Here is a 53,960-nt window from a genome sequence, read left to right as displayed (position 1 = left end):
GTGGCGCTCCCGTGACGAACTTGTCCCATAATGCTTCCTTCCATTCCCGAGAAAGGATCGCACCATCAAACCATGGGATCAAACACCTAGGGGCCCCCACCATCGGTCGAGCTTGCAATGCTGATCTGGGAGAGCGTCGATGCAGGCTGAGCGCTCTGGACATATTCACGGTAGATAACCTGAGCGTATTTGCCATCCATTATCGTGGGATGGCGTTCGACGAAACCTGACACCTCGGTTACCGTGCGCCGGTTGCGCCGTTCGCGTCCCTCGGTGACGATCAGGGGTTTCGTTTCCCCGAATGAAGCCACCGCCTCAAGCCGTGAGCGACTTATACCCTGTGTGCCGAGATAGCTGACCACCGCATTGGCGCGACGCAGCCCGAGCCGCTTGTTATAGGCTTCGGAGCCGACCAGATCGGTATGGCCATAAACGCGAAAGCGCGCTTCGGGGAACTGTCTGATCCAGTCCGCCTGCTGGCGCAGGATGGCCCGAGCATTCTGGTCGAGAACAGCGCTATCGAAGGCGAAGGTGATCTTGCTTGGCACCTCTTCGGCAAAACGACGCGCCAGAGCGACGGTATACTGCTTCTCACCGGACATGATCGCGGCGTTGTTCGCCGTTGCCGCGCCGAAGTGCCCCTCGGTGTCGAGTACGGCACCAGATTCGCGGAAGAATGAGGTCATCACAGGATCTGCGCTCTTTACGCAGCCACTCACAACCAAGGTTCCCAGGATCGTCAGGGAAAGGGAAAGTTTTGTCTGCACCCGCATGCCCCCTATTCCATCACATAGCCGTAGGAGCCATTGAAATCCTGCCGCGCGACTTCGCCTGCGGCGCCCAGTTTGGGACGGGTATCGTTGGCTGTTCGGCCAAACATAAAGAGATCCTTCTCGCTTGGAGGCTTCACTCTGTCAGTCGGTAGCGCCAATGCCTCCCCCCGTGTCGGGGTAACAAGGTGGGCTGTGACGATAATCACCAGTTCCGATTGCGCGCGCTGGTAATCGGCGCTTCGGAAGAGAGCGCCCAAAATCGGGATGTCGCCAAGCCAGGGGATCTGACCGGCGCTATCCTGAAAGTCGTCTTGCAACAGACCGGCAATGGCAAAGCTCTCGCCGTCGCGCAGTTCCACCGTGGTGGAGGCCTCGCGTCGCTTGAAGGCGTTGATCGTGAAAGAGCCATCCGAAAAGCTGTTGCTGGTGTCGATGCCGGATACCGCAGCGCCCATTTCAAGATTTATCAGATCACCGTCTATCACACGCGGCACAAAGTTGAGTTCCACGCCGAAGCGCTTGAACTCCACCGAAACGGTGCCTGTATCCTGACTGACCGGAACAGGATACTCACCGCCTGCAAGGAACGACGCCTCCTGTCCGGAAAGTGCGGTCAGGTTCGGCTCTGCAAGGGTACGCACAACCCCTTTTGTTTCCAGGGCTTCAAGAAGGATGCCCACTTCGACCGCACCGGCGTTGAACCCGAACTGGATGGCGCCGAGATTGGAATTGCTGGCCGGAACCGCGCCACCGAGCGCATTGGAGATCGCCCCTGAGGTTGTTGTCGTACCAGTACCACCAGTCAATCCGAGGTTATTGCTCAGCACGGACCCGTCAAGTGACAGCGAACTGGAAAGCGATTTGGACACCGACCGCTGCATCTCCGCAAACCGGACCTTGAGCATGACCTGCTGCACACCGCTTACACTCATCAGGTTGGATACCCGTTCCGGAGCGTAGCGTTCCGCAAGATCGAGCGCGCGCTGCAACCGCTGCGTCGAGGACACCGTGCCGGACAGCACGATGCCGTCATTGGCGGTGCGCACCTCGATTTTTTCGCCTGGCATGATTTGACGCAGACGCTCCTTGAATTCCGATACATCGGCCGCGACGCGCACGTTCACATTGGTAATCAGGCGCCCGCTGCCATCAAGCAGAGTTAAAGTGGTCAGGCCCGGGGATTTCCCAAGCACATATATGGTGCGGTCCGAGAGCGATGAAATATCGGCAATCGACGGGTTGGCAATACTGAGCTCGGCAAAGGGTGTCTCGCTTTCGACGACCACAGCGCGATTCACCGGAACGTTGAGAGTTGCCTCTGTACCGCTACGCAGGATATTGAGCGATTGGGCATGCGCCGCCCCATCGCCCAACGGGCAAAGCGCCACGGACAGACCCAACAGGGCGCCCGATAAGAAAAAACGAAATGTCATGTGACCTGCCTCTCCGATCACGTTTGCAATACGGATCTTTTGTCCGTCTATTGGGCCAATCTGCGCTATCCGGCGTTTTTTTGCAAGAATCAATGACTTCCGGCACTGGCTTTATGTGGATAAGCCGCAACAGCGCCATACCGCCCATGATCTGATATTGGCGTTAAGCTCTTGAAACCGGGGGCTATTCACGATTTCACCCGGCGCCGACCATTGGGTCGGATTGCCGGGTGAAACAGGCTGGAGTCTCGCATCAACCGATCGTCCACGTTGAAAAACCATGGGGATCAGTTGGTACAGGGGATCGGGATCTCCACCACTTCGGAGCCTCGGCGGGTTCGGATCGTGCAGACCTTTTCCTTTTCCACCGGGGCTGGCGCCTCGGCGCGCTCTGCAATCCCGAGCAGACTGCGTTGATTTATTTCGATGGCGCTTGAGATTGTGTCATCCTGCGCCCCGACAAGCGACAGCGACAGCCGCCCGCTGCTTTGGGCCTGCGCAAGCCCGGCCACATCCTGCGGCGTGGCGGAGACGGTGACAGTGCGCGCGATTGTTCCGGCGTCGAGATCCTGGTTGGCACTCTGATCAACGGCGATAAGCCGTAGCCCCGGAAAGATCAGCTTGGTCACCTCACTGTCGGTATTCGCGCCGCCATCACCCGGTACGCGGCCGGTCCAGTACACATCCACCCGGTCGCCGGGACGCAAGAATCCCGAAACGCCGCTGGCCACATCGACGCGAATCGCAAAGGCGCGCATTCCGCGTTCGAGCCGCGCTGTGATACCGGCATCTTCACCCGGTCGTGTCACTTTCTTGCTCAGGATCGCCTCGTTCTTCTCCATAGAGCGCATCACAGAGCGCAGGCGCGCTTCGCCTTCGGGAAAGAGGTCGTCCATCGTTCCGAACACCCCCTCCGGCACAGAGGACTTTGGCCATTTGACCTTGCGTACATCCGCCTGTTTGATCTCCTCACCGTAGTTCAGCGGGCGATCGGCCACGAACACCTCGACCGTTTCGATTGCCGGCTTGCGCTCCGCCCGCTCCTTCGCCAGGGCAGCCTGATACCCTTCGATATAGTTCTGGGCCATGTAGACCGCGAAACCGGCCAGACCGAGGCCGATCAGCAGGACCACTGCAAACATCATACGCATGAAATCACCTCGTGTCGCCTTTGGACGGACGCGAAAGGATCGCCGCACGCCCGCAGATTCAGATTATCAAAACAGTGTGTTGCCCGATTGTGGCCAAAAGACGAAAACGGCGGGTCAATTCCGGGGTTATCCGCACTGAAGCCGCCCAAGATCGGTTCAGACCTACGGGTCAGTTCGCGCGGTCGCGGATCGTATCGCCGGTTGTGGTCGCCAATTCGGTTGCCTCGGTGCCGATCAGTGCAAAAACAGCAAGGCTAAGCGCCACGACACCGGCAGTGATCACCACCCAGTCCACAGTGACAGCGCCGCGTTCATTGCGGTGGAATCTGGTAAGAAAACGTTTCAACATATCACCTACTCTTGGGAGTTGCCTTCTGTCCAGAGACTACCGAGTTTGTAAGCGGTCGCGCCTCAGCACTGGCTCGGCCTTAGGGTCGAAGGATAAAAAGGGGCCATACCACTTATGGGTAGGGCCCCTTTCTTGATATTCATCAGGGATCGACGGACTATTAGAAGTCGTTTTGCCCACCGATTTCAGTGGCTGCCGCGTCAGCAAGTGTTTGAGTGTTGCTCTCGATGGCGGTGTAGGCCGCCACGGCCAGGCCAACCACGGCTGCGGTCAGAACGACCCAGTCAACCGTCACGGCACCGTCTTCGTCTTTGCGGAAGTTTTTGATGAACTTGATCATGGTTTTGTCCCTCCAAAGGATCAGTTGCGTTTTAAGTTCACCTTACCGGGAAGGTTGTGGGCTGCCTCTCTCAATCGCCCGTTCCCGACTTGGTATGAGCATATATAGCCCGGGGATTGGGGCATGATTTAGGCACGAATGGCTCCTTTTTGCATCGCTGAAAAATTTGCCCTGTTTTTCGTTTAAATATATGATTTTAAATGCTTTAAAATCTTGAATGACTCACCCATTAGGCGAGTGGCGCTAAAATTTCCATGAGAATCGCCCGCATATCCGAAGCCCTCCGAAGGAAAACGACCGGCTCGCCTTGATGAAAGGCACACTTGTCCGCATGAGGTTGGCAGGCCGTAAATGGGCCGGCCCCATCTATATCTGACACGGTATCAATGACGTGACAATGCGCGGGCGGCACCAAGGGCCAATGTTGAACTACGACGTTCCCGCATGGGGCGGAATGGAAGCGCGACAGGTTCGGGCCCGACTGCGTCCAGGCGTTGCGCCTGGCATCGATTCCACCGCGGCCGAGCGGGGCTCGCTCGACTTGATGTGGTCGCACCACGTGACCTGAAATCGGTTTTCAGTTATCGGGATGCGCTTTAGGCTTCGGATATGACCGGACGGGAAGAGCTATGACCAGGATCGAGGCAGTGGTGTTCGACATCGGCAATGTGCTGATCGAATGGCGACCGGAACGCTTTTACGACCGCGTGATAGGAGAGGCGCGGCGGCGCGAGATGTTTGCGGCGCTGGATCTGCATGAAATGAACAACGTTGTGGATCGCGGCGGTCATTTCTCCGAGACGATCCATGCCTTTGCAGCGGCCAATCCGGGCTGGCATGACGAGATCATGATGTGGCACGACAACTGGATCGAGCTCGCCAGCCCCGCGATTGATCACTCTGTCCGCCTGCTCCGGGCGCTGCGGCGGCGGGGGGTGCCCGTGTTCACACTGACGAATTTCGGCGTGCAGAATTACCCCTATGCCGCCGGTCATTATCCATTCCTGGAGGAATTCGACCGGCACTATATCTCGGGCCACATGAAGGTGATCAAGCCTGACCCGAGGATTTATGAGATGGTCGAAGAGGATTGCGGGATCGCGCCGGATCGGCTTCTGTTTGCCGATGACAGGAAGGACAACATCACTGCGGCCGCCGCGCGCGGCTGGCAGGTGCATCATTTCACCGAACCGCAGGGCTGGGCCGGGCGGCTGGTGTCCGAAGGATTGTTGAGCAGGGAGGAGGCGCAATGACCACCATCATCCCCTTTGACGAGGGCGAGGCGAATCTTGACTGGATCGGGCTGACCGATGCGCTGGCCGCGGGGCACGGGCTGCCGAAGGCGGAGATATCCGACGGGCTACTTTATCGGGGCGAAGATACGCTCTTGCAGCGGCAGGCGTGGATTGACGGACTCGGCATCGGGGTGAAGTCGGCCACGATCTTTCCCGGCAATCCGGGGCGGGGCGTGCCGATGGTCAACGGCGCGATGACGCTGTTTGACGATACCCAGGGGACATTGGCGGCGGTTGTCGACTTTCATCTTGTGACGAAGTGGAAAACCGCTGGCGACAGCCTTCTGGCGGCGCGGCGATTGGCACGGTCGGATGCGCGCGAGATCCTGATCGTGGGGGCGGGAACCGTCGGGCATAATCTGCGCGCGGCCTATGGCGCGGCCTTTCCGCGGGCGCGGTTCACCGTCTGGAACCGGACGCGCGCGAGGGCCGAGGAGATGGCGTCGCGGTTTGACGGCATGGCGGTAGTGGAGGATCTGGAGGAGGCCGTTAAGGCCGCCGATATCGTGACCTGCGCCACCATGTCCACCGATCCAGTGCTGCGCGGAGAATGGCTTCGGCCCGGTCAACATGTCGACCTGATTGGCGCTTATCGTCCCGACATGCGCGAGGCGGACGATACCGCATTGCAGCGAGCACGACTCTTCGTGGACAGTTTCGACACCACGCTGGGCCATATCGGGGAGTTGAAGATTCCACTTGAGGCCGGGGCGATCGCGCGTTCCGACGTGGTGGCTGACTACTATGATCTCGCGGCTTTCGCGCGGCAATCGGATGACGAGATCACGCTGTTCAAGAATGGCGGGGGCGCGCATCTCGACCTGATGACGAGCCGCTATATTCTCGATCGCTGGCAGGCGTCGTGAACTGGGCACTGGCCTTGGCGGTGGCTGCGCTGGCCGCGCCCTACGGCATTGAGGCGCTGCGCAGGCCGATGGACGCGACGGCGCGCAAGGGGGCCGATGGGTCGCTCGCGCATCTGCGGCAGGGGGTGACGCATTACCGCTGGGACGGGCCGGAGAATGGGCCGGTCGCGGTTTGCATTCACGGGCTGACGACGCCACGCTATACCTATGACGGGCTCATACCGCACCTAGCCGATATGGGCTTTCGCGTGCTGAGCTATGACCTATACGGACGCGGCTTCTCGGATCGACCGTTTGGCCGTCAGGATGCGGATTTCTTTTGCCGGCAGCCTGAGGAGCTCTTGCGCGATCAAGAGATTGACGGGTCGGTGACGCTTATCGGCAATTCCATGGGGTCTGCCATTTCCACCGCCTTTGCCGCGCGGCATCCGGATCGGGTGCGACAGGTGGTACTGCTGGTGCCGGCCGGCATGGGCCATGAGCTTGGCATGGTCGCGAAGATCGCGCAGAGGGTGCCGGGGATCGGGGACTGGCTCATTCAAGCGCTATATCCCCGCACGCTTCGCAAGGGGAGCGCGGCAGAGCGGGACACCCCAGGCACCGTGCCCGGCATCGCGGACCGGCAGGTTGCCGAGTTGCGCTATCGCGGGCTGCTGCGATCCGTGACCGCATCATTGCGCGGGATGTTGAGCCCCACGCAGGACGCGGAGCATCGCGCCGTGCACGCGGCGGGCGTGCCTGTCATCGCCGTCTGGGGCGCGCGGGACAGCGTGATCCCGATCACCTGCAAGGGGCGGCTGGAGAGCGCGAACCCCGATGCCGAACAGGTCGTGATCGACGATGCGGGGCATGGATTGGTTTACACCCATACACAGGATCTCGTGGAGCGTATCACCCCGGTGTTGAAAAAGGGTTAAGCGGGCGCGGGCATGGCGGCGGGGCGTTCGCGCACGGGCAGATGCACGATGGCGCTGAAGGCGCCGACGCCCACGCCGATCCACCAGACCATCGTGTAATCGCCGTAGATGTCATACATCCGCCCGCCCAGCCAGACGCCGAGAAAGCTGCCCAACTGGTGGCTGAAGAACACGATGCCATAAAGTGTGCCCATGTATCGTAGCCCATAAATATGCGCCACAAGCCCGGAGGTGAGCGGCACGGTGGCCAGCCACAGCGCCCCCATCGCCACGGAAAACACGATCACCGAGGTTGGCGTGATCGGCAGCAGGATGAACCCTGCCGCGATAATGGTGCGCCCGGTATAGATCGCCGCCAGAAGGTATTTCTTGGAATATCGTTTGCCCAGCCAGCCAGCGAAGAGCGTACCGGCGATATTGGCCAGGCCGATGATCGCGATGGCCACGGCGCCCAGCCGCGAGGTTGTCGTCACCCCGACAGAGGCGAGCGTGCCGGATGGGTCTATGGCGCCGCACATCTCTGTCACGAAGGCGGGGAAATGCGCGGTGACAAAGGCAAGCTGATACCCGCAGGAAAAGAACCCCAGGAAAATCAGCGTGTAGGACGGATCGCGGAAGGCACGCATGAGGATCGTGCCCATACTCTCTTCCAGCTCGGCCTTGCTGGCGACGGGCGCACGCATCAGCGGCAGCGTCAGCAGTGTCGCAAGGATCGCGGTGGCAAAGACAAGGAACGTCGCCTGCCATGTCAGGAAGGTGAGAAGATACTCGGCCACCGGCGCGCCGAAGACCTGCCCGGCAGAGCCGGCGGCGGTGGCGATGGCCAGCGACATGGAGCGGTTTTCATCGGAACTTGCCCGCCCGACCACGGCGAGGATGACTCCGAATCCCGTGCCCGCGACGCCGAACCCCACAAGGATTTCATAGAGTTGATGCGCCTGTGGCGATACGGCGAAGGATGACAACACCAGCCCGGCGGCATAGGTGAACGCGCCAAGGATGATGGCCTTGCGGTCGCCCACCCTCTCGGCAATTGCTGCAAAGATCGGCTGACCGATGCCCCATGCCAGATTCTGGATTGCGATGGCGAGGGAGAACTCTGCGCGCAGCCAGCCGAATTCCTCGGCGATGGGGATCTGGAACACGCCAAAGCTCGCCCGGATGGCGAAGGAAATCAGGATGATAACGCAACCGACCACAAGGACCGGGGTGAACAGGGGGGCACGCGCTTGCATGGGGGCTCCTTCGTGGTGGCCGAACTATTGCCAGAGCGGGCGGGATCGTCAATTCAGCAATTGTGTGGTGGGACGTGACGGAACGTTATGGCCGGCTGTCTTTTCACGCGGTCACGCGCGGGGTAGGAAGGCCATATGACAACGATACCAGAGCTTTACGCCCGGGCCGTCGAAGCCGGTGAGATCCACCCGGACCCGGCGCAGGAGGCGATCCTGCCCGAGTTCGAGCGCATTCGCGCGGCACTGGCGGTGCCGGTGAAGAAGGGCTGGTTCAGGCGGGCGACGCCGGAGCCGGTGAAGGGTCTATATCTCTGGGGCGGGGTCGGGCGCGGCAAGTCGATGCTCATGGACCTGTTTGCCGAGGCGGTCGAGGTGCCCAAACGCAGGGTGCATTTTCACGCCTTCATGCAGGAGATCCACGCCGGGATGCACGCCGCCCGGCAGAGCGGAGTGGAGGACGCGATCGCCCCGGTGGCGACGATGGTGGCCGAGCAGCTGCGCCTTCTGGCCTTCGACGAAATGCACATTTCCGACATCACCGATGCGATGATCGTGGGGCGGTTGTTCGAGGCACTTTTCGCCGCCGGGGTGACGGTTGTGACGACATCGAACCGGCCGCCCGATGATCTTTACAAGGATGGGTTGAACCGGCAGCTTTTCGTCCCGTTCATAGATATCCTGAAGCGGAACGTCGCGGTGCGGGAACTGACAAGCCCGCGTGATTACAGGCAAAATCGCCTGTCGGATCGGGATGTGTATTTCGTCCAGGCCGGCACGGAGGCGCGGGCGGTGATGCGGGAAATCTGGGAGGATCTGGCCGGGGGGCCGGGTGAGCCGCTGGTGCTGACGGTGAACGGGCGCAAGGTCGAGGTGCCCGAATACCGCAACGGCGTGGGCCGGGCGCGATTTTTCGATCTGTGCGGGCGAATGCTCGGCCCGGCCGACTACCTTGCGATCGCACAGGCGCTTCGGGTGCTCGTGCTGGAGGACATCCCCCGCCTGAGCCGCAATAACTTCAATGAAGCCAAGCGGTTCGTTACACTGATCGACGCGCTTTACGAGGCGAAGGTGCGGCTGATCTGTTCGGCCGCAGCGGAGCCGGAAATGCTCTATGTCGAGGGCGAAGGCAGCTTCGAGTTCGAGCGCACGGCGAGCCGGTTGCGGGAAATGCAGAGCGCGGATTGGGCGAATCAGGGTTAATTGGCTGATTTTATTGAAAAAGAGGTTTCGGTATCACGTCGGTAAAACGTCGGTATTACGTCGGTATTGAAAACCGATCCGCGCCCCCGTGGGCGTGATAAACGGGGCGCGCGTTGCATTTTGAGTAATTTTCAAAGGTGAAACTGCGGGCGGGGCGTCAGCTGTCACTCGCCAGATGGGCGGCGAAAGCGTCGAGCACTTGCTGGTAAACCTCGCGCTTGAAGGGCACGATCCGGTCAATCAGCTCTGACGGGGGAAGCCAGCGCCATTCGGTGAACTCGGGGTGATCCCCGTCGATCCTTATGTGATCGTCGCGGCCGTGAAAGCGCATCAGGAACCATTTCTGTTCCTGACCGCGAAAACGCCCCTTCCAGATGCGCGGCACGATCTCGGTCGGCAGGTCGTAGAACAGCCAGCCATCGGTTTCGGCCTCGACAGTGACAAGGGATGGGGAAACGCCTGTTTCCTCTTCCAGCTCGCGCAGGGCGGCGGTGCGGGCGTCCTCCCCCTCGTCGATGCCGCCTTGTGGCATCTGCCACGCGGGCATGTCGGTGTCGTGCCGCTGTCCGACGAACACCTGACCCGCCTCGTTCACGAGCATGACGCCGACATTTCGGCGATACGGAAGTCGGGCGATGTCGTCGGGGGTCATCTGTCCTGCCGGGTATCGTGCTGGAAAGGCGTCGAGCGCCCCTCCCCCGCGCCGTGCGGAGGAGGGGCTGACGCCTCAGTTTCTCGAGCCGAGCGCAGTCATGCCGCGCAGGAGGTCGATGGCATAGGCGAGTTGGTAATCCTCTTCGCGGAGTTTCGTTGCGGCCTCTGCGCGCGCACGATCCTCTTCGATCTGGCGGATTTCATCCTCGCTCAGGCTGTCGTTGTTGAGCCGGCCGCGCAGATCCGCCTCGGTGCGGGGGGCGCGGGAGGTGCTTTCCTCCTCGTCTTCCTCGCCGGGGGTGCGACGCGGCTGCGGCACGACGATATCGGGCGAGACGCCAAGCGCCTGAATGGAGCGACCCGACGGGGTATAGTAGCGCGAGGTGGTCAGGCGCATCGCGCCATCCCCGCGCAGCGGCATCACCGTCTGCACAGAGCCCTTGCCGAAACTCTTGGTGCCCACCACCACCGCGCGGCGGTGATCCTGAAGCGCCCCGGCGACAATCTCGGAGGCCGAAGCGGAGCCGCCGTTGATCAGCACCACGATGGGTTTGCCCTCGCTCAGATCGCCCGGCGTGGCGTTGTAGCGTTCGCCGTCCGTCGCGCGGCCACGGGTGGACACGATCTCTCCGGCGTCGAGAAAGGCGTCGGAGACCTTGATCGCCTGTGTCAGAAGCCCGCCGGGGTTGTTGCGCAGGTCGAGAACGATGCCGGAGATATTGTCAAAACCGCCCGCGGCCTCGACCTGTTCGGCGAGTCCTTCTTCGAGATTCTCCATGGTCTGGTCGTTGAAGGTGGTCACACGCAGCACCACGGTATCGCCTTCGGTCCGCGAGCGCACGGCGACAAGCTTGATCGTGTCGCGGATGATCGAAACGTCGAAGGGTTCGGGCGAACCTTCACGCACGACGGTGATCACGATCTCGGAGCCGACCGGCCCGCGCATCAGATCCACCGCCTCATCGAGGGTGAGGCCGAGCACCGATTCGCCGTCCACATGGGTGATGAAATCGCCCGCTTCGACGCCTGCGGCATCGGCGGGGGTGCCGTCGATCGGCGAGACCACCTTCACGAAGCCCTCTTCCTGCGTGACCTCGATGCCGAGGCCGCCAAACTCTCCGCGCGTCTGCACGCGCATCTGGTCCGCGGCGTCGGGCGACAGGTAGGACGAATGGGGATCGAGCGAGGTGAGCATGCCGTTGATCGCGGCCTCAATCAACTCTCCTTCGTCCACATCCTCAACGTATTGCGCGCGGATGCGTTCGAAAATGTCCCCGAACAGGTCAAGCTGTTCATAGACGCTGCTGGTGCGTGCGCTGTCCTGCGCCAGAAGCGGGCCGGCCACTTGCGTGGTGGCCAGAAGCCCGGCCAGGGTGCCGCCCAACGCGGCGACGACGAATTTCCTCATCTCAACCTTCCTTGTCTGTGCGGAACCATGTTTCGGGGTCCACGGGCGTCTTGCCCTCTCTCACTTCCAAATAGAGCGTTTCCGACCTGTCTTGACCAGTGCCCTCACTCGACTGTGACAGGATTGCGCCTATACCGGGGTCATGTCCACCCATCAGCCCCACGGGAGAGCCTTCGGGGAGAACATCGCCGGTAGACCCGAACACGCTGTCGAGCCCGGCCAGTACGAACATCAGATCAGGCTGCGGTTCAAGGATCATCACGTTGCCGTAGTCGAGAAGCGGGCCGCGATAGCGAATCGTCGCCGCCGTGGGCGTGGTGACGAGCGCATTGGGCCGCGTGGCGAGCACGAGGCCGGGGCGGCGGATGCCGGCGGCGTCCGCTTCTCCCGCGCGGCGCAGCACATTGGCCTGCACCGGCAGGGGCAATTCGCCCTTGCGGTCGGTGATGTCGGACACCTCGCCGTCGTTCGTATCGCCCTGAGGGTCGATTTCGGCCAGCCCGCTGGCGAAGCCTTCGAGCGTTTCAGTCGAGGCGATGAGAAGCGCGGTCTTGATCGGGTCTTCGGAAAAGCGTTTGGGCAGGTCGGTGCGGTTGGCAATCGCCTGGCTGAGCGCGGTGCGGGCGTCCTGCACGCCGGTGAGCCCCTCTTGAAGGGTTTGGGCCGCGCCCTGCTGCAACTGGCGCAGGATCATCACCTCCTGCAGGTCGCTGCGCAGCCGGGCAGCGCCGGAGTCCAGCGCCGGAGTGATGTCCGCGAGGATCATGCCAGAGCGTGCTGTGCCCGTCGGCCCGCCGGGATGCAGGAAAAGCGTCGGAGAGGTATCCTTGCCGATTGTGAGAAGCGCCCCCAGCAGGCGGGCGATCTCCGTCTCGCGGGCCTTGAGTTCGCGGGCAAGCTGCCGTTCGCGGATCGTGGCGCGGCGCAGGCTGTCGCGCAGGGCCTCCAACCCGGCCTCGAAGGCGAGCACGGTTTCGGTCAGGGCGCTGACGCGGTCGCGGGCGTCCTGTGCCTCGTCAAGCGCGACGGAGGCGCCCTCGAGTTGGTCGGCCGCCGCGCGCGCGGCTTCTGCCGGATCGGTCGCGGCCGGCGCGGCCTGGGCGGCGAGCGTCAGGACGAGCGGCAGCAGAAGGGCGCGAAGGCGTCTCATTTCAGGATCAGGCTTTCCCCGGTCATCTCCGGGGGTTTGTCCAGCCCCATCAAATCGAGCAGCGTGGGGGCGAGATCGGCAAGCCGCCCGCCGCGCAGGCGTGCGCCCGCCGGGCCGCCAACAAGGATCACCGGCACCGGGTTGGTGGTATGCGCGGTGTGTGGCCCGCCGGTTTCGGGATCAGTCATGGTTTCGCAGTTGCCGTGATCGGCGGTAACGATCATCGCGCCGCCCGCCGCTTCGAGCGCCTCTTTCACCTTGCCAAGGCCGCGATCCACCGCCTCGCAGGCGCGCATCGCCGCGGCCAGATCGCCGGTGTGGCCCACCATGTCGGGATTGGCGTAATTGGTCACGATGAGATCGTAGCCCGCACCGATGGCGGCGACGAATTTCTCTGTCACCTCATGGGCGGACATCTCCGGTTGCAGGTCGTAGGTCGCCACCCGGGGCGAGGGAGGCATGCAACGGTCCTCTCCGTCCTCGGGGGCTTCCTCGCCGCCGTTGAGAAAGAAGGTGACATGCGGGTATTTCTCGGTCTCGGCCAGCCGGTATTGCCGAAGGCCATGCCTGGCCACCCATTCGCCCAGCGTGTTCACGATCTCCTGCTTGGGATAAGCGGTTGTCATGTAGGTGCTGTGATCGGCGGAATAGTCCACCATGCCGAGCAGGGCGGCCAGATCGGGGCGGCGACCGGTGTCGAAGGCGTCAAAGCCCGGTTGCCCGATGGCGGCGAGGATCTCACGCGCCCGATCGGCGCGGAAGTTCAGGCAGAAGACGCCATCGCCGTCCCGCACGCCGGTATAATCCCCGATCACGGTGGCGGTGATGAATTCATCGGTTTCAGAGCGGTTGTAGGCGTTGCTGATGGCGGCCTGCGCGGTGGCGGCATGCAGGCCCTGCCCTTGGATCATGGCAGCGAAAGCCTCGGCCACGCGGTCCCAGCGGTTGTCGCGGTCCATCGCGAAATAGCGGCCGGTCACGGTGCCGATACGGGCGCAGTCGGGCACCGCCTCTTCCAGCTGCGCGAGATAGGAGAAGGCCGACTTCGGTGCCACGTCACGGCCGTCGGTGATGGCGTGCAGCACCACGGGCACCCCTGCCCCGCTGATCACCCGCATCGCGGCGAGGATGTGGTTGATATGCCCGTGCACCCCACCGTCGGAGAGCAGCCCCATCAGATGCGCGGTGCCCCCCGTTTTCTTCAGTCGGGCGATGAAATCGGCAAGAGCGGGATTGTCGAAGAACGATCCGTCCTCGATCGCGAGGTCGATCTGGCCGAGATCCATCGCCACCACGCGGCCCGCGCCGATATTGGTGTGCCCAACCTCGGAATTGCCCATCTGCCCGCTCGGCAGGCCGACGTCGGGGCCATGGGTGATCAGCGTGGCATGGGGGCAGCTGGCCATCAGCGCGTCGAACACCGGCGTGTCGGCGAGCGCGGGGGCGTTCGCCTCGGTCTCTTCACGCAGACCCCAGCCATCGAGAATGCACAAGGCGACGGGTTTCGGCGTGATCATTGGGGACTCCGGTCTGGTTGTTGCCGGGGTTCTAGCCTGCCCGCACCGGTGATTGAACCGATTTCTGGCGCGGGGCTGTGATTTGGCGCCCGCGCGCCGGTGGATCCATCATGAGGAAACGGCGTTCAGCCGAACGTCGGATGAAACTTGCCTGCCGGGGACAGCGTGAAGATGTCCGCGCCATCGCTCGTCACGCCGACGGAATGCTCGAACTGCGCCGAGAGCGATTTGTCCCGCGTCACGGCGGTCCAGTCATCGGAGAGCACCTTGGTTTCGGGGCGGCCGAGGTTCACCATCGGCTCGATGGTGAAGAACATCCCCTCCTCCAGCCGCGCGCCGGAACCCGGACGACCGTAGTGCAGCACGTTGGGGGGCGCATGAAACACCCGGCCCAGCCCGTGGCCGCAGAAATCGCGCACCACCGACATGCGGTTGCCTTCCACGAAGGTCTGGATCGCATGACCGATGTCGCCGAAGGTGTTGCCGGGCCTGACCGCCTCGATCCCGACCATCAGCGCGTCGTGGGTGACCTGAATGAGACGCTCGGCCTTGCGGGTGAGTTTTCCCGCGACATACATGCGCGAGGTGTCGCCATACCATCCGTCCACGATCACGGTCACGTCGATATTGAGGATGTCGCCATCTTTGAGCGTCTTCTCCCCGGGGATGCCGTGGCAGACGACGTGATTGACGCTGATGCAGCTTGCGTGCTGATAGCCGCGATAGCCGATGGTGGCCGATTTCGCACCGGCGGCGGTGATCTTTTCCTCGATGAGGCGGTCGATCTCTCCCGTCGACTGGCCGGGAAAGATATGCTCGGCAATCTCGTCCAGAATCCGGGCGGCTAGTTCCCCGGCCTTGTGCATGCCCGCGAAATCCGCCGGTTGGTAGAGTCTGATCCCTTCACGGGTCTGACGCCCCTTGCTTTTCATGAAACGGCTCCAAAACATCGAAATTGTGCTTTACTTAAGCGTTATTGACCGAAAGGGCCAGAGGGCCGCGCCGCGTTGCCGCATTTTGCACCTGCCCTTTCTTTGTTCAAAAAATACTCCCGCCGGAGGCGTCCGGCGCTCGTGTCCTTGTCCATCGCTCAGGGGACAAAGGGCAAGGGGGCGCCGATCTCGATCGATTCGGGTGTGATTGCGCAGCCATAGGCGAGCATCTCCACCCCTGCCCCGCGCGCGGCATCGCAGGCGGCGGTATAGGCCGGGTCGATATCCCCGGCGAGCTTCACCCGCACCGCATCCGTGCGCTGCACGAGATAGAACATCATGGCGCGGTGGCCAGAGCGGGCCATCGTCTGCAACTCCTGCAGGTGTCGGCGCCCGCGGTCCGTCACGCTGTCGGGAAATTCCGCCAGACCGGGGCGGCGCGAGAGGGTCACGCTCTTGACCTCGAGATAAAGATCAGGGCGGCCCGGCGCCGAGAGCAGGAAATCCACCCGGCTTTTCGTGCCATAGCGCACCTCGGGCCGCACTTGGTCATAGTTGGACAGATCCGGCAGCGCGCGCGCCTCCAGCGCTGCCTTCAGCGCGCGGTTCGGCAGCGATGTGTCCACCCCGGTGAAATGGCCGCTGTCATGCTCCACCAGCCGCCAGCCGTAGCGCAGTTTCTTCTTCGGGTCGTCGTTGGGCTCCAGCCAGATTCGGCTGCCCGGGTTGGCCAGTCCCATCATCGAGCCGGGGTTGGCGCAATGGGCAGTCACCTCCTCGCCGCTCTCGAGCCGGACGTCCGCGAGGAACCTTTTGTAGCGGCGGATCAGCACGGCCGGGATCAGAGGGGTTTGAAAGCGCATGAGCAGGGGCCTATACCTGCGACATAGCGCACGCAAGGAGATGCAGATGCCCAACCCAACCGCCGCCATGCTGGTCATCGGGGACGAGATCCTCTCGGGCCGGACCCGCGATGCGAACATGCATTATCTTGCCGGGGAGTTGACCAAGCACGGCATCGACCTTCGGGAGGTGCGGGTTGTTCCCGATGAGCGCGAGGCGATCATCGAGGCGCTGCGCGCGCTGAAAGCGGTGCATGATACCGTGTTCACCTCGGGCGGGATCGGGCCGACCCATGATGACATCACCGCCGATTGCGTGGCGGCCTGCTTTGGCGTTCCGATCGATGTGCGCGCCGATGCGCGGGCACTGTTGCAGGCGCACTATGACAGCACGGGACGCGAGTTGAACGAGGCACGTCTGCGCATGGCGCGTATCCCGGACGGGGCAACGCTGATCGAGAACCCGGTGTCGGTGGCGCCGGGGTTCAGCATCGGCAACGTGTATGTGATGGCCGGAGTGCCGTCGGTGTTCGAGGCGATGGTGGCGAGCATTTTGCCGACGCTGAGCGGGGGCGCACCGCTCTTGTCGCAGTCGCTGCGCATCATGCGCGGAGAGGGAGACATTGCCGGGCCGCTGGCTGGGCTGGCGCGGGAATTCCCCGACCTGTCCTTCGGCTCCTACCCGTTTCAGCAGGACGGCGTTCATGGCGCGCAGGTGGTGATCCGGGGCAGTGACGGGGCGCGCGTCGATGCCGCCATGACGCGACTGTCGGAGATCTTCGCATGAGGCGCCTGCCCACCGCGCACCGGCTTTACGAGGTGATCGAGGAAACCTGGCCGTCCGCGGGGCGCAGCCGGCAGGGGCCGTTCTTCATTCATGAAGGTCAGGGCGGCGGCAAGCGTGTGTCCGCCGCCGTGGCGCGCGGACCGGCAGAGCCGGGGGATATCCCCCCCGCCGAAGATGCCATGCGGTCGCTGGGGCAGGTGCCGTTATTCATGATCCGCGAGGGGGACGAGGCGCTCGACACACTGCTGGACAGGCTGGGCTACAGGGTGTTGGACCCGGTGAACATGTATGCCGCCCCGGCCGAGGCGATCGCCACCAAGCGCCCGCCGCGCACGGTTGCCATTCCGGCGTGGGAGCCGCTTCGGATCATGGAGGAGATCTGGGCCGATGGCGGCATCGGGCCCGGGCGGGTGGCCGTGATGCACCGGGCCTGCGAGCCCAAGACGGGGTTCGTCAGCCGTTGGCGCGACAGCCCGGCGGGCGCGGGTTTCGTGGCGATGTATGACGGGATCGCGATGGTTCACGCGCTGGAAATCCTTCCGTTTCAGCGACGCGAGGGGCTGGCCCGCTGGATGATGCAGCGCGCCGCATTCTGGACGCTGGAGGAGGGGGGGCATACGCTTTCGGTGGTCTGCACACGGGACAACGAAGGCGCCAATGCGCTCTATGCTTCCCTCGGCATGACGCTTGTGGGACAGTATCACTACAGACAGAAAACCTGAGACGAAGGCGCTTTCATGACTCAATCCGACCGGCCCACCGCGCTCGATCTGCCGATGGCGGACCCGCTGCCCGAGGCGACGCAGAAATATTTCGACATTTGTCAGGAGAAACTGGGCCTCGTGCCGAATGTCCTCAAGGCGTATGCCTTCGATGTTGACAAGCTCAATGCCTTTACTGGGATGTATAACGACTTGATGCTCGCCGATAGCGGTCTGAGCAAGCTGGAACGGGAAATGATCGCGGTGGTCGTCAGCTCGGCCAACCGCTGCTGGTATTGCCAGGTTGCGCATGGCGCGGCGGTGCGGCAACTTTCGGGAAAGCCGGAACTGGGCGAGGCGATGGTGATGAACTGGCGCTTTGCCGCTCTCGACGCGAAAGAACACGCCATGCTGTCCTTTGCAGAGAAGATCACCAGGGCCAGTTCCGAGATCGTGGAGGCGGACCGGCAGGCGCTGCGCAATGCCGGGTTCAGTGACCGCGACATCTGGGACATCGCCAACGTGGCGGGGTTTTTCAACATGACCAACCGCGTGGCCAGCGCCACCGGGATGCGCCCGAACGAAGAGTATCACGCACAGGCCCGATGATCCGGCGGTTTGTCATAGCCGCGGCGCTGTTCTGGCCGGAGATCGCGACGGCGCTACCGCTCGACCTGCCGCCCAGGGCGCGGCTGGCCCATGAGGAGATCGACGAGAGCGGCGGCTATGCGCTGCCGCTTGGACCGGCCGATGAGACCGGGGCGGTTCCGTCGCGCAGCGTGGAGGGGCAGACATCTCGTCAGGTCTGGCGCGTGGAGCAGGGCACGGTGTCGACCCGGCAGATCATGGCCGCGCTGCGGGAGCAGATCGTCGCCGCAGGCTGGGAGGTACTGCTCGACTGTCAGACCGAGGGCTGCGGCGGTTTCGATTTCCGGTTCGCCACCGAAGTGGTGGCCCCGCCGCGCATGTTCGTGGATCTGGCCGATTTTCGATTCCTTTCGGCGAGCCGCCCTGATGGGCCCGGGATCGAGGCGCTCAGCCTGCTGGTGAGCCGCACCGGGGGCGAGGCGCTGATTCAGGTCATTCACGTAGACCCCACATCCGTGAACTCGCGGAACGAAGCAGGGAGCGGCGCAGCGGCTGTGCCGGATGACAGTCAGAAACCGCCCGTGACCGGATCGCAGACACCGGGGGCGCTATCACTTGCGGAGGCGTTGATTGATCGGGGGCATGTGGTTCTGGGTGATCTTGTCTTCGAAACCGGAGCCTCGGCGCTCGGCGGTGGGACGTTCGACTCGCTGGATGCGCTGGCGACGTTTCTCAACGAGAACCCGGGCTATCGGGTCGCGCTTGTAGGCCATACCGATACGCTGGGAGGTTTGGATAACAATCTTGCCCTGTCGCGCCGGCGGGCCGAGGCGGTTCTGAATCGGCTGGTGGATCTGTACGGGATTCCGGCAGCGCGGATCGAGGCACACGGCATCGCGTGGCTCGCGCCCGCGGCGACCAATCTGACGGAGGCGGGCAAGAACGCGAACCGCAGGGTGGAGGCCGTGCTTTTGCCGGATGGCTAGGATCGGGGCGGCCGAAAAAAAGAAGGCCCGGACCACAGGTGGCCCGGGCAAGGTGCGCCTTGGGTAAAAGCGCGAGGGAGAATTACCAGTCGGTCGACCCCTTGTCGGCAAAGGCATGAACCAGAAAGTCGATGAAGGCGCGGACCTTGGGCTGTGTGAAACGGCCTGCCGGATAAACCGCATAGATGCCTTGCGTCTCCAGCGGGAGATCGGGAATCGCATCCTCGACCAGCCCCTTGGCCATCGCGTCGGAGTAGAGAAAACTTGGCAGATAGGCGATGCCCAGTCCCGCGATTGCCGCATTGAGCAGCGATTGCCCGTCATTGACACTCAGCCAGCCGGCGGTGCGCACCTGACGCTTCTCGCCCGAGGGGGCTGTCAGTTTCCAGACCGAGCCGTTCGCCTGATTGGAATAGTGCAGTAGCTTGTGCTCATTCAGTTCGTCGATCTTTTCGGGACGGCCGAAGCGTTCGAAATATGCCGGTGAGGCGATCATCCGTTTCTGCGTCTCGGCGATCTTGCGGGCGCGCAGGGTGCTGTCTTCCAACTCGCCGATGCGAATGGCCATGTCGAAGCCTTCGGAGATCAATTCCACGAAGCGGTTGTTGAGCACCATGTTCACTGTGATGTCGGGAAACTCGGCGAGGAAATTGCCCAGAACCGGGCTCAGATGGTTGACCCCGAAATCCGTGGCCACGCTGATCCGCAATAGTCCCGAGGGGGCGGACTGCATTGAGGTCACAAGCGCATCGGCCTCTCCGGCGTCGTTGAGCACGCGGCGTGCGCGGTCGTAATAGGCCAGCCCGATCTCGGTCGGTGAAACGCGCCGTGTGGTGCGGTTGAGCAATCTCGCGCCAAGCCGTGCCTCCAGACTTGAGACATGCTTTGATACCGCGGACTTGGAGATTCCCATTTTGCGGGCGGCGTCTGTAAAGCCGCCCTGATCCACCACAGTGGCAAAGGCTTCCATTTCCGTCAGGCGATCCATTTGGTGACCCTTTGCATTCCATTCGTCAGGGATTGGTATGAGGTCGAAATCAGGCAGGATAGCGGCAAGGGGCGGACAATATTCGGGTTTTGTCTCGCATCGTTTGCGGCAGGGAAACGGCGCGCGCGCCCCGGACGGAGGCAGACAGGTGTTCGAAAGTGATGAATTTCCTTGTATCCGAAGGGGGCCGCCACGCATATCAAGTCAGGGAGGACAGACATGATCGCAATCATCTTCGAAGTACGCGTGCGCGAGGGTCGCAGGCCCGAATACCTCGATCTTGCAGCAGAGCTTCGCCAGCATCTTCAAGAGGTGGACGGGTTCATCTCTGTCGAGCGGTTTCAGAGCTTGACCGATCCCGAAAAGCTCTTGTCGATCTCGTTCTTTCGTGACGAGGAGGCTGTGCAGGCGTGGCGCAGACTTGCCGAACATCGCGTGGCGCAGGCGAGAGGCAGGGGCGGGATTTTCGAAGACTACCGGCTTCGCGTCGCGCATGTGCTGCGCGACTACGGGATGCATGAGCGTGCCGAGGCGCCGCGCGACAGTCTCGGGGCGCACGACTGATCGCGCCGACCGCGACCAGACAAACCGCGCGGATCAGAGCGTGGCGGCCAGCCGTGTGCCCTGATCAATCGCGCGTTTGGCGTCGAGCTCTGCCGCGACGTCGGCCCCGCCGATCACATGGGCGGTGATCCCGCGCGCCTCAAGCGCGTCGGCAAGCCCGCGTTCGGAGAGCTGTCCCGCGCAGAGCACGATGGTGTCGGCCTCGATCACGCGAGGATTCTCGCGCGCCTCGCCAAAGCTGACATGCAGGCCGCGTTCGTCGATCAACTCGTAATTGGCGCCGCTGATCATCTCGACGCCCTTCATGCGCAGGGATGCGCGGTGGATCCATCCCGTCGTCTTGCCCAGCCGCTTGCCCGGACGTTCGGATTTGCGTTGCAGGATGGTGACCTGCCGGGCGGGCGGGGACGGTTGGGGGCCTTCGGGCGACAACCCGCCGGGCGTTGCCTCCGGATCGCCCACCCCCCATTCGCGCATCCATTCGGGCAGGTGGTCGGTCGGGCTCTCGCCATCGTGGACAAGGTATTCCGCCACGTCGAAACCGATGCCGCCGGCCCCGACGATCGCGACCCGGGGGCCCACGGGGGCATGTGCCTTCAGCACATCGAGATAGCCCAGCACATGCGGCGCATCCTGTCCCGGAATGCCGGGATCGCGGGGCTGCACGCCGGTGGCGATCACCACCTCGTCGAACCCGTCGAGATCCTCCGCCGTCACCGTGCGGCCAAGTTCCCGCCTGACCTCGCTGTCTGCCAGCATGGTATCATACCACGCGACGAGGCCGTGAAACTCCTCCTTGCCGGGGATCTGACGGGCGAGGTTGAGTTGCCCGCCGATCGCCGCATCGCGGTCGAAGAGCGTGACATGATGACCCCGCTGCGCCGCCGTGATCGCGGCCGAAAGACCCGCCGGCCCCGCGCCGATGACGGCGATGCGCCTTGGCGTTGCGGTGGGAGTCAGCGTCAACTCCGTTTCGTAGCAGGCGCGCGGATTGACGAGGCAGGTTGAGATCTTGCCGCTGAAGGTGTGATCGAGGCAGGCCTGATTGCAGGCGATGCAAGGGGCGATGGTATTGGATCGGCCTTCGGCGGCCTTTCTGACGAAATCGGGATCGGACAGGAACGGGCGCGCCATGCTGACCATGTCGGCGCAGCCCTCGGCCAGAACCGCCTCTGCCACCTCGGGGGTGTTGATGCGGTTGGAGGTGATCACCGGGATGGAGACCTTGCCCATGAGTTTGCGCGTCACCCATGCAAAGGCGCGGCGGGGCACCGATGTCGCGATGGTGGGCACGCGCGCCTCGTGCCAGCCGATCCCGGTGTTGAGGATCGTCGCGCCCGCGGCCTCGACCGCGCGGGCCAGTTGCACGACCTCCGCATGGGTGGAGCCTTCGGGCACGAGATCGATCATCGACAGGCGGTATATGATAATGAAATCCTCGCCCACTGCCTCGCGGCAGCGGCGCACAACCTCGACCGGCAGGCGCATGCGGTTTTCATAGACCCCTCCCCAGCGGTCGGTGCGTTTGTTGGTATGGGTCACAAGGAACTGATTGAGGAAGTATCCCTCGGATCCCATGATCTCCACCCCGTCGTATCCGGCCTCACGCGCGCGGATGGTGGCAGTGACGAAATCGGCGATCTGCTTTTCGATCCCCTCTTCGTCAAGTTCGCTCGGCGGAAAGGGGGAGATGGGGGATTTCACCGGCGAGGGGGCCACGCATTCGGGGCTGTAGGCATAGCGCCCGGCGTGCAGGATCTGCATGGCGATACGGCCCCCGGCGTCGTGCACACGGGTTGTGACGATGCGGTGGTTGGCGATGTCGTCTTGCGAAAAGAGCCCCGCCGCCCCCGGAAACACTCCGCCTTCGCGGTTGGGGGCCATGCCGCCGGTGACCATCAGCCCGACCCCGCCGCGCGCGCGAGTGGCGTAGAATTCGGCGACGCGATTCCAGTCTTTCGTTTCCTCGAGCCCGGTGTGCATGGAGCCCATCAGAACACGGTTCTTCAGCGTGGTGAAACCCAGATCGAGCGGTGCCAGCAGATGCGGATAGCCTGCCATCGGTGCCTCCCTTGCGTTGCTCGACGCAGGATGCCTGCAAAAGGCGGGCGCGGCCATCCAAAACGCGGCGTCAGGCGCGGGCAAAACCGGGCGTGACCTTGCGGAACGCCTTCGGCGTGCAGGATATCTCGGTCAATTTCGTCCCGAAAATGCCCTCGGCGCACGGCCCTCAGTCGGTGTTGTCCACGATGAGCGGGGTTTCGAAATATTCAAAGCGCGGCCGGTCGCCGTAGAGCGCCTCCGCCTGATCGCACCAAGCTGTGTCGTGGGCGGCTTTGGCATCCTCCAGCGTGGACCAGAGATAGACGCCGCCGCCCCGCCCCTGCACACCGTCGAACAGGTAATATTTGCGCACAAGCGCCGTGTTCGCCCGCCAGCGCGGCACAGTCTTTTCGAAAAGCTCCAGCGCCCGCTGGCGCGTGGTGCCGGGGCGCAGGGCGAATGTGACGATCTCGGTGATCATGATGGGTCTCTGCGCTGTCACATGGTTTCGAGGCAATGGCGGCGGAAGGCGCGTTTGAGCATGTCCAGCTCCGCGCGCAGAAGTTCCATCTCGGCGCGGATGTCGTCGGCCAGCGCCTCGCCCGAGATCAGGGTGAAGGACTCCAGCGTCTCGCCCGCGGTCTTGTCGCGGATCAGGAAGGTTTGCACCCCGTCTCGTATCACCTCGACCGGGACAGGCACGCGCAATTGCCAGCCTTCCCCGTCAGGCGTCTCTTTCACCTGTACCCCGGTGATGGGTTTTTCGAGGTGCGTCACCTCGATATCCGGGCGCAGGGGGCTGTCTTCGCGGGCGTGCAGCACCCCTTCCCAGACGCCTTCGAAAAGCCGTGTCTTGGTTAGCGTGAACGCGGTCATGTCCCTCTCTCTCCCTACAATTCGGCGCGGGGGCGGCGGCTGAAGGTCACGTCGCGCAGGATGACCTGATTCAGTTCCGGACCCTCGAAAATAAGATCCATCCATGCCTTTTCGACCCGCTTTTCATTGAGCTTGGAATAGGCGAGGTCGAATTCGACCGTGATGTCCTCTTCGTGCAGGGGCAGCTCGCGCACGATCTGTTCGGTGTTGGGTCCGTGGCGGATGTTCAGGCGCGCAAAAATTTCCAGCGGCTTCTCCATTTCCACGATCGTGTCCATGCGAATCAGGTGCTTGCGCCGGAGCCCGGCCACGGCCTCGGGCGGCAAGTCGATGGCCAGTGACAGGAAGGAGCCGTCGAAGCGGAACACATCCATGCGCAACCCGAAGGGCGCGAGATCCTTTTCGCGCGTGTTGCGGATCTGGCGCAGGCTGAGTTCTGACACATGGCAGTCATGGAACAGTGTCACCTCATCGCCCAGCATCTCGCGGCTCTGAACCGAGGACATGCCGGAACGAGGCAGCGGCTCTCGCCAGAGCGCAGGCCGCCACGCCCAGTCGGTGCCATGCGGTTTTGGAAAGGCGTTGGACCCGATATAGGGAAGGGCGAGCCGGCTTTCGGCAACGGAAATGAGCCTGTCGAGATGTCGGCGCAGTCGCCGCGCGCGGCTTCGCTGTTCTCGCAAGGCGGCGATGTCCGTCTCTTCCGCCTGATGCGCGGCACTCGCCCAGTAGCGCGCCACAGCGGCCTGAAACACTTTTTGCAAAGGACCGCTTCGTGTCCGACTCATACCGTTGTCACCCTGCCAATTGCCTCACTTTTCGAAACGATATCTTATTCCCAACTGCTATTGTCTATCTGATTGGTTTCGGTTGACCAAATGGCGTAAGGCCATACCAGACACTGGGGCGCCCTGCGCCTTGAGTTAAACCTGCTTACCTTTCAGCCCTGCTTTGTCAAAGGAGTAGTCCACGGGTCCGCTTCGCACAAGTCTGGCGGGCCGGCCTTGCCCCTGCCCGCGCGTTGCGGCAAGGATCGCGCATGTATCGTTATCATGGACAATCGCAGCTTGCCGACCCAGCGCGAGCGTCGGCAGAACCCTGGCGGCTTGGTCTGGGGCTTTTGCTGGTCTGGCTGGGATACGTCGCCCTCGTGTCACTGGTGTTTCAGGGGCTGCGCGAATTGCCGGATGGTGAGGCGATTCTGCGTGAAGCCGTGGAAGGCAGCACGCCGCGGGGCGCGCTGACCATGCTGCTCAGCTTTGTCGCGTTGATCGTTGCGCTTCGGATCGTATTGGGCGCGCTGCACCGGCGCGGGCTGCGCAGCCTGACGGGTCCGCCGGGCATGGTCTGGCGCGATTTCCGGCGGGTGTTGATGTGGTTTTCCGGACTCTTGCTTGTCGCGATGCTGATCCCCGGCGGCGAGAGCATGAATCCCTCGCCGAATCTGCCGCCTGGCCGGTGGCTTCTTCTACTGCCGGTTTCGCTTCTGGCGGTCGTGATTCAGACCGGAGCGGAGGAGTTGATATTTCGTGGCTATGCGCAGAGCCAGCTTGCGGCGCGGTTCCGCTCGCCCCTGATCTGGATGGGTCTTCCGTCGGTGCTCTTCGGCGCGTTGCATTTCGATGTCGCAACATATGGAGAGAACGCCCCGATCGTTGCCGGGGGCGCCGCGCTCTTCGGACTGGCGGCGGCGGATCTGACCGCGCGAGCGGGCAACCTCGGTCCGGCGCTGGCGCTTCATTTCGGCAACAACGTCATGGCGTTGCTGCTGATTGCGATGGACGGCGCGTTTTCCGGGCTGGCTCTTTTTACGCTGCCGTTCGGGCCGCAGGACGGTGCAGCGCTGCGCTCTGCCTTGCTGGTCGATGGAACCTTCTTGTTCTGCACCTGGCTGGCCGCGCGCATTGCCATCAGGCGCTGATTGCAATTCGGGCCGGTGCGGATTATTTGAGGCCAATATCCGCAGAAACGCCAGGACCCGCGCATGAACTGGATCACGAACTATGTCCGTCCCCGGATCAACTCGATCTTCTCGCGCCGCGAGATGCCCGAGAATCTGTGGTCCAAGTGCGATGAATGCGGCTCGATGCTGTTTCACCGTGAGTTGAAAGAGCATCTCAACGTCTGCCCGCAATGCGGCCACCACATGGCGCTTCGCGCGCGCGACCGGCTTACTGCTCTGTTCGACGGCGGCTCCTATTCAGAGGTGGAGGTGCCCGCGCCGGTGGCCGACCCGTTACATTTCCGAGATCAGAAACGCTATCCCGACCGGATGAAGGCGGCGCAGAGGGCCACCGGAGAGAAGGAAGCGATGCTTGTAGCCGAGGGCGAGATCGGACGCACCCCCATCGTGGCGGCGGTGCAGGATTTCTCTTTCATGGGTGGCTCCATGGGAATGTATGTGGGCAATGCGATCATTGCCGCCGCTGAACGCGCGGTTGCGCTTCATCGTCCGCTGATCCTGTTTTCCGCCGCCGGAGGCGCGCGGATGCAGGAAGGTATACTGTCGCTGATGCAAATGCCGCGCACCACGGTCGCGGTGCAGATGCTCAAAGAGGCGGGCCTGCCCTATGTCGTGGTTCTGACCCACCCGACGACCGGCGGAGTCACGGCCTCTTACGCGATGCTGGGCGATGTGCAGATCGCGGAACCCGGAGCGCTCATCTGTTTTGCCGGGCCGAGAGTCATCGAGCAGACCATTCGCGAAAAGCTGCCCGAGGGGTTCCAGCGCGCCGAGTACCTTCTGGATCACGGGATGCTGGATCGCGTGACCCCGCGCCGCGACATGCGCGACGAGTTGATCACCATCACCCGGATGTTGCTTGACCTGCCGCCGCAGGTGAAGGGCGAGTTGCCCGCGCCGGAAAAAGAGGCTGTTCAAGAGGCCGACGACGCGCCTGAGAAGACCTGAGACCGACGCTGAACGCAGGCGGGCACTCCGCTGTCGAAACCGTCGCCTTCCTCCTTTAGACAGGATTGTCCCTGTGATCGCCCAAAGCTCGGATCTCATCCTCGACCGGATGATGGCACTGCACCCCAAGATCATCGACCTGACGCTTGACCGGGTCTGGCGCTTGCTGGCCGCTCTCGACAATCCGCAGGATGCGCTCCCGCCGGTCATCCATATTGCGGGAACCAACGGAAAGGGCTCTTCCCAGGCGATGATCCGCGCCGGGCTGGAGCATATGGGCAAGCGCGTGCATGCCTATACGTCGCCGCATCTGGCGCGGTTTCATGAGCGCATTCGGCTTGCGGGCGAGTTGATCAGCGAGGAACATCTGACACAGGTGCTTGACGAGTGTTACGCTGCCAACGATAGCGACAGCATCACCTATTTCGAGATCACGACCTGCGCCGCCTTTCTTGCGTTTTCCCGGACACCCGCTGACTACACCCTTCTGGAGGTCGGTCTTGGCGGACGGCTGGATGCGACGAACGTGATCGAAACGCCCGCGCTGACGATGATTACGCCGATCTCCATCGATCACGAGCAGTTTCTGGGCAATACACTGGCCCGGATCGCGGCCGAGAAGGCCGGAATTGTGAAGCGCGGGGTGCCTTGCGTTGTGGGACCGCAACCCGAAGAGGCCATGGAGGTGATCGAGGACCGGGCTGCGCGTCTTGGTGCGCCGCTGATCGCCTATGGTCAGCACTGGCATGTGACCACGGAACGCGGGCGGTTGGTTTACCAAGATGAACGCGGGCTTCTGGATCTGCCGATGCCGGCGCTTCCGGGTCAGCATCAGGTAGTGAATGCGGGAGCCGCACTGGCCGCGCTGCGTCATCTGGAATCCCCCGAAGAGGCCTGCGCGGCGGCAATGACCGATGCGGTCTGGCCAGCCCGGATGCAGCGCCTGTGGCGCGGGCCGCTCGCCGATAGCGCACCGGGGGTGGAACTTTGGCTCGATGGTGGGCACAACACGGCGGCGGGCGCGGCCCTCGCGGAGCATTTGTCAACTCTGCCCGCGCGGCCCACCTATCTTATATGTGGAATGCTCAACACCAAGGACATCGCAGGCTATCTGACACCGCTGGCGGCGCAGGCAGAAGGGCTGACGGCGGTTTCGATCCCGGGAGAGGCTAACACCCTGCCCGCGGAAACGACCGCGGCGGCGGCAGAACGTGCCGGTTTGCCCGCCACGACAGCCGGTGGTGTGCAGGCCGCGCTTGACGCGATCAGGGCGACGGCACCACAGGCGCGCGTGCTGATTTGCGGTTCTCTTTACCTCGCGGGGCGTGTGTTGCGGGAAAATGGATGACGGGCATTTTCAGATGCGATTTTTTTCGCGCACTAAGTCCTTGAAACGAATCGCTTCTCCGAATCGCCCGCACTTTGGAAGGGAGAATCGAATCGCCTGCCCTTGACTGATTCGCATTGCACTGCCTATAGTCAATGTATCGGGAATTTCTCAGCATTGGCAGGGGGATAGGGCACAATACGTGGCCCGATCCGAATACAGGCTCGGCAGGCAGACAAACAATCGGGGGGCGTTTCGGCGTCCCCCCAATAATGGTTCGTGGGGCCTGTGAGGCGATTGGTTCTCTGGGGGCGACGAATTAAAAGACCCCGATGGACAGGCGCGCCACGCGGATGTAAGCAACCCCGATCATGGCCAGCAGCAAAAAGCAGAAATCAGACCCGAACTACAAGGTGATCGCCGAGAACCGGCGCGCCCGGTATGACTATGCCATCGAGGACGACCTCGAATGCGGTATCGTGCTTCAGGGGTCCGAAGTGAAATCCCTGCGAGAGAACAGCGCCAATATCGCCGAAAGCTATGCCACTGTGGATCAGGGGGAGCTTTGGCTCGTCAACTCCTATATCGCCCCCTATGAACAAGCCATGTTCGGCCATGAGGACCGGAGACGCCGGAAGCTTCTGGTCTCACGCAAGGAACTGGCGCGGCTCTGGAATGCGACGCAGCGCAAGGGGATGACGCTGGTGCCGCTGGTGCTCTATTTCAATCACAAGGGGATCGCGAAGCTGAAAATCGGTATCGCGAAGGGCAAGAAGGTTCACGACAAGCGCCAGACCGAGGCCAAGCGGGACTGGAACCGGCAGAAACAACGGTTGCTACGTCAGGGCGGTTGAGCGTGCCTCATGCGTCGAAAGCCAAAGCGCGTCGACCTGCCGAAGCGCGACGGCGTCAAACCGATCCCTTTCCTCCCAATAACGACCCGAGGGCACATGGTAGCCAAGTGTCGCTTCGGCGGTGAGCGGCCCGGAAAGATCTGGACGCGGGGCGGGAGCGGCCATACTCAGCGCGGGCAGATCATGCGGATCGACGCGGGGGAAGGTCAGGCGGCTTTCGCCGGTCGAGAGATTCACACAATGGCACCCGTCCATTGCGGCGCAAAGGGCGAGGCGCGCTGATTTCGCCTCAAGGTTTTGCAGTGTGATATCGTCGCGCAGTGGATCGGCGGCGCCGGTGCCGTAAAAATGCGTATTGCCCTGTCGGGGATAGACCATGTCACAGCCGATAAACGCCATCACACGCGGCCGAAGCGCACCGAGCGCCCAATATCCCGCGGTAAAGGCCATGGTTCCACCGGCATAGACAAATCCGCCATAGCGGTTTTGCACCGGAACATAATCGGCCGCGGTGACGATCCGTTGTCGGGGGTCGCAAGCGGACGGGCGACGATCGGGTGGAAAATCTTCTGGATGTATCAGATGGGACCAGTCGGGCCGCACGCGCCATGCGTTGTTGATTGCGACGATATGCGTAACGGCGCTCACGTCCCAGTCGCGGCTGGCCACCGCGTTCGGCCCGCTTCCGAGTATGAGAACGATTCCGGCGGGGTCTGGCATATGTGGCGCTCCGCTGATGTGCCGTCCAGAGGATAGCGCGTTTCTCGATCTGGCAAGGGTGAAAAAAACGGCGCGTCGGTCGCGCGCGCACCACGGCAGGTTGCGCAGGCACTGGGACATCGCATCAGGCGCTCGCCGCGCCGCGTTGGCCTTGCCCTTCACTCGCCCCGGTAGTAGGCATGTTTCGGATTTCCGCAGGGGGGACCGATGTCACAGGATGATCCCAGAACGCTTGTTTCCACCGAATGGCTGGCCCGGCATCTCAAGGATCCCGATCTGAGGATTCTCGATGCGTCGTGGTATCTGCCGGATGCGGCGCGCGATCCGCGCGCGGAATACGAGGCCGCGCATATTCCCGGCGCGCGGTTTTTCGACATCGACGAGATTTCCGATCTGCGTTCCGACCTGCCCCATATGGTCCCGCCGGTGGAGAAATTCATGTCCCGCATGCGCGCCATGGGTGTGGGTGACGGGCATCAGGTGGTGGTCTATGATGGCGCCGGAATATTCTCGGCTGCGCGAGTCTGGTGGCTGTTCCGGCTGATGGGGCAGATGGATGTCGCCGTGCTCGACGGGGGATTTCCGAAATGGCAGGCCGAAGGGCGCCCGGTAGAGGACATGCCCCCTATCATCCGCGACCGGCATATGACCGTGCGGCGCCAGAATCACATGGTGCGCGATGTCACTCAGGTTTCAAGTGCCTCCAAGCTCGGCGATCACGAGATTATCGACGCGCGCTCTGCGGGTCGGTTTCGCGGTGAAGAACCGGAGCCGCGCGAGGGGCTGCGTGCCGGGCACATACCGGGATCGAAAAATGTGCATTATGCCAGCCTTTTCAACGAGGATAGCACGATGAAGGACGCGAACGCGCTGCGTTCGACATTCGAAGCGGCCGGGGTGGACCTGTCGAAGCCCGCCATCACAACTTGCGGATCGGGCGTCACTGCCGCGATCCTGAGCCTCGCGATGGAGCGTTTGGGCAAGTCCGACCATGCGCTCTATGACGGATCATGGACCGAATGGGGAATGTTCCCCACGGTCCCCATTGCCACCGGAGACGACTGATGTTCAGCAACCTCAAAGCCCAACCCGCCGACAAGATCCTCGAACTGATGGCGAAATACCGTGAGGATCCGCGGCAGACCAAGATCGACCTCGGCGTGGGCGTGTACAAGAACGCCGATGGCGTTACCCCGGTGATGCGCGCGGTCAAGGCCGCCGAAAAACAGCTTTGGGAAGAACAGACAACCAAGGCCTACGTCGGTCTCGCGGGCGACCCGGCCTATTCGGATGCGATGATCGGGCTGGTCCTGGGAGATGAAGTGGAGCGCGACCGGATCGCCGCCATCGCAACGCCCGGCGGCACCGGCGCAGTGCGGCAGGCATTTGAACTGGCGCGGTTGGCGAGCCCCGATCTGCGAGTCTTCGTTTCCTCCCCGACTTGGCCGAACCACCTGTCGATCCTGAACGCGATGGGGATCGAGACCGTGCCCTATCGTTATTTCGACGCCGAATCGCGAGCGGTGGATTTCGATGGCATGATGACGGATCTGGCCGGGATGCGGGCGGGTGATGTTGTGCTGCTGCATGGGTGCTGCCACAACCCGACAGGCGCGAACCTGAACATGAGCCAGTGGCGGGAAGTTGTGTCCCTTCTCAACAAGACCGGCGCCACGCCGATGATCGACATTGCCTATCAGGGGTTCGGCGACGGGTTGGAGGAGGACGCCGCCGCAACACGGCTTGTGGCCGCTTCGGTGCCTGAATGTCTGATCGCGGCGAGTTGTTCAAAGAATTTCGGCATCTATCGTGAGCGCACCGGAATTCTCATGACGATTTCGGAAAGCGCCGATTTGACACCTGTGTCGCAAGGCAACATGAACCATCTGAACCGACAAAGCTATTCCTTCCCGCCTGATCACGGGGCGCGGCTGGTGACGATGATCCTCAACGATGAGACGCTGCGCGCCGACTGGCAGCAGGAGCTGGAAGACGTGCGGCTCTCCATGCTCAACTTGCGCAAGCAACTGGCCGAGGAATTGCAGCGGTTGTCCGGCTCTGATCGGTTCGGCTTCATCGCGGAGCACAGGGGCATGTTTTCGCAGCTGGGTACCACCCCTGAGATGGTGGAAAGACTGCGCGCGGAGCATGGCATCTACATGGTGTCGGACAGCCGGCTCAACATCGCGGGGTTGAACCAGACGACGGTTCCGATTTTGGCCAAGGCAATCGTCGATACCGGGATCTGACGACACCACCGTAGATCGATGGACTGCGGGCGGCCGGATGGTGCCCGGACTTTCGGTTTCGTGTTTACTATCCCATACATAAGAAATGGCCCGGGCAAGACTGCCCGGGCCTTCTCTTTCGCGTGTCCGGCAGTGATCAGGACTTGGAGAATTCGGGATAGGCTTCCATCCCCAGTTCCCCCATGTCGAGGCCGTTGATCTCTGTCTCTTCGTCCACCCGCAGGCCCAGCACCGCGTTCAGGATCAACCAGACCACGGCGGAGGTGACGCACACGAAGACACCGACCACGACGATGGAGGTGATCTGCACACCGAAGGACGCATCGCCATTGGTCAGCGGCACGGCCAGCGTGCCCCAGATACCAGCCACGAGGTGAACCGGAATGGCGCCGACAACGTCGTCGATCTTGAACCTGTCCAGCAGCGGCACGGCGAAGACCACGAGGATACCGCCGATGGCGCCGATCAGGGTCGCCACACCAAGGCTTGGTGTCAGGGGCTCCGCAGTGATGGATACAAGCCCCGCAAGCGCACCGTTAAGGATCATCGTCAGGTCCGGCTTGCCATAGCGAAGCTGCGTCAGGATCAGCGCGGCAATGGCACCACCGGCAGCGGCGGTGTTGGTGTTGGCGAAGATGCGGCTGATGTCTGCCACATTCCCGGCGGTGTCCATGTAAAGCTGCGAGCCGCCGTTGAAGCCGAACCAGCCCAGCCAAAGAATGAACATCCCGAGTGTCGCAAGCGTCAGGTTCGAGCCCGGGATCGGCGTGACTTTTCCGTCCTTGGCATACTTCCCGATGCGCGGCCCGAGGATGATCGCCCCTGTCAGAGCCGCCCAACCACCGACGGAATGAACCACCGTGGAGCCGGCGAAGTCGAGAAAGCCCATGTTGTCGAGGAAACCGCCGCCCCATTTCCAGCTTGCCTGGATGGGGTAGATCAGAGCAGTCAGGGCAATGACGAAGAACAGGAAAGGCCAGAGCTTGATCCGTTCCGCGAGTGCGCCCGACACGATCGAGGCCGTCGTCGCGCAGAACATCAACTGAAAGAAGAAGTCCGAACCGACGGAAGCATAGGTCAGATCCGGATCGGCCCCTTCAAGACCGACAGGCTCCATCGAGGCCCAGCCGAAGGCGCCCAGAATACCGTCCATCGACCAGCCATCGCCCGGATACATCAGGTTATAGCCGATCAGGTAGTAGAAGATCGCGGCCAGAGAGAAGAGCGAGACGTTCTTCGTAAGCTGCATTGTCACGTTCTTGCCGCGCACCAGCCCTGCTTCGAGCATGGAGAAGCCCGCGGCCATCCAGAACACAAGAAAGCCCGCGACAAGGAACATGAAGGTGGTGAAGATAAAGCCAATGTCCTCGTTCGTTGGCGTTGTGTCGGCCTCTTGAGCCAGCCCCAGGCCGGGCGCCGCAACGAGTGCGGCAGGCAGGGCAAATTTCATGAAAGTTCGCATATCCGTTTTCCTTCCTCGCGCCGTCTTCAAAGCGCGTCTTCGTCGGTTTCACCGGTCCGCACGCGAATGGCCTGCAATGCGTCCAGCACGAAAATCTTGCCGTCACCGATCTTGCCGGTATGGGCCGACTTGGTGATGGTTTCGATCACCTCTTCGGTCATGGAGTCGGAGACGACGAGTTCGAGTTTGACCTTCGGCACAAAGTTCACTTCGTACTCCGCTCCGCGGTAGATTTCCGTGTGTCCCGACTGAGAGCCGAAGCCCTTTATCTCCGTCACCATCATCCCGCGCACGCCGATGGAGGTGAGCGCCTCGCGCACCTCCTCGAGCTTGAACGGCTTGATTGTCGCTATGATCAGTTTCACGCTGGTCCCCTTTCGATTGGCAAAACGCCGTCATGATGCAGATGCAGAAAAGACCTGAATCCGATCGGATCGAAGGAAAAACAGCCACCGTGAGGGCCAATCGAGCAGGCGAACGCACAATAATTGCACAGTTTTTGTGAGTTGACGCTTTTTTAATCGTTTTGAAAATGTGGTTTTCCCGCCGAGCAATCTCTACATCGTGGCAGACTCGCGTTATGGTGCCGCAAAGAACAACGAACGGGCAGAGCGGATAGATGAGCGATTCAGGCCGGAAAAGGCCGCCACTCGTGGCGGAGAAACGCCATGGCAACGCATCGGGCAAGCGTCGCAAAAAGCCCGATGCGCGAAAAGGCGGGCCCAAGAAGGCCACACCCACTCGGAGGAATCGGAAACCGACACAACGTCGTAGCCCGGTCACACGTCTGATCACCGCGCTCTGGCGCTGGATCTGGCGACTCGTCTGGGCATTGACCTGGCGCACGGCGGCAGTGGTGGCGTTGATTGTCGCTTTTGCAACCGTCTACATTTACACCACGCTACCTGATGTGAACGAGCTTCTGGACGGGCGTGCGCGGGGATCTGTGACGCTGCTCGACCATGAAGGTGAGGTTTTCGCCTGGCGTGGCGATCAGTTCGGAGGCGTTGTCACCGCTGAAACCGTTTCTCCGCATCTGAAGAACGCGGTGGTGGCGACAGAGGACAAGCGATTCTACAACCACCTCGGAATATCTCCACGCGGCATCGCAGGAGCGGTGCGAATAAACCTGCAAGAAGGGCGTGGGCCGCTTTCGGGGCATGGCGGATCGACGATCACGCAGCAAACCGGAAAACTTCTGTGTCTCGGGGCCGAATACAACAAGGATCAGTGGGAGAACGAAGCGGCCTACATTGCCGACTGTCGGCGCACCACTCTCTGGCGCAAGGCAAAAGAGGCCGTCTTTGCCCTCGCGATGGAGCTTAAGTACACCAAGAACGAGATCCTGTCGGTCTATCTCAACCGTGCCTACATGGGGGCCGGGGCCTATGGGGCGGAAGCCGCGGCCCAACGGTATTTCGGTAAACATGCGGCAGAGGTGAACGCAGCCGAGGGCGCCATGCTGGCCGGGCTTTTGACGGCTCCGTCACGGCTCGCGCCGACCTCCGGACTTGAACGTTCGCGCGGGCGTGCGGCGGTGGTGATCGGGCTCATGCAGGATCAGGGCTATCTCACCGCGCAAGAGGCACGCGAGGCACTGGATAATCCGGCGGAACTGTCCGACGCGGCGCAGGCCCGCGCCGGCGGCTATTTCGCGGACTGGCTCATGTCCGAGGGTGTGCCGGAGTTCTTTGGGCGGAACACAACCGAGGACGTGGAGCTGCACACCACACTTGAACCGCGCATCCAGTCGGCGGCCGAAGGGGGGCTCAACTGGGTGTTCGAGAACAAGGTGCGCGAGGGATCGGACGCGCAGGCCGCGGTGGTTGTCATGTCCGCCGATGGCGCGGTGCGTGCATTGATCGGAGGGCGCAATACCTCTTTGGCGGGTGCCTTCAATCGTGCAACACAGGCAAAGCGGCAGACCGGATCGGCCTTCAAGCCATTCGTTTATGCCACGGCTCTGGAGCTTGGCTATGCTTGGAATGACACCGTTGTGGATGAACCTTACTGTCTGGACATCCCCGGATCGAAACGTTGGTGCCCACGGAACTATACCGGCAAGCACTATGGACAGGTCACGCTTACCGAGGCGCTGATGAACTCGCTCAACGTTCCGGCGGTCAAGATTTCCGAGGCGGTGGGCCGTGACAATGTTCGTCGCGTGGCCAGCGATTTCGGGATCGAAAGCGATCTTGCGGCGGGTCCTGCTCTAGCGCTTGGCGCATCGGAGGCATCCCTTCTGGAGATGACCGGCGCCTATGCGGGAATCCTGAATGGCGGCTCGTCCGTCACGCCATATGGGCTGGTCGAATTGCGCCTGCGCGGTGAGGAGCAACCGCTCATGGGAAGCGGAGGTGGAATAGGCGAGCGTGTGATCAGCGAAGAGGCCGCGCGAGAGCTGATATTCATGATGCGCAAGGTGGTCGAAGAAGGCACCGGCCGCCGCGCCGCGTTTCCGGGCTGGGAGCTTGCGGGCAAGACGGGCACTTCTCAGGAAACGCGCGATGCGTGGTATGTTGGGTTTTCCAGCGACTATGTGGCCGGAGTCTGGATGGGCTATGATGACAATACACCGCTGACCGGCGTAACGGGCAGCGGCCTGCCGGCGGAAATCTGGCGGGAGGTGATGAGCCGGGTCCATGAGGGGCAGGAGCCGCGTCCGCTTCCGGCGTTTGAGCCTGAACAGGAGTCCATACCCACCCCCCCGGATCCGGAAAGACGCCGCGATTCAGGGCTGGAGAATCTTATTCGGGGCATTCTGGGACAGCGTTGAACGACGGGCATTCGATCCGGGCAGACATTCGCCCGGATCGAATTACTGGTGGCAACACCTCTACCGCCGCGCGGGTCGGCCGGCCACCTGACACCTGCCGGCAGTTATCCACAGATCAGAAATCGAGGTTCTCGACACTGAGGGCATTTTTCTGGATGAACTCGCGTCGCGGCTCGACCACATCACCCATAAGTTTGGTAAAGAGATCGTCGGCTTCCGCCATATCCTCCACCCGGACCTGGAAAAGTGTGCGTGCATCCGGGTCCAGCGTGGTTTCCCAAAGCTGGTTGGGGTTCATTTCCCCCAGCCCCTTGTAGCGTTGCAGTGTGAGCCCCTTTTCGCCTTCGTCCAGGATCGCCTGCAAAAGCGCGAGCGGGCCATAGATCGCCTGCGTGCGGTCCTTGCGCAGGAGCGTCGCCGGATCACCATAGGTGTCCTGTAGAGATTGAGTGAATTTGCCGGTTTTGCGGGCTTCACCCGAGCGCAGCATCGGCCCGTCGAGTGTGCGCACCTCTTCGACACCCCTCAGGATGCGTGCCAGCCTGATGCCATGATCCTGCGTGATCCGCCCCTGCCAGCCACGCTCGTATTCCAGGGCAATCCGGTTCAGTCGTTCGGCGACCGTGTCGGCCACACCCTGAAGATCGGCCTCCACGGCACCGGGCACGAAGGCCCCGGCGATCGCGGCCTGTTCGAGAATGTGGCGGGGATAGTGGGTCGGGAAGGCCTCCAGCACTCGTTTGAGCTGTCGTGCCTCCTTCACCACACGGGCCAGATCCTGCGAGGTGATTTCTTCCCCGTTGCCGAGGCGAAGCACCGCTCCTTCGGTCCCTTGGGCGATCAGGTACTCCTCAAGTGCGGGATGATCCTTGAGATAGACCTCCGACTTCCCGCGCGCCACCTTGTACAGCGGTGGCTGCGCGATATAGAGGTGCCCCTTTTCGATCAGTTCGGGCATTTGTCGATAAAAGAACGTCAGCAGGAGGGTGCGGATATGGGCGCCATCCACGTCCGCGTCGGTCATTATGATGACCTTGTGATAGCGCAGCTTTGTGATGTCGAATTCATCCCGTCCGATTCCCGTGCCGAGCGCCATCACGAGGTTGCCGATTTCCTGACTGGACAGCATCCGGTCAAACCGGGCCCGCTCCACGTTGAGGATCTTGCCGCGCAGGGGCAGGATCGCCTGTGTGCCGCGGTCGCGGCCGGTCTGGGCGGAGCCGCCGGCGCTGTCGCCCTCGACAAGGAAAAGCTCGGTGCGAGAGGCGTCCTTCTCGGAACAGTCCTTGAGCTTACCGGCGAGGAAATTGACATCCATCGCGGTCTTGCGCCGGGTGAGTTCACGCGCCTTGCGCGCCGCCTCGCGGGCACGGGCTGCCTCGACGATCTTGCCGACGATCACGCGGGCCTCATTGGGGTTTTCCTCGAACCACTCCGAAAGCTTCTCGCTCACAAGGGATTCGACTGCGGGACGGACCTCGGAGCTCACGAGCTTGTCCTTGGTCTGGGAAGAAAATTTCGGATCAGGGACCTTCACGGACAATACGCACGTCAACCCCTCCCGGGCGTCATCCCCGGTGAAGGAGACCTTCTCCTTCTTGGCGATTCCGCTGTCCTGCGCATATTTCTGAATGGTCCGGGTCAGCGCGGCGCGGAAGCCCGAGAGGTGAGAACCGCCATCGCGTTGCGGGATATTGTTGGTAAAGGGCAGGACCGTTTCATGGTAGCTGTCGTTCCACCACATCGCGACCTCCACCCCGATATCGTCGCGTTCGCCGTCGACATAAATCGGCTCCGCCATGGCGGGGGACTTGTGGCGGTCCACGTATTTGACAAACTCCCTGACGCCGCCCTCGTATAGAAGTTCGACCTTGAGCGGCTCTGCGGGACGTTCGTCTTCCAGAACGATGCGGACACCGGAGTTCAGAAAGGCCAGTTCGCGAAGGCGTTTTTCAAGCGACTCGAAAGAATAGTCGAGATTGGAGAAAGTCTCGGTGGAGGCGAGAAAACGTACCTCCGTCCCCTTGCGGCCATTGGCATCGCCCACAACGCGCAGATGCTCGACGGTGAAACCGCCCTCGAAGCGGGCATAGTGTTCCTTGCCGTTCCGCCAGATGCGAAGCTCCAGCCAGTCGGAGAGAGCGTTGACCACGGAAACACCGACGCCGTGCAAGCCCCCGGAAACCTTATAGGAATTCTGGTCGAACTTGCCGCCCGCGTGAAGCTGCGTCATGATCACCTCGGCGGCGCTGACGCCTTCGCCGGTGTGCATGTCGACCGGGATTCCCCGGCCGTTGTCGCTGACGGAAACGCTGCTGTCGGGGTGGATTTTCACGAGGACGAGATCGGCGTGGCCGGCGAGAGCCTCGTCGATGCCGTTGTCCACGACCTCATAGACCATGTGGTGCAGGCCAGAGCCGTCGTCGGTGTCCCCGATATACATGCCGGGGCGTTTGCGGACAGCCTCCAACCCCTTGAGAACCTTGATAGAATCTGCACCGTATGCGTCGGATGCCTGTGTGTCGTCGGCCATGCTGCCCTTCCTGATTTTCTTGTCCGACTTATAGGGGTTTTCAGGGGGGTTGTCACGCGAATGAGGGGCGGAATCGGGGGGCTGTATCACGTCGGTATAACGTCGGTATTACGTCGGTGCGGATACCAGCGTCGAGAGAGTCACGCCGCTCCGGTCAGGGTGAGACTGCCATCGGGGGCAAGAGGCCAGAATGGATTCATCGCCACTTCCCATACGTGTCCGTCAGGATCGGTGTAGTAGCCCGAATAGCCGCCCCAGAACACCTTTTCCGGCGGTTTGAGTGCGCCGGCCCCGGCGGCAAGCGCGGCTTCGAAGGCGTCGTCGACCTCTGCCTCGGTCGGGAAATTCTGCGCCAGTGTCATGGCGCCAGTGCCAAGCGCCGCGTCCGGCCGCCCCTGATCGGCGGCCAGATCGGCCTTGCCGAAAAGGCCCAGAACCAGCCCGTTCATCTGGTAGAACGCGACGTTGTCAAGCGCCTCTGCCGGCGTCCATCCGAGGGCGGCGTAAAACCTCTTGGAGCGCTCAAGATCGGTGACACCAAGGGTGATGAGAGTAACGCGTTGTGGGGTCATGTCTGATCCTTCTGCCGGACGTGGCTGATACCATCGGTTTCGGTCACTTCGATATGCTGTGCGCGGTCGCCGAGATCGTCGAAGAGCTCTGCCCCGGTGCCGGTCATCCACGCCTGCGCCCCGAGCGCGCAGATCTCGTCGAAAAGGGCGGCGCGGCGGGCCGCATCGAGATGCGCCGCCACCTCGTCGAGCAGCAGCAGCGGCGGCGCGCCGATCTGTGCCGAAAGGGCGCGGGCATTGGCCAGGATCAGGGAGATCAGAAGGGCTTTCTGTTCCCCGGTGGAACAATCGGCCGCCGCCACCCCCTTGGCGGCATAGCTCGCCGCCAGATCGCTGCGGTGCGGACCGACAAGGCTTCGGCCCGCGAGCAGATCGCGCGCGCGGCTGCCTGCCAACGCTGAACGCAGCGCGTCCTCATCCTCGGGCATCGGCCCTTCTGTCTGCACCAGCGCGAGATCGGCCACGGGAAAGGCGGTCGCGGCCCCGGCCTGCGCCGCGATCAGCCAGTCGATCGTGGCGCGCCGGTTGGCGTGCAGCGTGGCCCCGGCGGTGGCCATCTGTGCCTCCAGCGCCTGATACCAGCCGGCATCGCGGGTCTGATCCTTCAGAAGGCGGTTGCGGTCGCGCATCGCCTTTTCATACGCGAGGGCCGCATCGGCGTGGCCGGGAAAGAACGACAGCGCCATGCGGTCGAGAAAGCGCCGCCGCCCCTCTGCCCCCTCGATCCAGAGCCGGTCCATCGACGGAATCAGCCACAGCAGCCGCGCCACGCGGCCTAGGGCGGTCTGCGGTGCGGTCTTGCCGTCGATGCGCAACTGCCGCGTCGCGCCCTGTTCCGACCAGATTTCGATCTCGTGGTGCTGACCGAAAGAACGGAGTGCGCCGGTCAGCTTCCATCCCAACGCCTCGGGCCGCCGCGCCATGTCCGCCGCCCCTGCCCGGCGCAGACCCCGACCCGGCGAAAACAGGGAGACCGCTTCGAGGATATTGGTCTTGCCCGCGCCGTTGGGACCATGAATCGCCACGGGCCGCCCGTCGCAGGCGATCACGCTACGCCTGTGCGAGCGGAAGTAAGATAGCGTGAGGTGCGTCAGGCACAGGGACATACTCAGGATCTATCCCGACAGAGACGCCCATGCCAGTCGGAATAAGCCCCCGCGCGGACGGGGGCATCGGGTCTCAGCCCTCCCAGGTCACGCGGCCGCCGCAGATGGTGACGGCGGCACGCGACTTATCCAGTTCCTCCGGTGCCATTGCCTCCAGATCATGCGACATGACCACGATGTCGGCCATCAGCCCCGGTTTCAGCCGTCCCTTGCGATCCTCGTTAAACTCGACCCAGGCATTGTCGGCAGTATAGCTGCGCAGGGTGTCCATCAGGCTTTGCCGCTGATCACGCCATGGCGCGGGCAGCTTGATCGGTGCGACGGCCGCCTTCACGCTTGGCATGACTTCAACCCCGATCACGGGCCAGTCGGTGGAGAATACCAGTTTCGGCGCGACCTTGCGGATGTCGGACCATGCAAAGGCCATTGGAATCTGCCGCTCGTGCAGAACCTCGTCCATTCCGGCCATCGGGAAGATGCCGCCAAACGGGGCATGCCCCGGCTGCATGGAGGCCACCACATCCAGTTCGGCAAACCGAGGCAGATCATCGGGATGCAGAACCTCGATATGTTCGATGCGGTGCCGACTGTCGCGCACTCCGTTGGCGCGCCGGGCGGCCTCATAGCCATCCAGCGTGCGCCGGATCGCCAGATCGCCGATCGCATGAACCGCGATCTGAAGGCCCATCGCGTCCGCCCGCTTGCACGCCTCATTGAACTGGTCGGCCTCGAACACCGCGTCGCCCGTGTGATCGGTGCCGGGATACGGCTCCAGCATCAGGGCGGTACGGCTTTCGGTGACACCGTCCATGAACATCTTGACCCGGTTGCACCAGACCATGTCACCATTGAAACGGCGGCGCATCTCCTCGGCTTCCGCGAAGCGGTCGAGCGGGTCGAAATTCTTGTAGTGAAACGGCACCTCGGTCCGGCAAAGAAGCTCTCCCTCCGCCTCCAGTTCAGACAGGAGTTCAAGCTGGTAAAAATTGCCGTCCATATTGTGCAGGGTTGTTATGCCGTGGCTGGCGCAATGCTTCATGCCGCGCTTGATCGCGGCCTTGTCGAGCGCGCGTTCGGCGGCCGTTGCGGGCGGCTCGGGGTTGTTGCCGGTGATCAGCCCCATCATGTCACGACCGGCATGCCGCGTCAGGCGCAGGACCGGGGCATAGGCGGAGGGCTCCTGCAACTCGCCTGTGGCTTTGCCGTCCTCCCCCATGACGATTTGCGCGCCGGCGTCGACTTCGGCCCCGTGCAGGATTCCGGCCGCCTCCAACGCGCGGGTATTGGCCCAGATCGTGTGATGATCCGGCGCGAACATCGCGAAAGGCCGGTCGGGCAGGACACGATCGAGATCGTGGCGGGTTGTGCCATGGCCAGACCCAAGGATCGCGTAATCGGCCTGAACGGCGAAGACCACCTTGTCATCGGGGCACTTGGCGGCCCAGTCGCGCACGGCTTCGGTCAACCTGTCTTCGCCCAGAACCCCATAGAGATCGAGGTATCCCAGTTCGACCGATCCTCCGAACAGGTGGACGTGACTGTCGATGAAGCCGGGCAGGACAGTGGCCCCGGCCGCATCGACGATGCGCGTTGCGTCTCCGGCCATGGGGCGAATCTCGGCGGTGGTGCCGATTGCCGTGATCGTCCCCGCGGATACGGCAAGCGCCTCTGTCCGCGGGTTGGCATCGTCGAATGTGATCAGATTTCCGTTCAGGATGACGATATCTGGGGGGGTCTTCATGACAGTCTCCGCCAATAAAAAATGCGGCGCGGCCGGTTTGTCACCGAGCCGCGCCGCACAGGTTGGTTTACTTCTTCACTTCGGTCCAGATCGCGCTGTAGATGCTCTGGACCTCGGGCGGGCATGTCTTTGCCAAGTAGCCGGCATCCATAAGCTCCTCGGGAATCACGACCTCGGGGGCAGTGGCCATCACCTCATCCATGTATTGCTCCGACCCTTTGATGCCATTTGCATAGCGGGCGAAGTTGGACAGCATCGCCGCGTTTTCGGGATCCATGATGAAGTTCAGGAACAGTTTGGCATTCTCGACATTCTGCGCGTCGGCAAGGATGGCGGCGTTGTCCATCCAGATCGGAAAACCTTCCTGCGGATAGCCGAAGGCGATATCGGGATTTTGCAAACGCGAACGGAGCGAGGCGCCATTCCAGTTCACGCCGGCGGCCAGATCGCCCTTGGCAAACTTCTCGATATTGCCATAGGCCATCGACAGCCAATGCTCCTTGGCCTCGACCATCTTGTCGCGGACCTTTTCGAGAACCTCCTTGTCGCCGGTACATTGTTCACCGCCCATGTACTGGATGGCCATCCCCATCACATCGTTCATCTCGGGCACGACATTGATCTTGCCCTTCAGTTCTTCGGGCGGATCGTAGATGAGCGCGGCGGTGTTGATGTCACCATCGTAAACGGCTGTATCGACGGTGATGCCAACGGTGCCCCATTGCCAGGGAACCGTATACTCACGCCCCGGATCAAACTCCACATCGACCCAACGCGGGTCCATGTTCCCGAAATTCTCCATCTCGTTGGGGTTGGACTTCATCAAGAGCCCCTCCCCCACGAAGATCGGAACATATGTCCCTGACGGCACGACGATATCGAAGCCGTGGCCGCCCGCCTTGATCTTGGCCAGCGCGGTGTCATTGCTGTCATAGTCGGTGATGGTGACATCGACGTCGTGTTCCTGTTCGAACTTCTCGATCATCTCGGGGCTTGTGTAGTTGCCCCAGTTGAAGATGTTCAGTTCGCCCTCGGCCCAAGCCGGCCCTGACGCGGTCAGCGCCAGAGCTGTTGCGGTTCCAACGATGTATTTCATTATCTTATCCTCCTGTTGGGGTGGTTGAAGGCCGGATCATTTTGGCGTCCGGCTGAGAAAAAAGAACCCGATGACGAGCATAACAGAAATGGCCAGAAGCGCGCTGGAAATCGCGTTGATCTCCGGTGTGATGACACGGCGCAATTGCCCCAGCATGTAGGTGGGCAGGGTATCCTGACCGGCGGATTTCACGAACTCGGTGATCACGACGTCGTCGAGCGAAATAACGAAGGCCAGCATCGCCCCGGCCAGTATCCCCGGCCAGAGCTGCGGCAGGGTTATGCGGCGGAACACCTTGAACGGTGTGCCATAGAGATCCGCCCCCGCCTGCTCGAGGCTCAGGTCCATGCCTTGCAGGCGCGCCCGGATCGGCATGTAGGCAAAGGGTAGACAAAATGCCGAATGCGCAATGATCAGATACGCAAGCCCGGTGTACCCGGTCCAGACCTTCACAAGCGCGAAAAAGATGAGCAACGCCACGGCCGTCACGATCTCAGGCACCATGAGGGGCTGATTGATCAATGCGAATGCCAGGGTCTGACCCCGCCAGGGACGTGTGCGCGTCGTGGCGAGGGCGGCCAGAACGGCGGACGACGTGGCAATCAGGGACGCTGACAAAGCCACGACCACGGAGCGGACGGTCGCCGCCTGAACGCGCTCGTTCTCCCACGCCGACACATACCACCGCCAGGAAAACCCCTCCCAGATCGCGATCGATTCACCGGCGTTGAACGAGTACAGAACAAGCAGGATGATCGGGAGATAGAGAACGACGAAGCAGAACACTGCGACGGTGGTGAAGCCGGTTTGCCGGCGAACGTCGAACCCACCTTTAGACATTGGTTTCGCCCTCGCGGCCCACTGCGCGCACGTAAAACAGCAGCGCTATCATGACAATCACTAGAAGTGTCAGCGACAAGGCCGCCCCCAGCGGCCAGTTGCGCAACTGGCCGAACTGCAATTCGATCAGATTGCCAAGCATCAATTGCTTTCCGCCCCCCAGAACGCGCGGCGTGACATAGGCCCCCAGACAGGGCACGAATACCAGGATCGACCCGGCCACGACGCCAGGCTTGACCAGCGGAAAGATGATCTTTCGCAAAACCTGAAGCCGCGTCGCATAGAGATCATACCCCGCTTCCACGAGGCTGAAATCGAAACGCTCCATCGACGCGTAGATCGGCAGGATCATCAGGGGCAGATAAACGTATGTCATGCCCAGAAGCAGCGAAAATTCCGTGAACAGCATCTGGATCGGCTCATCAATCACACCCATGGCAATCAAAAGCGTGTTCACCGTGCCCTGATTGCGGATCAACTCCATGATCGCGAAGGTGCGGATCAGCAGGTTCGTCCAGAACGGAATCATGATCAGCAGCATGTAGATATCGCGCTGCCTCGGCGGGCGCGTCGCAATGAAATAGGCGGTCGGAAAGCCGAATATGAAGGCCAGAACCGCCGTCATGAACGACAGCTTGATTGATCGCCAAAGCACCGTCAGATGCGCGTCCGCAAGCTGCCATTCGTCTGTGAAGATGTCCCGTTCCGCCAGGACATTGGTCCAGGCTTGCAGGGAAAACTGCCATTCCACCCCGCCATAGTCACCCGGCGTGAGGAACGAGTAGACCAACACGATCAGCAGCGGACCGCTGGCCGCAAACAGCAAAACGAGCATGGCGGGCGTCAGGAGCAACCAGCGCGTGTTGCGATCTCGACGGTTGCGGGCGGCGGAAAGATCGGTCATTGCATCAATCCTTCAGGATCTGGCCGATACCTGCGCCGAAATTCACGCCGACCCGTTCGCCCACCTGTCTTTCATGACGCTGATCCGGTTGATTCTGCTGGCGCACGATGAACTGGCCGCCGCTGTCCAGATCAATGTGATAATGGGTGTCGGTGCCAACATACACGACATTCGACAACGCCCCCTGAAAAAGCGCGCCCTCGGCCTCATCCATTCTTGCGTGTTCGGGGCGGATGGCCACCGTCACCTCGCCGCCTGTCCTGCCCCCGCCCTGCGCCGCGCGGGCCACAACCTCGGAGCCCGAGGGAAGGCGGATATGCGCCTGCTCACCCTCGACCTTCAACAATTCCACGTCGAGGAAGTTGGTATCGCCGATGAAATCGGCAACGAAACGTTCGGCCGGGTGATCGTAGATGTCGCGCGGGCCACCGATCTGGCGGATGCGCCCCTCGTTCATGACGGCGATCCGGTTCGACATGGTCAGAGCTTCATCCTGATCGTGCGTGACGAATATGAAGGTAATTCCGGTTTCAGATTGCAAGCGTTTGAGTTCAAGCTGCATGTCCTTGCGCAGTTTGAAGTCGAGCGCCGAAAGCGGCTCGTCGAGCAACAAGACCTTCGGCCGCGGGGCCAGTGCCCGGGCCAGTGCAACGCGCTGCTGCTGACCGCCGGAAATCTGGCTGGTCTTGCGATCTGCCATTTCGGTCATGCGCACAAGCGCCAACATCTCGTCAACGGTGGATGTGACCTCGGATCCGGGCTTGCCCAGCATCTCCAGGCCAAAGGCGATGTTCTGCGCAACGGTCATGTGCGGAAACAGCGCGTAGGATTGGAAAACGGTATTCACCGGACGGGCATACGGGGGCTGGTTCAACAGGTTGTTCCCGTCCAGCGTGACCCGGCCACGCGTGGGATCGATGAACCCGGCAATCACGCGCAACAAGGTGGTCTTGCCGCAGCCCGAGGGGCCCAGAAGTGTAAAGAATTCATTCGCATCGATCGTGACCGAAACATCGTCCAGTGCCGTAAAGGCTTCGGCTCCAACGCCGAAAATCTTGGTCACGCCTTCGATTTCGATCATGAACTCGTCCCCAATCCGCGAAACTTCGGGATAATTTGATCAAAAACAGGCGCCCCCGAATTGTCAAGACTCGATTGCCATTCTGTCACACCACCAACGGAACTCGCCTATTTCTGAAGCGACGTTCCCGAATTTACAAACTCAACAGTTTGACACGATCCGCCGAGTTTTCATGCCGCGGTGCCGCGCGAAAGAGCTGACGTTCACCGCAGGTGCATAAGGGCCCGACCGAAGTAGAGGAGGCGACCGTCGTCGCATTCCGAGGGGACACATTGTTGCCGCTGGACGATTGTCTCTATGCTCTGCAGCCATCCATCCCGGATCTGACGCGTTCGGCACTGCATCGCGGCCCGCAACGTCACGGCATCTCTCGGCGGCCTGACGTGGAAGGTGACACGCGGAAGCGCCAGAAGTTCAAGCGCTCCCCCATTAGCCTCTTTCATATCGACATCGCCAAGGCTCAGACTGCCGAAGGCAAGCTCTGCCTGTTCGTAGGTATTGATCGCAGGGTTGATTCGGGCGAGCCTGTCCGGAATCGGCAGCCACTTGAGGAAAGCCGTTCCAATGGGGTCCGATAAATGGGAGGGATGACCTTGAAATTTCGTTATCTTACTGCTGCGGCAGCCATGGCCGCGCTATCCGCGCTGTCCGCAACCGCCGAGACGCGGGTGACTTACAAATCTGCAAAATCCACTTCGTCCTATTACCAGATGGCGGTGCAGATCGCCGAGGCAATGGAAAATGCCAGTGATGGCGAGATCAGCGTGACCGTTGAGGAGAGTCAGGGTTCGGTCCAGAACGTCATGGAAGTACGCGCCCGCGGCGGCGACTACGTCTTTACCACCCCGCCGGTCCTGGTGAAGCTGGCGAAGGACGGCAAGGCGATGTTCGACGGCAAGGGCGATCCGGCTTTCGACGGTATTCGCGCGCTGTTCCCGATCCCGTCGCTGACCATGCATTTCGTGATGAGCGCGGACAGCGGCGCAGCCAGTTTCGAGGACCTGAAGGGCAAGACGATCCTGCTGGGCAAGGGCAGTTTCGGCGCGCGCGAGGGTGAAAAATACCTCGAGTTGTTCGGCGTCAAGGACGAGGTGTCGATCGCCGACGTGGAACTGTCCAACGCCGTTCCGGCGCTGAAAAATGGCCAGATCGACGGTTTCGTAACCGCTGGCTCCTGGCCCGCGCCCAACGTGGTCGAGGCCGCAGCCTCCACCGGGGTCAACGTGCTGTCGCTCACCGAAGCGCAGATCGAGGAAACGGGACGCACCAAGCTGGTGATCCCGGCGGGCACCTATGCCGGCCAGGACGCCGATATCGTGACGACCTCGCTGCCGGTGGTCGCCTATACCACCACCAAGATGGATGACGAGACCGCCTATAGCCTGACCAAGACTTACTGGGACCAAAAGTCCAACATGGCAGAGGGCGCCAAATGGTGGGCTGGCGTCGATGAAGGGCTGATGTCCAACATCACAGGTCAGATCCACCCGGGCGCCGTGCGCTACTACGAAGAGGCGGGGTTTGACCTGACCGACGCGCAGAAGTGAACATGAAAACCATCGACACCCCCGCGCCGCAAGGTTTGGCGCGGGGCTTATGGGCCAGCTTCGCGCTGGCCTCTGTCTTGTTTCACCTCGGGCTGGTGTTCTCCGGTCTGGTGCCGAATCTGATCAGCCGGCCGCTGCATCTGGTCTTCGTGCTACCCTGGGTGCTGGTCTACCGGCAGAGCGGCGCACAATGGGTCAGCGGGCTGATGCTGGCGGGCTTGGGTGGTGCGGCGGCCCTGTGGGTGACCAGAAGCCATGAGGCGCTGTCCGATCAATACGGTTTCCTGGAAGGTGATTTTCAGATCGGTATCGCCGCCGTGCTGATCTGCGTCGTGCTTGAGGCCGCGCGCCGCGCGATCGGCTGGCCACTGCCGCTCGTCGCGACACTGGCGCTGCTCTACGGCCTTTTCGGTCAGTATATCCCGGGCCGTTTCGGCCATTCGGGCACCCCGTTGGAAAGCTTCCTGGGCACCCTGGTGATCGCCGAGGGCGGGCTGTGGGGCACGCTGACGGCCGTGTCGGTGAACGTGGTGGCGATTTTCGTAATCTTCGGCGCGGTGCTGAACGCGGGTGAAGCGGGCCAGGGTTTCATGAACGTGGCCGCCGCCGCGGCCGGGCGGTTGCGCGGCGGCGCCGCCAAGGTGGCGGTGCTGTCCTCGGCGCTGTTCGGTTCCATTTCCGGATCGGCCTCGGCCAACGTGGCCTCCACTGGCGCGATCACGCTGCCGGCGATGATCAAGTTGGGGTATCCCAAACGGATCGCCGGCGCGGCGGAGGCCGTGGCCTCTTCGGGCGGACAGATCATGCCGCCGCTGATGGGCGCAGGAGCCTTCGTCATGGTGGAGCTGACAGGCGTGCCCTATACCGGAATCATCGCCGCCGCCGCGCTGCCGGCGCTCCTCTATTTCTGGGCGGTCTGGGTCGGGATAGATGGCTATGCCCGCCGGTTCGACCTGCGCGGTCTGGCCGAAGCAGACCGCCCTGCACGGCGCGATGTCGCCATCACTTCGGGTTTTTTCCTGATCCCCTTCGGGGTTCTGCTATGGGGAATGTTCGGGCTGGGCGTGACGCCGCAATACGCCGCCTGCCTTGCCATCGGGGCGGGTGCGGTCCTGCTTTTGACCGGGGCCGACCTGCGGCTGGACCTGCAACGCGCGGCCGCGCGGGCCGAGACGGCGCTGATTACTGCCGGGCAGCAGGTGGCGCTGATTGGGTCGATCATCTTCTGCGCGTCGCTGGTGATCGGCGTGCTGGGCATCACGGGCCTGGGCGTCAAGATCACGTCGCTGATCCTTTCGGTGTCGGGTGGGTTGCTGTGGCCCTCGCTGCTGCTGACGGCGCTGGCCTGCCTGGTTCTGGGGATGGAGGTGCCCACCACGGCGGCCTACGTGATCTGCGTGTCGGTGGCCGGGCCCGCATTGATCGAACTGGGGATGGAGCCATTGCAGGCGCATCTGTTCGTGTTCTGGTACGCGCTTCTTTCCACCATCACGCCGCCGGTCTGCGGCGCAGTCTTCATCGCCGCGGGCATGATCGGCGAAAACTGGCTGCGCGTGGCGCTCACGTCGATGACGCTTGGCGTCGGGCTGTATCTGATCCCGTTGGGCATGGTGGCGACGCCGGCGGTGACGAACCTTGCCGGCGCGCCGGGATTGGCCGTGCTGGCAGCGGTCAAGATCGGCGCCGGTCTGGCGCTGATCAGTTGGGCACTGGTGCGGCGCTGGCGCTCATGGGTGCGGCTGGGGGCGTTTGCCGTCGGGTTGTTGCTGGTTCTGGTCCCGACCTAGAGCGTGTCGCGTTTAATCGGTTCTGTATCCTATGGTCTTGAAGACGTTGTAGCACTCCTTGTCGGTGAACAGTTCGCAGACATGGACTACGGCGGTCCATAGTCGATCATATGTTCTCGCTGCGGCTTTCCTGATCAGCGTCTTCAGCTTGGCAAACTCCATTTCTATGGGGTTCAGGTCGGGGCGCCCTCGGGCATCTGCGCATTGTTGATCCCGCTGCGCCAAGTCGACTCGCCCTGGACCGGCTGATTGCGAGATCCCTACGCGAAGATGGCTGCTCCGTCCCAACTGCTGTCCGCAGCACCGGAAAACCTCCCGCTCGCGGAAATGCCTGCAACTTGTACAATACCGAGGTGATTAGTGTGGCCGCCCCTGTTCATCTCCGGAAGGATCCCATGATGTTTCAGCCCGGCGATGACACCGTCACCCGCATGCACGTCCAGCCGGGGCACGTCGTCCTTGAGGTTGACGCGCGCAAACTTGACTGCTTCTCTGAGCGAGAGTCCGCGATCGACGACATTCGCAATGACCTGAAGGATCGCGCCGGGGATACGCTCGCTACCGGCAGCTCCCAGCGACATGAGCAGGCGACCGTTGCGGGTGATAATGGTCGGGCACATTTCGGTCACATCGCGTGCGCCGGGCACCGGTTTGGTCTCCATCGTGTAGCTCTTTGCCATTAGGACGCCGTGGATCGGATCAGCCACGCGCATTCCGAAATGAGGCCCGATCGAGCCAGTCATCGCCACCGTGGCGCCATCGCCGTCGATCACCGAAAGATGCGTTGTGTCCTGATCTTCCCGCGCGTCCGACCGCTGGGCCGACACGAAGGGCCACACCCCGGCCTCCGGCCGGCGCGCCATCTCGGCGCGGACCGCGGCGACGCGGCTATCGATGAACCCGGGCGATATCAGGATTTCCAGCGGGATGCCGTCGGGCTTGGGCTCGAGCGAGCCCAGAAGCTGCGGGCGGTCGTTGAAGCAGGTTCGTACGATCAGGACAAGGAGCCGTACCTCGTCAGCAGTCAGAACTCGGCCCAACCTTGGAAACGCGTCCAGGATCGACAGCATTTCGATCAGGCTGTGCCCCCAGCCCTGCCGCCCCAGGGTGATTACTTCGCAATCGCGGAACCTGCCTCGTATCACTTCGCCGTCGCGCGCTTCGCTGTCGGCCAGATCCGCCGCGCTCCAGTAGCCGCCACGCTGGCACACGCCTTGCGCAAGCCTCCGCGCCGCGACACTGCCGGTGATGACGGACGGACCTTGCGCGCCGAACGCGTGAAGCAGCGCCGCCAGGCGTGGGTGGCGAAACAGTGCGGGCGCCGTCGGGCCCTGCGCGCCGCGCGCGACGTAATCTTCCGCTTGCCCGGCGGCGGCAAGTTCCCCGAGGCGCTGCCGCCACACAGCGCCAAGATGTGCCGGCGGGGCAAAGCCTTTCTCGGCCAGACGCACGGCAGGGGCGACCACGTCGGACAGGGTAAGGCGCCCGTGCTCCGCCTGCAGCCGGGCCAGCGCCTGTGGCAGTCCGGGAATGGCCGCGCAGGCGAACCCTTCGCGGACATCATCCGGATCCGACAGCGGAGCAACGCCGGCGGGCGTGGCGCTGGCGCCGTCAATCGCGTGCACCTCCCCGTCCGGCCCGCGCCAGAGGATCTGGCAGCGCCCGAAGAAGCTGCAGTTGGCGGGATCGGCAACCGCGAGCGCTAACGTGGTGGCCACGGCGGCGTCGGCCGCATTTCCGCCGCGTTTTAGAACCTCGGCCCCTGCCGCTGCGGCAAAAGGCGACCCTGCTGCAACGATCCCCTTGTCAGGCGCGCAGCTATTGTTGATCATGTCGGATGTCATCGTAAACCTTGTTTTGCTAGCTCTGACCACTGCTCTGCACGCGCGGATCAAAAACATCGCGCAGGCCGTCTCCGAGAAGATTAAAACCGAGGACCGTAACGAAGATCGCCAATCCGGATAGAATCGCCGCCGCCGGCGCCACCTCCATAAAGCTGCGCGATTCCTGGAGCATCCGGCCCCAGGAGGGTGCGGGGGGCGGAAGGCCGAGGCCCAGAAAGCTGAGGCCCGCCTCGCCCAGGATGGCACCCGGAAATTTCAGCGTTGTCTGGATCAGGATCGGCCCGGCGCAGTTCGGCAGGACATCTTGCATGAGTATCCGCATGGGCCGCTTTCCCAGCGCGGTGGCCGCCAAGACATAGTCGGCCTCCTTGCGCTGTATGACCGAGGCCCGGACCACACGCGCGAATCGTGGCACGCCCACGATCGTCAGCGCGATGACGATGGCTTCCACCGTGCCGCCGAAGGCCGCGACCAGCGCGATTGCCAGCAAAAGACCGGGGAACGCCATCAGTGCGTCCATCGCGCGCATCATCACCACGTCAATGGCGCCGCCCACGAAGCCCGACAATGCCCCAAACCCGACCCCGACAACCAGCGACAGGAGCGTCACGTAGAAGCCGACTTGAAGCGAAATGCCCCCACCATGCGCAAGCCGCGTCAGCAGGTCGCGGCCAAAGTGATCTGTGCCCAGCCAATGGATCGCGTCGGGGGACTGCAGCGCATTGCGCACGTTCATCTGATTGGGATCGAACGGCAGCAGTGGCGGTAACAGAAGCGAGAACAGAACGACGAACCCTACCAGCGCCACTCCGACCATCGCGAGCCGGTTGCGGCGCAACTTCCGTAGGAGCGCCCGTGCTTCGGGGTTGAGGAACATGCTGCTATCCTTGTCTCTGACCCAACGCGCCAGATGCGGGCGGGGCTGCCGCCTTGCCTCCCCGCCCGCGTTTATCAACGGTCCAGCCAGACGTAAGCCAGCCCGGTGTCCGCATTGGACAGCCCGCCCTGCCGATCCGTGCGGAAGCCCTTGACCTCGGGGCGCCAAGCCATCGTGTTGGGTGCGAAGTAAAGCATCACATGCGGGACTTCGGCCTGGATGATGTCGAAGATTTCTTGGTAGATGTCCTTGCGTGCTTTCGGATCAACTTGCTCGCGCGCCTGACGAAGAAGCTCGGTAACCTCCGGATTTTCGTAGCCGCCGGCGAAGTAGTTGGCCGGACCGTCCGGAGTGTAAAACCGGCCGTAGCGTCCGTCGGGATCAGCATACCAACCGGCGCCTGATATTGCGATGTCGTACTCACCAGAACGCATCCGGTCCGAAAGGACAGCCCAGTCGGAAATCGCGATTTCCGCTTGGAACCCAGCCTCGTTTAGGTGCCCCTGCACGACCTGTGCATCGTCGAGATACGTGGAACGCGCCTCGATTGTGACAGGCAACCCGTCGGGATAACCCGCTTCCGCCAACAAGTCGCGCGCCTTCTCGACGTCGCGCTGCGGGACATCTGCCGCCATGCGCCAGAAGCTTTTCTCGTCCCAGATCTGGTTTTCCAAAGTGCCGAAGCCGAAGGTCCGCGCAAGCATCACCTCCTCCCTGTCCACGGCGAGGTTGACAGCCTGGCGCACGCGCACATCGTCGAAAGGCGGACGAGTGTTGTTCATGATTGCCATGCGCCAGGTGGTACCCGGAGCGACAAGCAATTCGAATCCTCGGTCCTCATTCGCCATCAGGGTCGGGAGCAGTTGCTCCGGCACAGAAGTGACCAGATCTACGGCACCGGTCCGCAGTGCAACCATACGCGCCGCATCGTCGCTGAGCGGCATCAGCACAACTTCATCCAGATACGGAACATCGGGACGCCAGTAGTCGTCAAAACGCTCGAGCGTGAGATTTTCGTTCATCGCATAGTCGCCGAATGCAAAGGGGCCTGTTCCGACCGGCTCAGCGATGGTCCCGTCCTCGGCGACGCTTTCTTCAGGAATGATGGCAGCCCATACGCCAACGAGATTGGACAGGAAGGGGGCGAAGGGCGTCGAGAGATGTATTGCGACAGTGTGGTTGTCGATGACTTCAATGCTCTCGATCTGCTCGAGGTTCTGACGCCGGCGCGAGCCTGTGTCGGGTTCAAGAATTCGCTCAAGGCTAAACTTAACGTCTTCGGCCGTCATTTCGCGATCGTTGTGAAACCGAACGCCTTCTTCAAGCATGAACGTATAGGGGATGACTGTACGTCGTCAGATAATTTGGGACGCTTGAGCGGTTTTCGGATTGGAGGCTCTGGCCCATCCTTGATTTAGATTATGCGGTTTCAGTTTCGTGGCGCAAGCGCCGCGTAAGCATGGTTTTGCGTTTGATCTCCTCTCGCTGTTTCAGGATTTTCTCTCCCCTGCCGAAGTAGACGTCGGCAGGCGTCAGGTTGCCCAGGCACTCGTGGTACCGGCGGGTGTTGTAGTATTCGACGAAGTCCCTGATCTGGCGTTCGAGATCCCCGGGCAGGAAGTAGTGCTCGAGCAACACGCGGTTCTTCATGGTCTGATGCCATCGCTCGATCTTGCCCTGGGTCTGCGGGTGGTAGGGCGCGCCGCGGACATGGTCCATGCCCTTGTCGTCGAGATAATCTGCCAGGTCGCCCGCGATGTAAGATGAGCCGTTGTCGCTGAGCAGTCTTGGTTTGGCGACAACGGTTGCGCTGTCGCAGCCCGAGACGTCCAGTGCCAGGTCGAGCGTGTCGGTCACATCCTTTGCCTTCATCGTCGTGCAGAGCTTCCAGGCGATGATGTATCGGCTGTAATCATCCAGGATGGTCGACAGGTAGAACCAGCCCCACCCCAGGACCTTGAGATAGGTGAAGTCCGTCTGCCAGAGTTCGTTGGGCCGCGTGGTCCTGTCTTTGAACTCGTTCGCCGCCTTCATCACGATATGCGCCGGTGCCGTGACCAGATCTTCCGCCTTCAGGATCCGGTAAACGGATGATTCCGAGACAAAATTTTTCTTCTCGTCAGTGTATTTTACTGCAA

The 53,960-nt window shown here is 62.3% G+C and carries 50 protein-coding genes and 1 pseudogene; 19 read left to right on the top strand and 32 right to left on the bottom strand.

The genetic code is table 11. The annotated features are described in order from the left end of the window. Positions 1 to 86: 86 nt before the first annotated feature. The 5 genes from BMW66_RS15560 to BMW66_RS15540 form a co-directional block, all read right to left on the bottom strand. Positions 87 to 773 (bottom strand): OmpA family protein, encoded by a 687-nt coding sequence (locus tag BMW66_RS15560; RefSeq protein WP_093119826.1) that lies wholly within the window; start codon positions 771 to 773, stop codon positions 87 to 89. A gap of 5 nt (positions 774 to 778) precedes the next feature. Beyond that, positions 779 to 2,206, bottom strand: a complete 1,428-nt coding sequence (locus BMW66_RS15555) for a type II and III secretion system protein family protein (protein ID WP_093119833.1) — start codon at positions 2,204 to 2,206, stop codon at positions 779 to 781. 287 nt (positions 2,207 to 2,493) lie between these two features. Beyond that, positions 2,494 to 3,357 (bottom strand): Flp pilus assembly protein CpaB, encoded by an 864-nt coding sequence (cpaB, locus tag BMW66_RS15550; RefSeq protein ID WP_093119825.1) that lies wholly within the window; start codon positions 3,355 to 3,357, stop codon positions 2,494 to 2,496. Positions 3,358 to 3,526: 169 nt separating this feature from the next. Continuing rightward, entirely contained in the window at positions 3,527 to 3,706 is a 180-nt protein-coding gene (locus BMW66_RS15545; protein WP_093119823.1) for a Flp family type IVb pilin, read from the bottom strand. Between the two features lie 160 nt (positions 3,707 to 3,866). After that, positions 3,867 to 4,046, bottom strand: a complete 180-nt coding sequence (locus BMW66_RS15540; RefSeq protein WP_093119822.1) for a hypothetical protein — start codon at positions 4,044 to 4,046, stop codon at positions 3,867 to 3,869. Positions 4,047 to 4,675: 629 nt separating this feature from the next. Here BMW66_RS15540 and BMW66_RS15535 point away from each other — a divergent pair. The 3 genes from BMW66_RS15535 to BMW66_RS15525 are packed head-to-tail and all read left to right on the top strand — an operon-like array spanning position 4,676 to position 7,124. Further along, positions 4,676 to 5,299, top strand: a complete 624-nt coding sequence (locus tag BMW66_RS15535; RefSeq protein WP_093119821.1) for an HAD-IA family hydrolase — start codon at positions 4,676 to 4,678, stop codon at positions 5,297 to 5,299. Then, complete coding sequence (locus BMW66_RS15530; protein ID WP_093119819.1) at positions 5,296 to 6,207, top strand: ornithine cyclodeaminase family protein; 912 nt, start codon at positions 5,296 to 5,298, stop codon at positions 6,205 to 6,207. Before BMW66_RS15535 ends, BMW66_RS15530 begins: the two co-directional genes overlap by 4 nt. Then, positions 6,204 to 7,124 carry an alpha/beta fold hydrolase gene (locus BMW66_RS15525; protein WP_245729507.1) on the top strand — a complete coding sequence of 307 codons (921 nt, stop codon included), beginning with the start codon at positions 6,204 to 6,206 and terminating at the stop codon, positions 7,122 to 7,124. The genes BMW66_RS15530 and BMW66_RS15525 overlap by 4 nt, the downstream gene beginning before the upstream one ends. Here BMW66_RS15525 and BMW66_RS15520 read toward each other — a convergent pair. After that, positions 7,121 to 8,359 (bottom strand): MFS transporter, encoded by a 1,239-nt coding sequence (locus BMW66_RS15520; protein WP_093119818.1) that lies wholly within the window; start codon positions 8,357 to 8,359, stop codon positions 7,121 to 7,123. The genes BMW66_RS15525 and BMW66_RS15520 overlap by 4 nt on opposite strands. Positions 8,360 to 8,494: 135 nt before the next feature. Here BMW66_RS15520 and zapE point away from each other — a divergent pair, with 135 nt between their 5' ends. Continuing rightward, positions 8,495 to 9,559 carry a cell division protein ZapE gene (gene zapE, locus BMW66_RS15515; RefSeq protein WP_093119816.1) on the top strand — a complete coding sequence of 355 codons (1,065 nt, stop codon included), beginning with the start codon at positions 8,495 to 8,497 and terminating at the stop codon, positions 9,557 to 9,559. 157 nt (positions 9,560 to 9,716) lie between these two features. On the opposite strand, the gene BMW66_RS15510 is transcribed toward zapE, so the two are convergent. The 6 genes from BMW66_RS15510 to sfsA all read right to left on the bottom strand — a co-directional run bounded on the left by BMW66_RS15510 (position 9,717) and on the right by sfsA (position 16,083). Continuing rightward, entirely contained in the window at positions 9,717 to 10,211 is a 495-nt protein-coding gene (locus BMW66_RS15510; RefSeq protein ID WP_093119814.1) for an RNA pyrophosphohydrolase, read from the bottom strand. A 75-nt stretch (positions 10,212 to 10,286) separates the two neighbouring features. Further along, the gene (locus tag BMW66_RS15505; protein ID WP_093119813.1) at positions 10,287 to 11,621 is read right to left on the bottom strand and encodes a S41 family peptidase; all 1,335 of its coding nucleotides are present in this window, start codon (positions 11,619 to 11,621) and stop codon (positions 10,287 to 10,289) included. Between the two features lies 1 nt (position 11,622). Beyond that, the gene (locus BMW66_RS15500) at positions 11,623 to 12,771 is read right to left on the bottom strand and encodes a murein hydrolase activator EnvC family protein (RefSeq protein WP_093119812.1); all 1,149 of its coding nucleotides are present in this window, start codon (positions 12,769 to 12,771) and stop codon (positions 11,623 to 11,625) included. Further along, positions 12,768 to 14,288, bottom strand: a complete 1,521-nt coding sequence (gene gpmI / locus BMW66_RS15495; protein ID WP_093119811.1) for a 2,3-bisphosphoglycerate-independent phosphoglycerate mutase — start codon at positions 14,286 to 14,288, stop codon at positions 12,768 to 12,770. The genes BMW66_RS15500 and gpmI overlap by 4 nt, the downstream gene beginning before the upstream one ends. A gap of 125 nt (positions 14,289 to 14,413) precedes the next feature. Then, complete coding sequence (gene map, locus BMW66_RS15490) at positions 14,414 to 15,220, bottom strand: type I methionyl aminopeptidase (RefSeq protein ID WP_093119830.1); 807 nt, start codon at positions 15,218 to 15,220, stop codon at positions 14,414 to 14,416. A gap of 158 nt (positions 15,221 to 15,378) precedes the next feature. After that, entirely contained in the window at positions 15,379 to 16,083 is a 705-nt protein-coding gene (gene sfsA / locus BMW66_RS15485) for a DNA/RNA nuclease SfsA (RefSeq protein WP_093119810.1), read from the bottom strand. A 46-nt stretch (positions 16,084 to 16,129) separates the two neighbouring features. Here sfsA and BMW66_RS15480 point away from each other — a divergent pair, with 46 nt between their 5' ends. The 4 genes from BMW66_RS15480 to BMW66_RS15465 are packed head-to-tail and all read left to right on the top strand — an operon-like array spanning position 16,130 to position 19,124. Further along, the gene (locus tag BMW66_RS15480) at positions 16,130 to 16,849 is read left to right on the top strand and encodes a competence/damage-inducible protein A (RefSeq protein ID WP_093119829.1); all 720 of its coding nucleotides are present in this window, start codon (positions 16,130 to 16,132) and stop codon (positions 16,847 to 16,849) included. Continuing rightward, the gene (locus BMW66_RS15475) at positions 16,846 to 17,571 is read left to right on the top strand and encodes a GNAT family N-acetyltransferase (protein ID WP_093119808.1); all 726 of its coding nucleotides are present in this window, start codon (positions 16,846 to 16,848) and stop codon (positions 17,569 to 17,571) included. Before BMW66_RS15480 ends, BMW66_RS15475 begins: the two co-directional genes overlap by 4 nt. A gap of 15 nt (positions 17,572 to 17,586) precedes the next feature. Continuing rightward, positions 17,587 to 18,159: a peroxidase-related enzyme gene (locus BMW66_RS15470; protein ID WP_093119807.1), complete on the top strand. Its 573-nt coding sequence runs from the start codon at positions 17,587 to 17,589 to the stop codon at positions 18,157 to 18,159. Beyond that, entirely contained in the window at positions 18,156 to 19,124 is a 969-nt protein-coding gene (locus tag BMW66_RS15465) for an OmpA family protein (protein ID WP_093119805.1), read from the top strand. Before BMW66_RS15470 ends, BMW66_RS15465 begins: the two co-directional genes overlap by 4 nt. Positions 19,125 to 19,206: 82 nt before the next feature. Here the strand turns inward: BMW66_RS15465 and BMW66_RS15460 are convergent, their stop codons facing one another. Beyond that, on the bottom strand, positions 19,207 to 20,112 hold the full coding sequence (locus tag BMW66_RS15460; RefSeq protein WP_093119804.1) for a LysR family transcriptional regulator: 906 nt from the start codon (positions 20,110 to 20,112) through the stop codon (positions 19,207 to 19,209). A gap of 219 nt (positions 20,113 to 20,331) precedes the next feature. On the opposite strand from BMW66_RS15460, the gene BMW66_RS15455 reads away from it, so the two are divergent. Then, complete coding sequence (locus BMW66_RS15455) at positions 20,332 to 20,676, top strand: antibiotic biosynthesis monooxygenase family protein (RefSeq protein ID WP_093119802.1); 345 nt, start codon at positions 20,332 to 20,334, stop codon at positions 20,674 to 20,676. A gap of 33 nt (positions 20,677 to 20,709) precedes the next feature. Here BMW66_RS15455 and BMW66_RS15450 read toward each other — a convergent pair whose 3' ends face one another. From BMW66_RS15450 to BMW66_RS15435, 4 genes are all read right to left on the bottom strand, one after another. Next, the gene (locus BMW66_RS15450) at positions 20,710 to 22,737 is read right to left on the bottom strand and encodes an NADPH-dependent 2,4-dienoyl-CoA reductase (RefSeq protein WP_093119801.1); all 2,028 of its coding nucleotides are present in this window, start codon (positions 22,735 to 22,737) and stop codon (positions 20,710 to 20,712) included. Between the two features lie 169 nt (positions 22,738 to 22,906). Beyond that, positions 22,907 to 23,200, bottom strand: coding sequence for a hypothetical protein (locus BMW66_RS15445; protein WP_093119799.1), 294 nt, complete (start codon positions 23,198 to 23,200; stop codon positions 22,907 to 22,909). Positions 23,201 to 23,217: 17 nt separating this feature from the next. Further along, positions 23,218 to 23,595, bottom strand: coding sequence for a hypothetical protein (locus BMW66_RS15440; RefSeq protein WP_093119798.1), 378 nt, complete (start codon positions 23,593 to 23,595; stop codon positions 23,218 to 23,220). Positions 23,596 to 23,609: 14 nt separating this feature from the next. Then, on the bottom strand, positions 23,610 to 24,383 hold the full coding sequence (locus BMW66_RS15435; RefSeq protein WP_093119796.1) for a DUF6478 family protein: 774 nt from the start codon (positions 24,381 to 24,383) through the stop codon (positions 23,610 to 23,612). A gap of 251 nt (positions 24,384 to 24,634) precedes the next feature. Between BMW66_RS15435 and BMW66_RS15430 the strand changes: the two genes are divergently transcribed. The 4 genes from BMW66_RS15430 to smpB all read left to right on the top strand — a co-directional run bounded on the left by BMW66_RS15430 (position 24,635) and on the right by smpB (position 28,687). Next, positions 24,635 to 25,516, top strand: coding sequence for a CPBP family intramembrane glutamic endopeptidase (locus tag BMW66_RS15430; RefSeq protein ID WP_093119795.1), 882 nt, complete (start codon positions 24,635 to 24,637; stop codon positions 25,514 to 25,516). 63 nt (positions 25,517 to 25,579) lie between these two features. After that, on the top strand, positions 25,580 to 26,506 hold the full coding sequence (gene accD, locus BMW66_RS15425; RefSeq protein ID WP_093119793.1) for an acetyl-CoA carboxylase, carboxyltransferase subunit beta: 927 nt from the start codon (positions 25,580 to 25,582) through the stop codon (positions 26,504 to 26,506). A gap of 76 nt (positions 26,507 to 26,582) precedes the next feature. Beyond that, entirely contained in the window at positions 26,583 to 27,854 is a 1,272-nt protein-coding gene (locus tag BMW66_RS15420) for a bifunctional folylpolyglutamate synthase/dihydrofolate synthase (RefSeq protein WP_093119828.1), read from the top strand. Between the two features lie 350 nt (positions 27,855 to 28,204). Continuing rightward, complete coding sequence (gene smpB / locus BMW66_RS15415; RefSeq protein WP_093119791.1) at positions 28,205 to 28,687, top strand: SsrA-binding protein SmpB; 483 nt, start codon at positions 28,205 to 28,207, stop codon at positions 28,685 to 28,687. On the opposite strand, the gene BMW66_RS15410 is transcribed toward smpB, so the two are convergent. Next, complete coding sequence (locus tag BMW66_RS15410; RefSeq protein ID WP_093119790.1) at positions 28,670 to 29,407, bottom strand: hypothetical protein; 738 nt, start codon at positions 29,405 to 29,407, stop codon at positions 28,670 to 28,672. The genes smpB and BMW66_RS15410 overlap by 18 nt on opposite strands. A gap of 207 nt (positions 29,408 to 29,614) precedes the next feature. Here BMW66_RS15410 and sseA point away from each other — a divergent pair, with 207 nt between their 5' ends. Next, positions 29,615 to 30,472 (top strand): 3-mercaptopyruvate sulfurtransferase, encoded by an 858-nt coding sequence (sseA, locus tag BMW66_RS15405; protein ID WP_093119789.1) that lies wholly within the window; start codon positions 29,615 to 29,617, stop codon positions 30,470 to 30,472. Continuing rightward, positions 30,472 to 31,656 (top strand): amino acid aminotransferase, encoded by a 1,185-nt coding sequence (locus tag BMW66_RS15400; RefSeq protein ID WP_093119788.1) that lies wholly within the window; start codon positions 30,472 to 30,474, stop codon positions 31,654 to 31,656. Before sseA ends, BMW66_RS15400 begins: the two co-directional genes overlap by 1 nt. A gap of 136 nt (positions 31,657 to 31,792) precedes the next feature. Here the strand turns inward: BMW66_RS15400 and BMW66_RS15395 are convergent, their stop codons facing one another. Both BMW66_RS15395 and BMW66_RS15390 read right to left on the bottom strand, forming a co-directional pair. Next, the gene (locus tag BMW66_RS15395) at positions 31,793 to 33,106 is read right to left on the bottom strand and encodes an ammonium transporter (protein WP_245729506.1); all 1,314 of its coding nucleotides are present in this window, start codon (positions 33,104 to 33,106) and stop codon (positions 31,793 to 31,795) included. A gap of 38 nt (positions 33,107 to 33,144) precedes the next feature. Next, positions 33,145 to 33,483, bottom strand: coding sequence for a P-II family nitrogen regulator (locus tag BMW66_RS15390; protein ID WP_093119785.1), 339 nt, complete (start codon positions 33,481 to 33,483; stop codon positions 33,145 to 33,147). A 254-nt stretch (positions 33,484 to 33,737) separates the two neighbouring features. On the opposite strand from BMW66_RS15390, the gene BMW66_RS15385 reads away from it, so the two are divergent. Next, on the top strand, positions 33,738 to 35,894 hold the full coding sequence (locus tag BMW66_RS15385) for a transglycosylase domain-containing protein (protein WP_093119784.1): 2,157 nt from the start codon (positions 33,738 to 33,740) through the stop codon (positions 35,892 to 35,894). A 115-nt stretch (positions 35,895 to 36,009) separates the two neighbouring features. Here the strand turns inward: BMW66_RS15385 and gyrB are convergent, their stop codons facing one another. The 8 genes from gyrB to BMW66_RS15345 form a co-directional block, all read right to left on the bottom strand. Continuing rightward, positions 36,010 to 38,427, bottom strand: a complete 2,418-nt coding sequence (gene gyrB, locus BMW66_RS15380) for a DNA topoisomerase (ATP-hydrolyzing) subunit B (protein WP_093119783.1) — start codon at positions 38,425 to 38,427, stop codon at positions 36,010 to 36,012. A 140-nt stretch (positions 38,428 to 38,567) separates the two neighbouring features. After that, positions 38,568 to 38,999 (bottom strand): VOC family protein, encoded by a 432-nt coding sequence (locus BMW66_RS15375; RefSeq protein ID WP_093119782.1) that lies wholly within the window; start codon positions 38,997 to 38,999, stop codon positions 38,568 to 38,570. Further along, positions 38,996 to 40,105: a DNA replication/repair protein RecF gene (recF, locus tag BMW66_RS15370; protein WP_093119781.1), complete on the bottom strand. Its 1,110-nt coding sequence runs from the start codon at positions 40,103 to 40,105 to the stop codon at positions 38,996 to 38,998. Before recF ends, BMW66_RS15375 begins: the two co-directional genes overlap by 4 nt. A gap of 73 nt (positions 40,106 to 40,178) precedes the next feature. Continuing rightward, positions 40,179 to 41,846, bottom strand: coding sequence for an amidohydrolase (locus BMW66_RS15365; protein ID WP_093119780.1), 1,668 nt, complete (start codon positions 41,844 to 41,846; stop codon positions 40,179 to 40,181). Between the two features lie 67 nt (positions 41,847 to 41,913). Next, on the bottom strand, positions 41,914 to 42,942 hold the full coding sequence (locus tag BMW66_RS15360) for an ABC transporter substrate-binding protein (protein WP_093119779.1): 1,029 nt from the start codon (positions 42,940 to 42,942) through the stop codon (positions 41,914 to 41,916). Between the two features lie 36 nt (positions 42,943 to 42,978). Next, a complete protein-coding gene (locus BMW66_RS15355) occupies positions 42,979 to 43,782 on the bottom strand; it encodes an ABC transporter permease (RefSeq protein WP_093119778.1) in 804 nt (267 codons plus the stop codon). Further along, a complete protein-coding gene (locus tag BMW66_RS15350; RefSeq protein WP_093119776.1) occupies positions 43,775 to 44,686 on the bottom strand; it encodes an ABC transporter permease in 912 nt (303 codons plus the stop codon). The genes BMW66_RS15355 and BMW66_RS15350 overlap by 8 nt, the downstream gene beginning before the upstream one ends. A 4-nt stretch (positions 44,687 to 44,690) precedes the next feature. Beyond that, a complete protein-coding gene (locus tag BMW66_RS15345) occupies positions 44,691 to 45,767 on the bottom strand; it encodes an ABC transporter ATP-binding protein (RefSeq protein ID WP_093119775.1) in 1,077 nt (358 codons plus the stop codon). 236 nt (positions 45,768 to 46,003) lie between these two features. On the opposite strand from BMW66_RS15345, the pseudogene BMW66_RS15340 reads away from it, so the two are divergent. The 3 genes and pseudogenes from BMW66_RS15340 to BMW66_RS15330 form a co-directional block, all read left to right on the top strand. After that, a pseudogene (locus BMW66_RS15340) lies at positions 46,004 to 46,273 on the top strand (IS481 family transposase); the annotation flags it as partial. Between the two features lie 81 nt (positions 46,274 to 46,354). After that, positions 46,355 to 47,314, top strand: a complete 960-nt coding sequence (locus BMW66_RS15335; protein ID WP_093119773.1) for a TAXI family TRAP transporter solute-binding subunit — start codon at positions 46,355 to 46,357, stop codon at positions 47,312 to 47,314. Positions 47,315 to 47,316: 2 nt separating this feature from the next. After that, positions 47,317 to 49,101 (top strand): TRAP transporter permease, encoded by a 1,785-nt coding sequence (locus tag BMW66_RS15330; protein WP_093119772.1) that lies wholly within the window; start codon positions 47,317 to 47,319, stop codon positions 49,099 to 49,101. 260 nt (positions 49,102 to 49,361) lie between these two features. Here the strand turns inward: BMW66_RS15330 and BMW66_RS15325 are convergent, their stop codons facing one another. The 4 genes from BMW66_RS15325 to BMW66_RS15310 form a co-directional block, all read right to left on the bottom strand. Beyond that, positions 49,362 to 51,002, bottom strand: coding sequence for a gamma-glutamyltransferase (locus BMW66_RS15325; RefSeq protein ID WP_093119770.1), 1,641 nt, complete (start codon positions 51,000 to 51,002; stop codon positions 49,362 to 49,364). Then, complete coding sequence (locus BMW66_RS15320; protein ID WP_093119769.1) at positions 50,962 to 51,822, bottom strand: ABC transporter permease; 861 nt, start codon at positions 51,820 to 51,822, stop codon at positions 50,962 to 50,964. The genes BMW66_RS15325 and BMW66_RS15320 overlap by 41 nt, the downstream gene beginning before the upstream one ends. Before the next feature lie 74 nt (positions 51,823 to 51,896). Further along, the gene (locus BMW66_RS15315; protein ID WP_093119768.1) at positions 51,897 to 53,150 is read right to left on the bottom strand and encodes an ABC transporter substrate-binding protein; all 1,254 of its coding nucleotides are present in this window, start codon (positions 53,148 to 53,150) and stop codon (positions 51,897 to 51,899) included. A 91-nt stretch (positions 53,151 to 53,241) separates the two neighbouring features. After that, a partial coding sequence (locus BMW66_RS15310; RefSeq protein ID WP_139196191.1) for a DDE-type integrase/transposase/recombinase occupies positions 53,242 to 53,960 on the bottom strand: 719 nt, incomplete at its 5' end.

It is taken from the genome of Salinihabitans flavidus (assembly GCF_900110425.1).
GTDB lineage: Bacteria > Pseudomonadota > Alphaproteobacteria > Rhodobacterales > Rhodobacteraceae > Salinihabitans > Salinihabitans flavidus.
Note: the sequence above shows the minus strand (reverse complement) of the source record. Positions and strands in the feature narration are given on the sequence as shown.

Excerpts from the sequence above, each read along its gene's own strand:
- BMW66_RS15560 (WP_093119826.1), bottom strand. The coding sequence starts at position 773 with ATGCGGGTGCAGACAAAACTTTCCCTTTCCCTGACGATCCTGGGAACC.
- BMW66_RS15555 (WP_093119833.1), bottom strand. The coding sequence starts at position 2,206 with ATGACATTTCGTTTTTTCTTATCGGGCGCCCTGTTGGGTCTGTCCGTG.
- cpaB (WP_093119825.1), bottom strand. The coding sequence starts at position 3,357 with ATGCGTATGATGTTTGCAGTGGTCCTGCTGATCGGCCTCGGTCTGGCC.
- BMW66_RS15545 (WP_093119823.1), bottom strand. The coding sequence starts at position 3,706 with ATGTTGAAACGTTTTCTTACCAGATTCCACCGCAATGAACGCGGCGCT.
- BMW66_RS15540 (WP_093119822.1), bottom strand. The coding sequence starts at position 4,046 with ATGATCAAGTTCATCAAAAACTTCCGCAAAGACGAAGACGGTGCCGTG.
- BMW66_RS15535 (WP_093119821.1), top strand. The coding sequence starts at position 4,676 with ATGACCAGGATCGAGGCAGTGGTGTTCGACATCGGCAATGTGCTGATC.
- BMW66_RS15530 (WP_093119819.1), top strand. The coding sequence starts at position 5,296 with ATGACCACCATCATCCCCTTTGACGAGGGCGAGGCGAATCTTGACTGG.
- BMW66_RS15520 (WP_093119818.1), bottom strand. The coding sequence starts at position 8,359 with ATGCAAGCGCGTGCCCCCCTGTTCACCCCGGTCCTTGTGGTCGGTTGC.
- zapE (WP_093119816.1), top strand. The coding sequence starts at position 8,495 with ATGACAACGATACCAGAGCTTTACGCCCGGGCCGTCGAAGCCGGTGAG.
- BMW66_RS15510 (WP_093119814.1), bottom strand. The coding sequence starts at position 10,211 with ATGACCCCCGACGACATCGCCCGACTTCCGTATCGCCGAAATGTCGGC.
- BMW66_RS15505 (WP_093119813.1), bottom strand. The coding sequence starts at position 11,621 with ATGAGGAAATTCGTCGTCGCCGCGTTGGGCGGCACCCTGGCCGGGCTT.
- BMW66_RS15500 (WP_093119812.1), bottom strand. The coding sequence starts at position 12,771 with ATGAGACGCCTTCGCGCCCTTCTGCTGCCGCTCGTCCTGACGCTCGCC.
- gpmI (WP_093119811.1), bottom strand. The coding sequence starts at position 14,288 with ATGATCACGCCGAAACCCGTCGCCTTGTGCATTCTCGATGGCTGGGGT.
- map (WP_093119830.1), bottom strand. The coding sequence starts at position 15,220 with ATGAAAAGCAAGGGGCGTCAGACCCGTGAAGGGATCAGACTCTACCAA.
- sfsA (WP_093119810.1), bottom strand. The coding sequence starts at position 16,083 with ATGCGCTTTCAAACCCCTCTGATCCCGGCCGTGCTGATCCGCCGCTAC.
- BMW66_RS15480 (WP_093119829.1), top strand. The coding sequence starts at position 16,130 with ATGCCCAACCCAACCGCCGCCATGCTGGTCATCGGGGACGAGATCCTC.
- BMW66_RS15475 (WP_093119808.1), top strand. The coding sequence starts at position 16,846 with ATGAGGCGCCTGCCCACCGCGCACCGGCTTTACGAGGTGATCGAGGAA.
- BMW66_RS15470 (WP_093119807.1), top strand. The coding sequence starts at position 17,587 with ATGACTCAATCCGACCGGCCCACCGCGCTCGATCTGCCGATGGCGGAC.
- BMW66_RS15465 (WP_093119805.1), top strand. The coding sequence starts at position 18,156 with ATGATCCGGCGGTTTGTCATAGCCGCGGCGCTGTTCTGGCCGGAGATC.
- BMW66_RS15460 (WP_093119804.1), bottom strand. The coding sequence starts at position 20,112 with ATGGATCGCCTGACGGAAATGGAAGCCTTTGCCACTGTGGTGGATCAG.
- BMW66_RS15455 (WP_093119802.1), top strand. The coding sequence starts at position 20,332 with ATGATCGCAATCATCTTCGAAGTACGCGTGCGCGAGGGTCGCAGGCCC.
- BMW66_RS15450 (WP_093119801.1), bottom strand. The coding sequence starts at position 22,737 with ATGGCAGGCTATCCGCATCTGCTGGCACCGCTCGATCTGGGTTTCACC.
- BMW66_RS15445 (WP_093119799.1), bottom strand. The coding sequence starts at position 23,200 with ATGATCACCGAGATCGTCACATTCGCCCTGCGCCCCGGCACCACGCGC.
- BMW66_RS15440 (WP_093119798.1), bottom strand. The coding sequence starts at position 23,595 with ATGACCGCGTTCACGCTAACCAAGACACGGCTTTTCGAAGGCGTCTGG.
- BMW66_RS15435 (WP_093119796.1), bottom strand. The coding sequence starts at position 24,383 with ATGAGTCGGACACGAAGCGGTCCTTTGCAAAAAGTGTTTCAGGCCGCT.
- BMW66_RS15430 (WP_093119795.1), top strand. The coding sequence starts at position 24,635 with ATGTATCGTTATCATGGACAATCGCAGCTTGCCGACCCAGCGCGAGCG.
- accD (WP_093119793.1), top strand. The coding sequence starts at position 25,580 with ATGAACTGGATCACGAACTATGTCCGTCCCCGGATCAACTCGATCTTC.
- smpB (WP_093119791.1), top strand. The coding sequence starts at position 28,205 with ATGGCCAGCAGCAAAAAGCAGAAATCAGACCCGAACTACAAGGTGATC.
- BMW66_RS15410 (WP_093119790.1), bottom strand. The coding sequence starts at position 29,407 with ATGCCAGACCCCGCCGGAATCGTTCTCATACTCGGAAGCGGGCCGAAC.
- sseA (WP_093119789.1), top strand. The coding sequence starts at position 29,615 with ATGTCACAGGATGATCCCAGAACGCTTGTTTCCACCGAATGGCTGGCC.
- BMW66_RS15400 (WP_093119788.1), top strand. The coding sequence starts at position 30,472 with ATGTTCAGCAACCTCAAAGCCCAACCCGCCGACAAGATCCTCGAACTG.
- BMW66_RS15395 (WP_245729506.1), bottom strand. The coding sequence starts at position 33,106 with ATGAAATTTGCCCTGCCTGCCGCACTCGTTGCGGCGCCCGGCCTGGGG.
- BMW66_RS15385 (WP_093119784.1), top strand. The coding sequence starts at position 33,738 with ATGAGCGATTCAGGCCGGAAAAGGCCGCCACTCGTGGCGGAGAAACGC.
- gyrB (WP_093119783.1), bottom strand. The coding sequence starts at position 38,427 with ATGGCCGACGACACACAGGCATCCGACGCATACGGTGCAGATTCTATC.
- BMW66_RS15375 (WP_093119782.1), bottom strand. The coding sequence starts at position 38,999 with ATGACCCCACAACGCGTTACTCTCATCACCCTTGGTGTCACCGATCTT.
- recF (WP_093119781.1), bottom strand. The coding sequence starts at position 40,105 with ATGTCCCTGTGCCTGACGCACCTCACGCTATCTTACTTCCGCTCGCAC.
- BMW66_RS15365 (WP_093119780.1), bottom strand. The coding sequence starts at position 41,846 with ATGAAGACCCCCCCAGATATCGTCATCCTGAACGGAAATCTGATCACA.
- BMW66_RS15360 (WP_093119779.1), bottom strand. The coding sequence starts at position 42,942 with ATGAAATACATCGTTGGAACCGCAACAGCTCTGGCGCTGACCGCGTCA.
- BMW66_RS15355 (WP_093119778.1), bottom strand. The coding sequence starts at position 43,782 with ATGTCTAAAGGTGGGTTCGACGTTCGCCGGCAAACCGGCTTCACCACC.
- BMW66_RS15350 (WP_093119776.1), bottom strand. The coding sequence starts at position 44,686 with ATGACCGATCTTTCCGCCGCCCGCAACCGTCGAGATCGCAACACGCGC.
- BMW66_RS15345 (WP_093119775.1), bottom strand. The coding sequence starts at position 45,767 with ATGATCGAAATCGAAGGCGTGACCAAGATTTTCGGCGTTGGAGCCGAA.
- BMW66_RS15335 (WP_093119773.1), top strand. The coding sequence starts at position 46,355 with ATGACCTTGAAATTTCGTTATCTTACTGCTGCGGCAGCCATGGCCGCG.
- BMW66_RS15330 (WP_093119772.1), top strand. The coding sequence starts at position 47,317 with ATGAAAACCATCGACACCCCCGCGCCGCAAGGTTTGGCGCGGGGCTTA.
- BMW66_RS15325 (WP_093119770.1), bottom strand. The coding sequence starts at position 51,002 with ATGTTTTTGATCCGCGCGTGCAGAGCAGTGGTCAGAGCTAGCAAAACA.
- BMW66_RS15320 (WP_093119769.1), bottom strand. The coding sequence starts at position 51,822 with ATGTTCCTCAACCCCGAAGCACGGGCGCTCCTACGGAAGTTGCGCCGC.
- BMW66_RS15315 (WP_093119768.1), bottom strand. The coding sequence starts at position 53,150 with ATGCTTGAAGAAGGCGTTCGGTTTCACAACGATCGCGAAATGACGGCC.